General features: G+C 39.5%; 43 protein-coding genes. 27 read left to right on the forward strand and 16 right to left on the reverse strand.

What is annotated here, in order from left to right; all coding sequences use genetic code 11:
- The 4 genes from VJ937_RS00745 to VJ937_RS00760 form a co-directional block, all read left to right on the forward strand.
- Window positions 1–278 (forward strand): hypothetical protein (locus VJ937_RS00745; RefSeq protein WP_324065010.1); only part of this gene is annotated, 278 nt, incomplete at its 5' end.
- Between the two features lie 1,407 nt (window positions 279–1,685).
- Window positions 1,686–2,261: a hydrolase gene (locus VJ937_RS00750; protein ID WP_324065011.1), complete on the forward strand. Its 576-nt coding sequence runs from the start codon at window positions 1,686–1,688 to the stop codon at window positions 2,259–2,261.
- Window positions 2,262–2,490: 229 nt separating this feature from the next.
- Entirely contained in the window at window positions 2,491–2,799 is a 309-nt protein-coding gene (locus VJ937_RS00755; RefSeq protein WP_324065012.1) for a DUF6922 domain-containing protein, read from the forward strand.
- Window positions 2,754–3,359, forward strand: a complete 606-nt coding sequence (locus VJ937_RS00760; RefSeq protein ID WP_324065013.1) for a nucleotidyl transferase AbiEii/AbiGii toxin family protein — start codon at window positions 2,754–2,756, stop codon at window positions 3,357–3,359. The genes VJ937_RS00755 and VJ937_RS00760 overlap by 46 nt, the downstream gene beginning before the upstream one ends.
- Window positions 3,360–3,734: 375 nt before the next feature.
- Here VJ937_RS00760 and VJ937_RS00765 read toward each other — a convergent pair whose 3' ends face one another.
- The 3 genes from VJ937_RS00765 to VJ937_RS00775 all read right to left on the reverse strand — a co-directional run bounded on the left by VJ937_RS00765 (window position 3,735) and on the right by VJ937_RS00775 (window position 7,034).
- On the reverse strand, window positions 3,735–5,189 hold the full coding sequence (locus tag VJ937_RS00765) for a PAS domain-containing sensor histidine kinase (RefSeq protein ID WP_324065014.1): 1,455 nt from the start codon (window positions 5,187–5,189) through the stop codon (window positions 3,735–3,737).
- Between the two features lie 157 nt (window positions 5,190–5,346).
- Window positions 5,347–6,063: a sulfite exporter TauE/SafE family protein gene (locus VJ937_RS00770; RefSeq protein ID WP_324065015.1), complete on the reverse strand. Its 717-nt coding sequence runs from the start codon at window positions 6,061–6,063 to the stop codon at window positions 5,347–5,349.
- Window positions 6,064–6,146: 83 nt separating this feature from the next.
- Entirely contained in the window at window positions 6,147–7,034 is an 888-nt protein-coding gene (locus VJ937_RS00775; RefSeq protein WP_324065016.1) for a LysR substrate-binding domain-containing protein, read from the reverse strand.
- 208 nt (window positions 7,035–7,242) lie between these two features.
- Here VJ937_RS00775 and VJ937_RS00780 point away from each other — a divergent pair, with 208 nt between their 5' ends.
- The 5 genes from VJ937_RS00780 to queA are packed head-to-tail and all read left to right on the forward strand — an operon-like array spanning window position 7,243 to window position 10,962.
- A complete protein-coding gene (locus VJ937_RS00780) occupies window positions 7,243–8,121 on the forward strand; it encodes a cell division protein FtsX (protein ID WP_324065017.1) in 879 nt (292 codons plus the stop codon).
- An 11-nt stretch (window positions 8,122–8,132) separates the two neighbouring features.
- A complete protein-coding gene (locus VJ937_RS00785) occupies window positions 8,133–8,384 on the forward strand; it encodes a DUF3098 domain-containing protein (RefSeq protein WP_324065018.1) in 252 nt (83 codons plus the stop codon).
- 15 nt (window positions 8,385–8,399) lie between these two features.
- Window positions 8,400–9,185, forward strand: coding sequence for an undecaprenyl-diphosphate phosphatase (locus VJ937_RS00790; protein ID WP_324065019.1), 786 nt, complete (start codon window positions 8,400–8,402; stop codon window positions 9,183–9,185).
- Window positions 9,186–9,187: 2 nt separating this feature from the next.
- Window positions 9,188–9,916 carry a tRNA pseudouridine(55) synthase TruB gene (gene truB / locus VJ937_RS00795; RefSeq protein ID WP_324065020.1) on the forward strand — a complete coding sequence of 243 codons (729 nt, stop codon included), beginning with the start codon at window positions 9,188–9,190 and terminating at the stop codon, window positions 9,914–9,916.
- The gene (gene queA / locus VJ937_RS00800; RefSeq protein WP_324065021.1) at window positions 9,913–10,962 is read left to right on the forward strand and encodes a tRNA preQ1(34) S-adenosylmethionine ribosyltransferase-isomerase QueA; all 1,050 of its coding nucleotides are present in this window, start codon (window positions 9,913–9,915) and stop codon (window positions 10,960–10,962) included. Before truB ends, queA begins: the two co-directional genes overlap by 4 nt.
- 73 nt (window positions 10,963–11,035) lie before the next feature.
- Here queA and infB read toward each other — a convergent pair whose 3' ends face one another.
- Genes infB through rimP form a run of 3 tightly spaced genes read right to left on the reverse strand, consistent with a single transcriptional unit; the run spans window position 11,036 to window position 15,708 of the window.
- On the reverse strand, window positions 11,036–13,936 hold the full coding sequence (infB, locus tag VJ937_RS00805; protein ID WP_324065022.1) for a translation initiation factor IF-2: 2,901 nt from the start codon (window positions 13,934–13,936) through the stop codon (window positions 11,036–11,038).
- 58 nt (window positions 13,937–13,994) lie between these two features.
- On the reverse strand, window positions 13,995–15,230 hold the full coding sequence (gene nusA, locus VJ937_RS00810; protein ID WP_324065023.1) for a transcription termination factor NusA: 1,236 nt from the start codon (window positions 15,228–15,230) through the stop codon (window positions 13,995–13,997).
- Between the two features lie 13 nt (window positions 15,231–15,243).
- A complete protein-coding gene (rimP, locus tag VJ937_RS00815) occupies window positions 15,244–15,708 on the reverse strand; it encodes a ribosome assembly cofactor RimP (RefSeq protein ID WP_057953015.1) in 465 nt (154 codons plus the stop codon).
- A gap of 148 nt (window positions 15,709–15,856) precedes the next feature.
- Here rimP and VJ937_RS00820 point away from each other — a divergent pair, with 148 nt between their 5' ends.
- The 9 genes from VJ937_RS00820 to VJ937_RS00860 all read left to right on the forward strand — a co-directional run bounded on the left by VJ937_RS00820 (window position 15,857) and on the right by VJ937_RS00860 (window position 27,080).
- Window positions 15,857–17,080 carry an HD domain-containing protein gene (locus VJ937_RS00820; protein WP_414706381.1) on the forward strand — a complete coding sequence of 408 codons (1,224 nt, stop codon included), beginning with the start codon at window positions 15,857–15,859 and terminating at the stop codon, window positions 17,078–17,080.
- 76 nt (window positions 17,081–17,156) lie between these two features.
- The gene (gene lpxD, locus VJ937_RS00825) at window positions 17,157–18,179 is read left to right on the forward strand and encodes a UDP-3-O-(3-hydroxymyristoyl)glucosamine N-acyltransferase (RefSeq protein WP_324065051.1); all 1,023 of its coding nucleotides are present in this window, start codon (window positions 17,157–17,159) and stop codon (window positions 18,177–18,179) included.
- A 21-nt stretch (window positions 18,180–18,200) separates the two neighbouring features.
- Entirely contained in the window at window positions 18,201–19,061 is an 861-nt protein-coding gene (locus VJ937_RS00830) for a hypothetical protein (RefSeq protein ID WP_324065024.1), read from the forward strand.
- A gap of 145 nt (window positions 19,062–19,206) precedes the next feature.
- A complete protein-coding gene (cysS, locus tag VJ937_RS00835) occupies window positions 19,207–20,685 on the forward strand; it encodes a cysteine--tRNA ligase (RefSeq protein ID WP_324065025.1) in 1,479 nt (492 codons plus the stop codon).
- A gap of 22 nt (window positions 20,686–20,707) precedes the next feature.
- On the forward strand, window positions 20,708–22,147 hold the full coding sequence (gene asnS, locus VJ937_RS00840; RefSeq protein WP_324065026.1) for an asparagine--tRNA ligase: 1,440 nt from the start codon (window positions 20,708–20,710) through the stop codon (window positions 22,145–22,147).
- A gap of 58 nt (window positions 22,148–22,205) precedes the next feature.
- A complete protein-coding gene (gene rpoN / locus VJ937_RS00845) occupies window positions 22,206–23,657 on the forward strand; it encodes an RNA polymerase factor sigma-54 (protein ID WP_324065027.1) in 1,452 nt (483 codons plus the stop codon).
- Entirely contained in the window at window positions 23,658–24,272 is a 615-nt protein-coding gene (locus VJ937_RS00850; protein WP_324065028.1) for a hypothetical protein, read from the forward strand.
- A 162-nt stretch (window positions 24,273–24,434) separates the two neighbouring features.
- Window positions 24,435–26,576 (forward strand): ribonuclease R, encoded by a 2,142-nt coding sequence (gene rnr / locus VJ937_RS00855; RefSeq protein WP_324065029.1) that lies wholly within the window; start codon window positions 24,435–24,437, stop codon window positions 26,574–26,576.
- 3 nt (window positions 26,577–26,579) lie between these two features.
- On the forward strand, window positions 26,580–27,080 hold the full coding sequence (locus VJ937_RS00860) for a YpsA SLOG family protein (protein ID WP_324065030.1): 501 nt from the start codon (window positions 26,580–26,582) through the stop codon (window positions 27,078–27,080).
- On the opposite strand, the gene VJ937_RS00865 is transcribed toward VJ937_RS00860, so the two are convergent.
- The 10 genes from VJ937_RS00865 to VJ937_RS00910 all read right to left on the reverse strand — a co-directional run bounded on the left by VJ937_RS00865 (window position 27,077) and on the right by VJ937_RS00910 (window position 37,216).
- On the reverse strand, window positions 27,077–27,469 hold the full coding sequence (locus tag VJ937_RS00865) for a hypothetical protein (protein ID WP_324065031.1): 393 nt from the start codon (window positions 27,467–27,469) through the stop codon (window positions 27,077–27,079). The genes VJ937_RS00860 and VJ937_RS00865 overlap by 4 nt on opposite strands.
- Window positions 27,462–27,890, reverse strand: a complete 429-nt coding sequence (gene tsaE, locus VJ937_RS00870; RefSeq protein ID WP_324065032.1) for a tRNA (adenosine(37)-N6)-threonylcarbamoyltransferase complex ATPase subunit type 1 TsaE — start codon at window positions 27,888–27,890, stop codon at window positions 27,462–27,464. The genes VJ937_RS00865 and tsaE overlap by 8 nt, the downstream gene beginning before the upstream one ends.
- Window positions 27,887–29,437 carry a bifunctional response regulator/alkaline phosphatase family protein gene (locus VJ937_RS00875; protein WP_324065033.1) on the reverse strand — a complete coding sequence of 517 codons (1,551 nt, stop codon included), beginning with the start codon at window positions 29,435–29,437 and terminating at the stop codon, window positions 27,887–27,889. Before VJ937_RS00875 ends, tsaE begins: the two co-directional genes overlap by 4 nt.
- 39 nt (window positions 29,438–29,476) lie before the next feature.
- Complete coding sequence (locus tag VJ937_RS00880) at window positions 29,477–32,140, reverse strand: hypothetical protein (protein ID WP_324065034.1); 2,664 nt, start codon at window positions 32,138–32,140, stop codon at window positions 29,477–29,479.
- A gap of 41 nt (window positions 32,141–32,181) precedes the next feature.
- Window positions 32,182–33,279 carry an Mrp/NBP35 family ATP-binding protein gene (locus tag VJ937_RS00885; RefSeq protein WP_324065035.1) on the reverse strand — a complete coding sequence of 366 codons (1,098 nt, stop codon included), beginning with the start codon at window positions 33,277–33,279 and terminating at the stop codon, window positions 32,182–32,184.
- A gap of 12 nt (window positions 33,280–33,291) precedes the next feature.
- Window positions 33,292–33,609: an MGMT family protein gene (locus tag VJ937_RS00890; protein WP_324065036.1), complete on the reverse strand. Its 318-nt coding sequence runs from the start codon at window positions 33,607–33,609 to the stop codon at window positions 33,292–33,294.
- Entirely contained in the window at window positions 33,593–34,309 is a 717-nt protein-coding gene (gene trmB / locus VJ937_RS00895) for a tRNA (guanosine(46)-N7)-methyltransferase TrmB (protein WP_324065037.1), read from the reverse strand. The genes VJ937_RS00890 and trmB overlap by 17 nt, the downstream gene beginning before the upstream one ends.
- Window positions 34,310–34,311: 2 nt before the next feature.
- Window positions 34,312–34,776, reverse strand: a complete 465-nt coding sequence (locus tag VJ937_RS00900; RefSeq protein ID WP_324065038.1) for a gliding motility lipoprotein GldH — start codon at window positions 34,774–34,776, stop codon at window positions 34,312–34,314.
- Window positions 34,763–35,917, reverse strand: a complete 1,155-nt coding sequence (locus tag VJ937_RS00905) for a regulatory iron-sulfur-containing complex subunit RicT (RefSeq protein ID WP_324065039.1) — start codon at window positions 35,915–35,917, stop codon at window positions 34,763–34,765. Before VJ937_RS00905 ends, VJ937_RS00900 begins: the two co-directional genes overlap by 14 nt.
- Window positions 35,918–36,082: 165 nt before the next feature.
- Window positions 36,083–37,216 carry a DNA polymerase III subunit gene (locus VJ937_RS00910; protein ID WP_324065040.1) on the reverse strand — a complete coding sequence of 378 codons (1,134 nt, stop codon included), beginning with the start codon at window positions 37,214–37,216 and terminating at the stop codon, window positions 36,083–36,085.
- Between the two features lie 174 nt (window positions 37,217–37,390).
- Between VJ937_RS00910 and VJ937_RS00915 the strand changes: the two genes are divergently transcribed.
- From VJ937_RS00915 to VJ937_RS00955, 9 genes are all read left to right on the forward strand, one after another.
- On the forward strand, window positions 37,391–38,575 hold the full coding sequence (locus tag VJ937_RS00915) for a phosphoglycerate kinase (RefSeq protein ID WP_324065041.1): 1,185 nt from the start codon (window positions 37,391–37,393) through the stop codon (window positions 38,573–38,575).
- A gap of 151 nt (window positions 38,576–38,726) precedes the next feature.
- Window positions 38,727–40,472 carry an adenylate/guanylate cyclase domain-containing protein gene (locus tag VJ937_RS00920; protein ID WP_324065042.1) on the forward strand — a complete coding sequence of 582 codons (1,746 nt, stop codon included), beginning with the start codon at window positions 38,727–38,729 and terminating at the stop codon, window positions 40,470–40,472.
- A 48-nt stretch (window positions 40,473–40,520) separates the two neighbouring features.
- Window positions 40,521–41,363 (forward strand): universal stress protein, encoded by an 843-nt coding sequence (locus tag VJ937_RS00925; RefSeq protein ID WP_324065043.1) that lies wholly within the window; start codon window positions 40,521–40,523, stop codon window positions 41,361–41,363.
- A 101-nt stretch (window positions 41,364–41,464) separates the two neighbouring features.
- A complete protein-coding gene (locus VJ937_RS00930) occupies window positions 41,465–42,481 on the forward strand; it encodes a branched-chain amino acid aminotransferase (protein ID WP_324065044.1) in 1,017 nt (338 codons plus the stop codon).
- A 280-nt stretch (window positions 42,482–42,761) separates the two neighbouring features.
- Entirely contained in the window at window positions 42,762–43,457 is a 696-nt protein-coding gene (locus VJ937_RS00935) for a LytTR family DNA-binding domain-containing protein (RefSeq protein ID WP_324065045.1), read from the forward strand.
- A gap of 23 nt (window positions 43,458–43,480) precedes the next feature.
- Entirely contained in the window at window positions 43,481–47,377 is a 3,897-nt protein-coding gene (locus VJ937_RS00940; RefSeq protein WP_324065046.1) for a PAS domain S-box protein, read from the forward strand.
- A 111-nt stretch (window positions 47,378–47,488) separates the two neighbouring features.
- Complete coding sequence (locus tag VJ937_RS00945; RefSeq protein WP_324065047.1) at window positions 47,489–48,733, forward strand: TolC family protein; 1,245 nt, start codon at window positions 47,489–47,491, stop codon at window positions 48,731–48,733.
- A gap of 17 nt (window positions 48,734–48,750) precedes the next feature.
- Window positions 48,751–49,938, forward strand: coding sequence for an efflux RND transporter periplasmic adaptor subunit (locus VJ937_RS00950; protein ID WP_324065048.1), 1,188 nt, complete (start codon window positions 48,751–48,753; stop codon window positions 49,936–49,938).
- Window positions 49,939–49,988: 50 nt separating this feature from the next.
- On the forward strand, window positions 49,989–51,880 hold a 1,892-nt coding region (locus tag VJ937_RS00955), incomplete at its 3' end, for a CusA/CzcA family heavy metal efflux RND transporter (protein WP_324065049.1).

Here is a 51,880-nt window from a genome sequence, read left to right on the forward strand (position 1 = left end):
TTCCAAGGCATGGCAATTTGATTTTTACATCAAATTTCAACCTAAAAAGTGTAAACTATGTCCCTTTAACGTACCTGAAAGACACCAACGTAGCTAACCATATTCGTTTTACACCACACTTTCCGGCCCAAATTGTGCCACTTAAACAAGAACCGATATCCCAGTTCTCTAAGTACCCTCACCCGAAGGCAAAAGCTAAACCAGGATCACGGTTCCGTGATTTTTTTAAAAACATTTCTCGCGGAGTTACGCTGAGTACTTCGCTGAGGTTTCGCTGAGAGCTCTGCGTAACTTTGCGAAAAACTCTGCGGGACTCTGCGAGAAACAAATGGTTTAAAAGCCCCAGAGCATCTTCAAGACGCACCGGGTCTATGCAACGATAGCTTTTGGATATTCTGATTTGATTTGTGCCACCTATTCCGGTTCAAATTGTGCCACAAAAGCAAGTATCATTACCCAGTTCTCTAAGTACCCTCACCCGAAGGCAAAAGCTAAACCAGGATCACGGTTTCGTGATTTTTTTAAAAACATTTCCCGAGTTGCGCTGAGTGCTTCGCTGACCTGCCTGTTTGGCAGACAGGGTTTCGCTGAAAACTCTGCGCAGCTTTGCGGTAAACTCTGCGAGCTTCTGCGAGAGAAAAAGGTTTTAAAAGACTCTGTGTGTCTTCAAGACACGCCGGTTCTGCTCTGCTATTCTGAATTGATTTGTGCCACCTTTCCCGGTTCAAATTGTGTCACCTCAAGAAACCAATCCGGTTCAATCACAACCACCATTCTCTGAGTAGCCTTGTGCGAAGGCAAGCGCGAATCGAAGAGAACGGATTCGTAATTTTTATAAAAAAGTTCTCGCAGAGTTCCGCAAAGTATTCCGCGGAGTTTCGCTGAACACTCTGCGCAACTTTGCGGCAAACTCTGCGAGCCTCTGCGAGAAAAAAAGGTATTAAAAGACCCAGTGCGTCTTGGAGCCGCGCCGGGTCTATGCAACAATAGCTTCTGGATATTTTGATTTGATTTGTGCCACCTATTCCGGTTCAAATTGTGCCACCTCAAAAAAACCAATCCGGTTCAATCACAACCACCATTCTCTGAGTGGCCTCGTGCGAAGGCAAGTGCGAAACGAAGTGAACGGTTTTGTATTTTCCCAAAATATTACTCACAGTGCTATGCTAAGTGCTTCGCTGAGTTTCACGGAGTTGCTTAGCGGGACTTTGCTCGAGGACTTTTTTCGTAGCCTCCGTTGCGTGAAATTTTTTTGATTGCTTCGGGCAATGGCTTGCCGGAGTTTTGCAGATAGCAGGTCAAAGTGAAGTGGATTAAGTAATTAAGTGGATTGGTGTGTTATATTGCTCAGGCGTAAGTAGTAAATGTACTTCATAATTGTTTAATGATTAAAAGCTTCTTCGTGTCAATTCGTGGACAAAAACTAACATCGCAGGCGATGGTTGACGTGTAAATGACATTCCCTCCTTCACTCCCTGCTAAAAATATCAATAACTTTGTATAAATATAAATGCAAACGGGAAATGAATAAAAAAGATATCTCGCCCAAAAGCTTTTTTTCTTTCTTCCATTGATAGTCCTTAAATTCTTAATGGTTAGTTCTTAAACTTTTGAACCATGAAGGCATGAAGAAAAAATAGGAAAATTCTTAGCTTTGTTTTCTAACCAAAACGTAAATAAAAAGCATGCAACCCACCCGCGAACAAACACTCGAGCTTTTACAGAAGTATAATCAGAATCCCGGCCTCATCAAACATGCGCTTGCTGTGGAGGCTACCATGCGGCATTTTGCCCGCCATTTTAACGAAGAAGAGGAGAAATGGGGCGTTATTGGACTTATTCACGATCTCGATTATGAGCAATACCCGGAGCAGCATTGTACCATGACCAAACAGATTCTGGAAGAAAACAATTGGCCCGGGGACTATATTCGCGCTGTATTGAGCCACGGCTGGCAAATTTGTACCGATATTAAGCCCGAAACACTGCTCGAAAAAACACTTTACACCATCGATGAGCTTACCGGGCTGGTTACCACTTCGGCTTTGGTGCGTCCTTCAAAAAGCATTTTGGACATGAAAGCCAAGTCGGTAAAAAAGAAATGGAAAGACAAACGTTTTGCAGCTAAAATTGACCGTACTATCATCGAACGTGGTGCCGAAATGCTGGATATGGAGCTGAGCCAAATTATCACACTCACCATCGAAGGTATGGCGACAATTGCGGACCAATTGGAATTAGACGGAAGACTGGCAGATTAGTTTTAAAGTCAGGAGTGTTTTTTGAACCATTAAGACATTAAGAATAGTTAAGGAGAAAGGGAATTAAGTATGTCTTAATGAACCTTAAATTCTTAATGGTTAATCTTTTTAAACCATTAAGGCATTAAGGAAAATTCAGATGGGAATTTATTTTCCCTTAATGAATCTTAACTTCTTAATGGTTTTAAAAATTACTTTTCATTAACTTTGTATAAAACCATCCGGAAATATGAACGACAAAAACATATCGTCCAAAGACTTTTCTCCGCACCTTTTCTGGGATGTTGATGTGGAAACGCTGGATCTGGAAAAACATAAAGCATACGTTATCCGAAGAGCAATGGAATACGGGAAAATAAAAGATTGGAATTTGCTCAAAACCCGTTATTCCATGGATGAAATTAAAGATGCAATTATTTCTGCACGCTCGATAGATCCAAAAGTAATAAGCTTTGTTGCTCTGCTTACCAATACACCTTTAAATTCATTTCGATGTTACACAAATCAGCAGTCAAACCCGAGCTTTTACGGATATTAGATCAAGTAATGCAAATAGATGCATTCTCTGATTTAAGGATGGTTGGAGGTACAGCTCTTGCCTTGCAAATTGGGCATCGGGAGTCTATTGATATTGATCTTTTTGGTAAAATTGCTTTTTTGGAACAAGAAAAAAACATTGAACTAACCGGCAATGTTGAGGTGCTAAAAAAATCAAAAAACATTAATGTACTATCTATCGACAACATAAAAGTAGACATAGTAAACTATAAATATCCGTGGATTTCGCCGTTAATTGAGGAAGATAATTATCGACTTGCATCAATAAAGGATATCGGAGCCATGAAACTCAGTGCCATTACAGGTCGAGGAACTAAAAAAGATTTTATTGATCTTTATTACCTGCTTAAAATGTTTTCTTTTGATGAATTATTTAATTTCTATAGTGAAAAGTTTGATGATGGTAATCTATTTCTTGTCAAAAAAAGTTTGGCCTATTTTGATGATGCAGAACCTGAGCCGATGCCGGTTATGAAAGAAAAAATCAACTGGGAAGAAATTAAGTCGCAATTGCAAGAGTTAATGCGGAAGTTTCTTTGAATTAAAAGTCATCTGATTCCCTTTTTCAAACTCGCCAGCCACTTAAAGGCCTCCCTTAATAATTTTTAACTTCGGGTACTGAGCATGTCGAAGTATAATGGTTAGGTTTTTAATTAGAACCATTAAGGCATTAAGAAGAGTTAAGAACCAGGTATCTTTTTTTCTTAATGTTCCTTCACTTCTTAATGGTTAGTTTTTTTGAAACCATTAAGGCATTAAGAATAGTTGAGTACCAGGGAGGTTTTCTTCTTAATGTTACTTGATTTCTTAATAGGTTGGTAAGTATTTTTGAACCATTAAGGCATTAAGTATGGTTAAGTGCCACGTAGATTTTCCCTTTTAAAGCTCGTTAACTTCTAAAGGTTGGTAAGCTATTCAGGATCGGGTGTTTTGAGGCAATTTTACGGTAAATTTACTGCCTTTGCCGGGCTCACTCTCTACTTCGATTTGACCGTTGTGTTTATCCACAAATTCTTTACACAAAATAAGGCCCAGTCCTGTACCTTTTTCCTCCTCTGTGCCGGGAAATGATTCATTTGAATCTATTCTGAATAATTTTTGCTGTTGTTCGGGCTCAATACCCTGTCCGATGTCTTCCACTTCCAGCAATACACTGTTGTTTTGCTGTGTAATAGAAAGATTGACGGTAGTATTGCGATAGCTGAATTTAATGGCATTGCTTACCAAATTTCGTAAAATGGTATTTAGCATGTTGTGATCTGCCATGAGTGTAATATCTGATGCAATGGTAGATTCTATTTTTATTTCTTTACTCCTTGCAGGTTCATCGAAAAACATCAATACCGATTGCACTAATTCATGCAGATTAATTTTTTCGGGCCTGAAAGTAATTTTTCCCCTCTGCGAACGCGACCAATCCAATAAGTTCGATAGTAATTCGCCTCCACTACGGGCAGTGGAATAAATGGCGCGGGCATACTTTTCAATGTTGTCGTACTGCCCCTTTTTCAATTGTCTTAACATGAGCTCGCTGAATCCCATAAAAGCCGTAAAAGGGTTGCGTAAATCGTGTGAAATAATACTGAAAAACTTATCCTTCGTGGCCATTAATGTCTTTAGTTGATCTTCTTTCTCTTTTTTTGCGGTTATATCATATGTAAAACCATAAGCAATTACTTCGTCACCTTTAAGTTCGCCTTTTCCGCATGATGAGAACCAGGCCAGGCTTCCATCTGCTTTTTTTACCTGGTAGCGAACTGTGAATGTTTGCCCCGGATTTTCAATTCCTGATTGAATGGTTTCTCTAAGTTTATCCAGGTATTCGGGTAATATAAAGCTAAAATATTTGTCCCAGTCGCTATTAATTGTTCCCGGTGGTTGGCCTAGCAGTTGATCTACCGAATTCGAGATGTAGGTTTCTGAAATTTGGCCGTCTTTCGAAACTTTTGCTTTCCATATGGAGTTTGGTATTGAATCAGTTATAATTTCTAATTCTTTGATTTTATCACTTAGTTTGTCTTCGAGATTTTGCTGTTCTGTAATATTTCTTAATGCGGTTACCCTGATGTTTTCTCCTTTGTGATTAATGTTTTTGGCCTCTATTTCACAGGGAAATATGGTGCCGTTTTTACGTAAAGCCAGCACTTTGTATGGCTGGGCATAATTTTCTTTCATTTTTTGCGCAACCAGCGCTCTGTCCTCAGGGTGAATCCAATCGGTTCCCGGTCGGCCAATGGCCTCTTCGTCGGTATAGCCAAAAATGTCTTTCGCTGCTTGATTTTGCGCTATACATATGCCTTTTTTTGAAAGGAAAAGGGCCTCAAAAGATAGACTGGCGAATAGATGATTTAAAGGTTTGTTTTTACTCATATTGCTGTTCATTTGGTGCATCCTTGAGTGCTTAGCGGTACCTGGCTGTAATTTCGAAAATTATAAAAAAACGAACCAAATAAACAGGTATTATTATGGTGTTTTGGCTTTGTTTTTCTGATTAATGAGGGCTTTTATGGGTATAATCATGTGGTTTTCACCCTAAAAGCAATACTACACACGATACCAGGCTCATTACAATGCTGAATTGTCGAAACAGAACCGTTGATACTTTTTTGTTGAGTTTTTTGCCCACAAATGACCCAATAAATAGTAAAGGCAGGAACAGAGCGATCATTTCAAGTGATTTTGTTGTTAGTATGCCTGAAAAATAGTAAGCTATGAGCGCTATAATTGCAGTAATCAGGCTAAACCAGGCAAATATTTCGCGAAATTGTTGTTTGCCTGTATTGGCAAAATTCAGAAATAGTGCCAGCGGAGGGCCACTTATGGATATGCACCCGGTTAAAAATCCACAGAGTGCCCCGGCCAACTTATACCAGGGTTTTTTAATTACCGGATGGTAGCGTACCTTTAATAAAGAAATGCCTGACAGAAGGATAAAAAAAAGTGCCACAAATTTAGCCAGGTGGTCCTCAGATATAAAATTTAGTGCAACTACCCCCAGTATTGTGAAAATAGCGCCAAATAATATGAGCCCCTTGAATGGCTTGCTAACTAATTTTTGCTCTTTTTTTTGTAATAAAATAAGGGCCGAAGACAATAGATTTGAGATCATTAATACCGGAATAAGTTCCAGTGGACTGTACCAAAACATCAAAAGTGGCAGGGATACCATTGCAAATCCAAAACCTGTAATGCCTTTTATAAGTGAGGCTAATAGTACGATAAGTATTATCCAGACAATTTCCATTTAGACTTTCCATTTTACAATCTGAATACAAATATAAGGCAGTATTATAACCAGGTCAAATGGTAAAAAATTATTCAGAATAACTAAAAGTTATAATTAAAAAGGAAGTTTATGAGCGTTTCCGGGATTTTATACTCATGGCCCTGTAATCGTGCAAACCTGAATTGGCGGTAAATCCGCAGGTTGGCGATGTTTAATTTTTTAAGCACGTTCAATTGCAGTTCTTTATCGATAGCTTTTTCTGACAGCAAGGCTATACCATCAAATTTTGGGAGGAAATTTTTAATTGCTTCCGTGCTGCCCAGGTGCATGTGAATATTTAGTTTTTCAAGGTTAATACCCTGCTTTTTTAATTCGTTATAAATCACTTCCAGAGTGCCAGAGCCCTGTTCCCTGAGTACGATGGGTGTTTGTTGTATTTCTTCTGCTGAAAGGGCATTGCGACGGGCAAAAGCACTTTGACTTCCGGTGACAATAATGATTTCATCGTCCATAAACTTTTGATACCGTATACCTGCTTTCGATGAGGCATTTTCGACAACAGCCAGATCAATTTTATTTTCGATAAGTAGTTGCTCCATTTCAAAAGAGTTGCCGTTAAAAAGGCTGACGTTTATTCCGGGATACCGGTGGTGAAAACTTGCAATAGCGGAGGGTATGACGTATTGTGAAATGGTGGAGCTTGCTCCAATACTTAGCGCTCCTTTGACATGACCATGTTGCCGGCTTAGTTCAAATTCCATTTCGGCATATTGCTGGTGTATTTGTTTTAAGTGCCGATAGGTAATTTTGCCTTGCCGGGTAAGATAAATTTTATTGCCTTTGCGTTCGAACAGGGCTTCATTAAGTTGTCGCTCAAGCTCCCTGATGTGTTTTGTTATTGCTGGCTGGCTTATAAAAAGCTCATCAGCTGCTTTTGAAAAGCTCAGGTTTTCGGCAACTGCTATAAAAACCATATCTCTGAAGTTCATAATACCCTGGGTTTATTCTGTCGAAGTTACATTTTTAGAACAAAATTCCGGGTCTGTACATAAATTAATTTGGGCCTTTGTCCCACGATTATGCACAACAATTTAAATTCCATGTTATTTGGTTGGTATTTTAGGACTTTACGTGTATTTTTGTAAACTTTAGCTAAAAGTGCCCGGTAATGGCTTTAAATTTAAAGCAAACCTAACCATGAAGCCCAGAGAAGAACGATCATCGAAAAGACGCCTGAGAACTTCATACATCACCACGGTAGTTTCTATTACCCTGGTGCTATTTATGTTGGGTATTATGGGGCTTCTATTGCTTAATGCCAAGAAACTTTCTGATTATGTGCGCGAAAATATCGGTTTCAGCATTATTCTGAAAGAAGAAGTGAAAGAACCCGATGTTTTGCGATTACAAAAAGTTATTGAATCGCGTGATTTTGTAAAAACTACTACGCACATAAGTAAAGCAGAAGCAGCAAAAGAGCTGCAGCAAGATCTTGGAGAAGATTTTATTGACTTTATCGGATATAACCCCTTACCAGTTTCAATTGATGTTAATTTAATAGCCCGTTATGCCAACAATGACAGCATTAGGAAAATAGAGCAAGAATTGCTTCAGTTTCCGCAAATTAAAGAGGTTTGGTACCAAAAATCGTTGGTACATTTGATGAATGAAAATATTCGTAAAATCACTCTGATTTTACTTGGATTTGCTGCCTTGTTGCTGTTTATTTCCATTGTTTTAATCAACAATACAATACGCCTGTCGGTGTATTCCAAGCGTTTTATTATCAACACCATGAGGTTGGTAGGAGCCACAAGGTATTTTATTCGTGGGCCCTTCCTTCGAACGAGTGCATTGCATGGAATATACAGTGGCCTTTTTGCCAATGCCATGTTGTTTGCGGTTATTTATCTTGTTGGTAATGAGTTTCCCGAAATCAGTGTATTTACCGACCCCTTTGTCATGGGAATTTTAACGAGTGGAATTATTATTGTAGGTATCGTAATCTCATTCTTTTCAACCCTGTTTGCAGTGAATAAATATTTACGAATCAGTACAGATAAATTATATTTTTAAATCCATATACAATGGCCGAAAAAAAATCAAACAAACTTACATTTGCCATCCCGAAAGATAGTTATAAGCATTTACTGATCGGATTTGGAGTCGTTATTATCGGCTTTTTGCTTATGATGGGAGGTGGCTCAGATAATCCGGAGGAATTTAGCCGCGAGATTTTTTCTTTTCGCCGCATAACACTTGCACCCCTTTTTGTTCTGGCTGGTTTTATATACATTATGTGGGCCATTATGCGCAAACCCAAAAAGAAAGAGGATTAATAAGCAGAAGAAGAAATGGAGTGGATTGAAGCGCTGATTCTGGGGTTGATCCAGGGACTTACTGAGTTTTTGCCTGTATCGAGCAGTGGACACCTTGAAATTGGAAAACACTTATTGGGTGTTGAGGCCCGTGAGAGCCTTATGTTTACTGTAGCGGTACACGGCGCTACCGTTTTGAGCACCATTGTGGTTTTCAGACATGACCTGGCTGAGATTATAAGTGGTACCCTCAAATTTCAGTGGAATAAAGAAACCAAATACGTTTTTTATATCATGCTTTCCATGGTTCCTGTGGCTATAATAGGGCTCTTTTTTAAAGATAATGTGGAGCAGTTTTTTGGAGGTGAGAATCTTGTTTTTGTAGGCGCTATGCTTTTGGTTACGTCAGCGCTGTTGGCTTTTGCCCATTTCTGGAGAAGTGGAAAGCGGGAGATTAAACCCGGAAATGCCTTTGTTATTGGTATAGCCCAGGCATTTGCTGTTTTGCCCGGTATTAGCCGGTCCGGGGCCACCATCTCTACCGGCCTGCTCTTGGGAGTTGATAAAAAGCGCATAGCACGTTTCTCATTCTTAATGGTGCTGATCCCCATACTGGGTGAGAATTTTCTCGATTTAGTAAGTGGAGAAATGACAGCAAATAGTGAAATTGGCACACTACCGCTGCTCGTAGGATTTGTAGCAGCATTTTTGTCTGGTTGGCTGGCCTGCCGCTGGATGATCAATATTGTAAAACGCGGTAAACTTATTTGGTTTGCTGTTTATTGCGTAGTTGTGGGTAGCATAGCCATTATTGCCGGATAATTATGGATATAGATACAATCAGGGAAGTTTACCGTTCGGGAAGGGTTGTTTTAATTAATAAACCACTGCATTGGACCTCTTTTGACGTAGTAAACAAAATCAGATGGCACCTGACCCGTGCCCTCGAAATAAAGAAAATTAAGGTGGGCCATGCCGGTACACTTGATCCGCTTGCTGGCGGGTTGCTTATTGTTTGTATTGGCAAAGCCACAAAAATGATTGAATTTATACAGGATGCACCTAAAACCTATGTGGCGGGTATTGACCTGGGTGCTACAACACCGTCGTACGATCTTGAGACAGAAATTGATCAGGAATATCCTGTAGATCATATTACAGAGCAGTTGGTTGAGAATGTGTTGAACGAATTTAAAGGATCGCAAATGCAAATGCCTCCTGTTTTTTCAGCAAAAAAAGTTAATGGAAAACCAGCCTATGAATACGCAAGAAAAAACATTGATGTGGCATTAAAAGCAAAAAATGTGTTTTTTCATGAAATTGATTTGCAGTATTTTGAACCAAAACATATAAATGTACGTATTAAATGCAGCAAGGGTACTTACATTAGGTCATTTGCCCACGACCTTGGCAAAAAACTCAATAGTGGTGCATATTTGCAAGAATTAACAAGAACAGCAATCGGGCAATTTTCATTGGATGATGCCTGGTCGCTTGATCAATATATCAATAAAATTAATCGATTAAACAAATATAAAGTTGGTGAGTTATGAAGTTGTCCCAGTTTAATTACAAACTACCAGAAGAGCTAATAGCTCTACATCCTGCCCATAACCGTGATGAATCGCGTTTGATGGTTGTTCATCGCGACAGCGGTAAAATTGAGCATAAGGTATTTAAAGATGTGCTCAACTATTTCAAAGAGGATGATGCCATGATTTTTAATAATACCAAGGTTTTTCCTGCCCGTCTTTATGGCAATAAGGAGAAAACAGGTGCTAAAATCGAGGTCTTTTTGTTGCGCGAATTAAATCGCGATCAGCGTTTATGGGACGTCTTGGTAGACCCGGCGCGGAAAATACGTATTGGCAATAAGCTCTATTTTGGTGAGAATAATTCACTTGTTGCAGAAGTTATTGATAATACCACCAGTCGTGGACGTACTTTACGTTTTTTATTCGACGGACCGTATGAGGAGTTTAAGAAAACACTTTATGCCCATGGCGAAACGCCGCTGCCAAAATTTATTAAAAGAGAGGTCAAAGAAGAAGATCGGGATCGTTATCAAACCATTTATGCCAAACATGAAGGTGCAGTAGCAGCTCCTACGGCCGGCATGCATTTTAGCCGCGAGCTCATGAAGCGTTTGGAGATTTTAGGTGTAAATTTTGGTTTTGTTACCCTGCATGTGGGATTGGGTAATTTTAGAACTGTAGAGGTTGAAGATTTAACGAAACATAAAATGGATTCGGAGCAAATTCTCATTACCGATGATGCTGCTAATATTGTGAACAGTGCCCGGGAGCGCAAAAGTAGTATTTGCGCCGTAGGTACAACCGTTATGCGTACGCTGGAGAGCTCTGTTTCGACTAACGGTATGGTAAAGCCATATGATGGCTGGACCAACAAATTTATTTTTCCGCCTTATGAGTTTAGTGTAGCTGATAGCATGATTTCAAATTTTCATTTGCCGCTTTCAACTTTATTAATGATGGTAAGCGCATTTGGAGGTTATGATCTTATCAAAGATGCATACCAGACTGCAATTAAGGAGAAATATCGTTTTGGTACTTATGGCGATGCCATGCTTATTTTATGATAATTTGACGCGATTTTTATCATAAAAAAAACCTGACGTGGCAACGTCAGGTTTTTTGGTTTTATAGGCTTTTCTATAGTGTTTTTTTCACTTCAACTTCCTTAAATGACTCTACCATGTCGCCAACTTTAATATCGTTAAAATTCTCGATATTCAGGCCACATTCGTATCCTGAAGCAACTTCTTTAACGTCGTCTTTGAATCGTTTAAGTGAACCGAGTTCTCCGGTATAAACCACAATTCCTTCGCGAATAAGTCGTACTTTAGAGTTGCGGTATATTTTTCCTTCGCGCACTATACATCCGGCTACTTTACCAACTTTAGTGATTTTGAATACGGTCAGCACTTCTGCAGTACCGGTCACTTCCTCTTTGATGTCTGGAGAAAGCATACCTTCCATTGCATCTCTGATTTCGTTGATGGCATCGTAAATAACGGAATATAGTCTGATGTCGATTTCCTCTCTTTCTGCAAGTTTGCGTGCAGCTATTGACGGACGTACCTGGAACCCAACAATAATTGCGTTCGATGCTGCAGCAAGCAGGATATCTGATTCAGATATTTGTCCCACACCTTTGTGGATAACATTTACCTGTATTTCTTCAGTAGAAAGCTTAATCATTGAATCGGCGAGCGCTTCAATAGAACCATCCACATCACCTTTTACAATAATGTTAAGTTCCTGGAAGTTACCAATGGCAATACGTCTGCCGATTTCGTCAAGTGTAATGTGTTTTTGTGCGCGTAAGCCCTGCTCTCGTTGTAATTGCTCACGTTTATTGGCAATATCTTTGGCTTCGGCGTCGCTTTCCATAATGTTGAATTTGTCACCTGCCTGCGGTGCGCCGTTCAGACCAAGAATCTGAACCGGTACTGCCGGGCCAGCTTCTTCTATGCGTGCGCCACGCTCGTTATACATAGCTTTTATGTGGCCATAGTATGAGCCGGCCAGAATAATGTTGCCAATTTGCAGTGTACCTGCTTCTACAAGCACTGTGGCTACATATCCGCGACCTCTGTCGAGTGAGCTTTCAATTACGGTTCCTGTAGCTTTCTTGTCTGCATTAGCTTTCAGATCGAGTAGTTCAGCTTCGAGCAATACTTTTTCAAGCAATTCCTCGATATTAACGCCATTTTTTGCCGATATATCTTGTGACTGATATTTACCACCCCATTCTTCGACCAAAAGGTTCATTTGCGCCAGCTCTTCTTTGATTTTTTCTGCACTTGCACCGGGTTTGTCAATTTTGTTTATGGCAAACACAATTGGTACACCTGCTGCCTGGGCGTGGTTAATAGCCTCTTTAGTTTGAGGCATAATATTGTCATCAGCTGCAATGATGATAATCGCCACATCGGTAATTTGGGCTCCGCGGGCACGCATTGCTGTAAATGCTTCGTGACCTGGTGTGTCCAAAAATGTGATGCGCTTGCCATCATCAAGTTTTACATTATATGCACCAATGTGCTGCGTAATACCACCTGCTTCACCGGCAATAACGTTTTCTTTACGTATATGGTCAAGCAATGATGTTTTTCCATGGTCTACGTGACCCATGACTGTAACAATTGGTGGGCGTGGAGTGAGTTCTTCCGGATCGTCTTCTTCCTCCGTTTCAATTGCATCAAGTACTTCGGCACTTACAAATTCTACTTTGTAATTGAACTCATCTGCTACAAGCGACATTGTTTCTGCATCAAGACGTTGGTTGATTGAAACAAAAAGTCCGAGATTCATACAGGTGGCAATAACATCTGTGGCCGGAACGTTCATCATGTTGGCCAGCTCATTTACCGAAACAAATTCGGTAACTTTAAGGATGTTCTTATCCTGTTCCTGTTGCTGTATTTCTTCTTCCTGCTTGCGCTGAACAGCATCACGTTTATCACGACGATATTTGGCACCCTTACTTTTACCTTTTGAGGTTAATCTTGAGAGGGTTTCCTTAATTTGCTTTTGTACGTCCTCCTCATTTACCTCAGGTCTTGTAGGTTTTTTCTTTCTCTTTTTCTTCGGGAAATCCTTTTTGTCGGTGTGTTGCTTTTGGCGCTGCTTGTTATCATTGCGCTCCTTGTTTACGTCAACCTTATCTTTACGGATGCGTTTTCTGCGCTTTTTCTTTTTGCGCGAATCATCTTGATTCTTAGGCTGTTCTTTAGGTAAGTCAATTTTACCAACTACGGTCGGACCAGAAAGCTTTTCAACTTTCGATTCTATAAAGTCGCTATCTTTTTCCTCTTTTTTGGGAGCCTGTTTCTTCTCTGGCTCTTTCTTGGGTTTCTCCTGCTCAGCAGATTTGGGCGTTGGTTTTGCTTTCTTAGGCTGAGGGGCCTCTTTTTGCTTTTTAGCTTCTGGCTTTGGCGCTTCTTTAGGTTTAGATTGAGCTGGTTTCTCCTTTTCAGGTTGTGCCTTACTCTTTTCCTTTTTCTCAGTAGACTTATCTTCTGACTTCTTCTTCGGACGCGCCTTTTTTACATTGTCCAGGTTAATTTTTCCAACAACTTTAGGTTGGTTCTCCTGCTTTTCTTCTTTCGTACTTTCAGGTTTTTCCTCTTTCGGTTGTTCCTGCTTTTTGCTGGAAGTATCCTCTTTTTTCTCCTCTTTTACTTCTTCCTTCTTCTCTTCTTCTTTTGCTTCTGGCGATGCAGTTTTTCCTGAGCTCAGGTCTTTAATCATCACCTCATCTCCCTCCTCGTCGTCCTCTTCGTTGTCTTCTTCTTTTTTGTCGATTGTTACCACTTCCGGGTTTGACCTATGGGTGCCAAGACTCAGTTTTTCTGATTCTTTTTTCATTTTACCGTCCTGGCTGTATTCAGCCACCAGCATGTCATATACCTCCGGACTTATCTTTGTGTTAGGATTTGCCTTGATATCAAGTCCTTGTTTATCAAAGAAATCGATAATGGTAGAAATCCCCACATTTAATTCCTTGGCAACTTTACTTAAACGTATCGACTTTTTGCCTTGTGTCATATATTGTCCTTAACTTTATTTTGCGAATATAATAGGAATTATTATAAATTCTCCAAAATTATTCGAATTCAGCCTTTAATATGTTGAGAACGTCGTCAATCGACTCTTCTTCCAGGTCAGTTCTCGACATTAATTCATCTTTTGGTATTTCAAGTACAGATTTGGCTGTGTCGCAACCTATACCTTTGAGTGTATCAATTACCCAACCGTCAATTTCATCAGAAAATTCTTCCAGATCCACATCTTCGTCATCTTCAGCAAGCTCACGGTAAACATCGATTTCGTAACCGGTGAGTAAACTTGCAAGCTTAATGTTGCTTCCGCTTTTGCCGATGGCCAGTGAAACCTGATCGGGCATAAGGTAAACATCGGCTTTGCTGTTTTCCTCATCGATTTTAATGGTTGATATTTTGGCCGGACTTAATGACCTTGAAATATACAATTGTAAATTATTGGTGTAATTAATGACATCGATGTTTTCGTTTCTTAACTCACGCACAATGCCATGTATTCTGGCCCCTTTCATACCCACGCAGGCGCCTACAGGATCGATGCGGTCGTCGTATGACTCCACAGCAACTTTGGCGCGTTCGCCCGGCATACGCACAATTTTTTTAATTGTAATAAGACCGTCAAATATTTCAGGTACTTCAAGTTCGAACAGGCGCTCCAGAAATTCTGGTGCTGTACGTGAAAGAATAATAAAGGGGTTGTTGTTTTTAAACTCAACCTTAATTACAACTGCACGTACGCTGTCGCCTTTGCGGAAGTAGTCTGAAGGTATTTGCTCTTCTTTTGGTAAGATAAGCTCATTGCCTTCGTCATCTACAATGAGAATTTCGCGCTTCCATACCTGGTAAACTTCTCCGGTGATGATTTCGCCTATGCGATCTTTGTATTTCCCGAAAATGTGCTCTTTCTCAAGCTCCAGAATACGCGAAGTTAAATTCTGGCGAATTGAAAGAATGGCTCTGCGACCAAAATCTTCAATGGTTACTTCGTCTGTTACTTCTTCACCAACTTCGTAGTCTTCATCAATTTTTTTAGCGTCAGATAATTTTATCTGCGTGTATTCATCCTCAAACTCATCGTCTGCTACTACGTCGCGGTTGCGCCAGATTTCGAAGTCACCTTTATCAATGTTGATAATGATGTCGAAGTGTTCATCGCCACCATAATGTTTACGCAAAACATTGCGAAATACATCCTCTAAAACACGCATCATGGTAGCTCTGTCAATATTCTTGAGCTCTTTGAATTCCAGAAAAGTATCAATCAAATTTACGTTCTGCATGGTTACAAATTTTTTAAAAACGAATGATTGTTTTCGCCGAGGCTATATGCTCCAGCGATATGGCCTCATTATTTATCTTTTTTTCTTTTTTCTTTTTACCGGGTTCTTTGTAGGTTTCTTCGTACTGCAAGACAATTTCATTCTCTTTAACTTCTGTGATTTTACCCTCAAATGTGGTACCGTCCTTTAAAATCACTCTTACTTCCTCTCCCTTATGTTTCTCGTATTGCTCAATAACCTTAAAAGGCTGGTCGAGCCCGGGCGAAGAAACCTGCAATTCGAAATCTTCCTGATCGCGATCGAGTTTTGATTCGATGAATCTTGATACCCGAACACATTCATCTATCGGCATGCCCTCGAACCCATCTATGTATACGAAGATTTTATTGTCATTGGTTGCTTTTATTTCTACCAAAAAACTATCAGTGTCCTCAATGGCCTCATTAACAATCTTCGTTATGGTTGTTTTGTCTAACATAATGATAAAAAATTAGGGGACTATTGCCCCCCAAAAACTTTTTCTTGCGTTTTACGGTGCAAAAATACAAATAAATAAAAACAAAAAAAATATTTGTCTGAAAATTAATGATTTTAACTTTATGTCTTCAATTCAAAACCATTGTTTTATGTCAATAATACGCAACCGAAAAATTCTTAATGACCCGGTTTATGGCTTTATAAATATTCCAGATGGACTGCTTTACGAAATCATACACCATCCTTATTTTCAGCGGCTACGCCGAATTCGCCAACTTGGAATGAGTTACCTGGTTTATCCGGGAGCTACGCACACCAGGTTTCTACACACGTTGGGAAGCTTTCATCTTACCAATACAGCCTTGTCAATACTTAAAGAAAAAGGTGTTTCCGTTTCTGATCAGGAATCAGAAGCAGTATTGGCGGCTATATTGCTGCATGATATTGGCCATGGCCCCTTTTCTCACGCTTTGGAAGATTTAATCGTACCCAATATCAGGCACGAAGAACTTTCATTGGCCTACATGCAGTTTTTTAACAGGAAGTACAATGGGGCACTTGACAAGGCCATTGATATATTTTCAGGAGGATACAAGCATAAGTTTTTGCACGCATTGGTGAGTTCCCAGCTTGATGCCGATAGACTGGATTACCTGAAGCGGGATAGTTTTTTTACAGGCGTTTCTGAAGGGGTAATCAGCACCGATCGCATCATAAAAATGCTCAACGTAGTTGACGATGAGTTGGTGGTTGATATCAAAGGTATTTATTCGGTAGAGAAGTTTTTAATTGCCAGACGCCTAATGTACTGGCAGGTGTATTTGCACAAAACCGTGGTGTCTTCAGAAATGCTTTTACGCAACATTATCATCCGCGCAAGGGAACTAACAATGAAAGGTAAGAAATTGTGGGGGCCACCGGCTTTAATTTTTTTCCTCTCGAATACACAATTTATTTTAGATGATAAAATGCTGGAGCATTTTGCTATGTTGGATGACGATGATATGACCGCTTCATTAAAAATTTGGCAGTATGACGAAGATCCTGTGTTGAGCCGGTTATGTGCCATGTATATTCAGCGTAATTTATTTAAAATAAGGTTGCAAAGTGAGCCATTTACAACAGAAGAGATTGCCAGATTAAAGCAGCGTGTATCAGAAACTTTTAACCTCGCCCCGGAGGAAGCAGCTTATTTCGTTGTTTCCGATATGTTGACAAATAATGCTTACAAACCCGATAGCGGAATCATCAAAGTGCTGAACAAAGATGGTTCAACTTCCGATTTGGCCGACGTTTCAGACATGTTCGACCATGAGATTTTGTCGCAAACCGTTAAAAAATACTTCCTTTGCTTCCCGCGAGAATTAGCCTAAATTTATTACTTTTGTTGTGAACACGTGAGTGATAGATAATTTGAATCAAAAGCTTATTTAAAAGATTAACCCAATGATGGAATTTACAGCCGCCCAAATTGCTGAAGCACTTCAGGGAAAAGTTGAAGGCGACGAAAATGTGAAAGTAAATAATGTGGCACCAATAGAACAGGGAAAACCCGGAACACTTAGTTTTTTATCTAATCCAAAATATACTGAATATATTTATGGTACTGAGGCCAGTATTGTGATTGTAAATGAAGATTTTAAGCCGGAGAAACCAGTTAAGGCTGCACTTATTAAGGTGCCCGACGCTTATCAGGCATTTGCCACGTTACTGAGTATGTACGAGCAAGCTAAGCCAGTCCCTGAGGGCATTGATTCAATGAGTAAAATTGATGATACTGCCAAAGTCGGAGAAAAAGTATTTGTAGATACATTTGCTGTTATTGGTAAGAATGCTAAAATTGGCGATCGTGTGCAAATTCATGCGCAGGCTTATGTAGGCAATAATGTGACTATTGGAGCAGGTACAATTATTTACCCGGGTGTGAAAATTTATCACGATTGTGTTATAGGAAAACAGGTAACCATACATGCCGGAGCCGTTATTGGGGCCGATGGTTTTGGTTTTGCACCCAAGAAAGGCGAAAACTACCAGAAAATACCGCAAATTGGCAATGTAGTGCTGGAAGATCACGTGGAGATTGGGGCCAATACCTGTATTGACCGGGCTACGATGGGTTCAACAATTATTCGTGAAGGCGTAAAACTCGATAACCTTATTCAGGTTGCCCACAATGTAGAAATTGGTCACCATACGGTTATGGCCTCCCAGGTTGGAATTAGCGGATCGACCAAGATAGGTAAGGATTGTATGTTTGGCGGACAAGTTGGTTTAGCCGGCCATATTAATATTGGTGATAATGTAAAAGCCGGTGCGCAGGCCGGAATTAGCGGAAACATTAAAGATAACCAAACAGTGCTGGGCTCACCTGCTATTAGTTACATCCGTGAACGTAAGGCCATGGCTGTTTACAGGAACTTACCCGAGCTTTGGCGTAAATTAAACGATTTAGAGCAAAAACTTAATAATTAAAAATTGATGCATTAAATGCGTATGCACAGGTTCATTCATATCTCTTTGTTGCTGCTTTTTGCTGTAGCTTGCTATCAAAGCAATGCCCAGGTATATGAGCTTTACAAAGGAGATACGATTAATCGTGTAGATGCACAGATGCGCAAACAGGGGCAATGGATTTATTTTTACGATGATGCACGAACCCAGGTAAAGATGCGGGGTGAATTTGTGAATAATAAACGTGTTGGCCTTTGGGTGAAATATTACGAAAATGGTAACCGAAAACATGAAGTTACTTATCAAAAAGGTAAAACAATTGGCCCTGCAAGATTTTATTACAAAAATGGTATAATCAGAGAAGAAGGAAAATGGGTTGTAAAGCATTGGGTCGGCGAATACCGGTATTACCATGAAAACGGTAAATTGTCATATGAGTTCTTTTATAATGGAGAGGGAGAGCGCACCGGAGCGCAAAATTATTACTATGAATCGGGTGATTTGATGATTAATGGAACCTGGAAAGACGGCAAAAAAACCGGAACACTTACGGAATATTATAAAGATGGTACAGTAAAGTCCGAAAAAGTGTTTGAAGAAGGAAATTATAAGCAGGCGCAAAGCAGTAATTTTGAAAAAGGTGAAAAGCCCGGGGGTGAGATTGTAAAGAAAAAGTCTGAAAAACTAACTTTTACAGGGCAGTACCGGAAAATTGGCCCCACGGGTTTGCTGTTGCAACGCGGATATTTTAAAGACGGTGAATTGTATAATGGTAAATGGCACTTTTATGATGTAAACGGTAATAGATACATGACCAAGGTGCTTGAGGAGAAAAAGGTTGTGAAAGTTATTGAATACGATGATCAGGATACTACTCCCACTGAAAAAACACCTGAAAATTAACTATTGTAATAGAATCCAGGTGTTTAATCTCCACTCAAAACATTTTGTTATTCAGCTAATTTGAAATTATCGTGCCATAAGCATTAATTTATTGCGGAAGCTTTATAATTTTGTGCTCTAATCCAAATTAATCAAATAGACAACTATGTCGCAGGATTTTACAATTTACAATACACTGAGTCGAAAGAAGGAAATTTTTAAACCTATAACCCCCGGTTATGTGGGTATGTATGTGTGTGGTCCGACTGTATACGGTGAAGCCCACTTAGGACATGCCCGGCCGGCCATTACATTTGATTTACTGTTTCGTTATCTCAGACATTTGGGTTATAAGGTACGCTATGTGCGAAATATAACAGATGTTGGGCACCTGGTTGACGATGCTGATGAAGGAGAAGATAAAATTGAGAAAAAGGCACGCCTTGAGCAACTTGAGCCTATGGAGATTGTGCAGCAGTACACTGTAGGTTACCATAAAAACATGGAGCAACTCAATACGCTGCCACCCAGTATCGAACCCCGTGCAACCGGCCATATTATGGAGCAAATTGATGCGGTAAAAAGAATTGTTGAGCAGGGTTACGGTTATGAAGCAGAGGGATCAGTCTATTTCGATGTGGAAAAATACGCCAAAGACCACGATTACGGAAAACTATCAGGACGCAAACTTGAAGACATGCTCGAGAATACGCGTGAGCTCGAAGGGCAATCGGAGAAAAAGAGTAGTGCCGATTTTGCATTGTGGAAAAAGGCCGACCATACGCATCTTATGCGATGGGAAGCTCCTTGGAGCGATGGCGTTCCCGGATGGCACATGGAGTGTACAGCTATGAGCACAAAGTACCTGGGAGAGACCTTTGATATACACGGAGGAGGAGCTGATTTGAAATTTCCGCATCATGAAGCAGAAATAGCCCAGAGTGTTGGTGCATATGGCAAAGAATCAGTCAATTATTGGATGCACAATAATCTTATAACCATTAATGGTCAAAAAATGGGTAAGTCACTGGGCAATTTTATTACCCTGAATGAACTCTTCAGCGGTAAACATGAACTGCTCGAGCAGGCATATTCACCCATGACAGTTAGGTTTTTTATTCTTCAGGCACATTATCGCAGCACACTTGATTTTAGTAATGAAGCCCTGCAGGCAGCGCAAAAAGGCTTTGATCGCTTAATGAAAGCAATAGAGTTGTTGCCAGGGCTCAAAGCCTCAGATAATAGCACAATTGATGTTGATAAGCTCATTGCAGATACCTGGAGTGCCATGCAGGACGATTTGAATACCCCGGTGGCCCTGGCTCATTTGTTCGATGGAGTAAAATGGATCAATGCAATTCATGATGGACATCAGAAAGCTACGCAGGCAGACCTTACCAAATTGAGTGATTTTATTAATCAATTTGTTTTTGACGTGCTGGGCTTAACAAACGAAACAGAGAAAGAGCAGAGTAGTGGTGATGATAAGCTTAATGAGGTGATAACCCTGTTGCTTAACTTGCGCAACGAGGCCAAAGCAGCTAAAGATTATGCCACGGCTGATAAAATACGCGATCAACTTAAAGAAATCGGAGTTGTTGTAAAAGACAAAAAAGACGGTTTTGAATGGGAAATAGTAGAGTGAGAAATAACGAAAAACAATAAATATGAAGCGAATCCGCATTAGTGAACTTTTAGAGTCAAAAGAGTTCGGGAAAGAAGTAACTATAATGGGATGGGTAAAAACCATCAGAGGAAGTAAAAATGTGTCATTTATTGCATTAAATGATGGTTCGTGTTTAAAGAATATGCAGATTGTAGCCGATGCAGAGAAGATTCCGGCTGAAATTACAGAGCGTATTCATACAGGCGCAGCACTTAAAGTCGTAGGTGAGCTTGTTGAGTCTCAGGGAAAAGGGCAAATCAACGAAATTCAGGCCGGCACTATAGACGTATTGGGAGAAGCTGATCCAGATCATTTTCCAATTCAGCCAAAGCGTCATAGCCTGGAATTTTTAAGAGAAAATGCCCATTTGCGTTTCCGTACCAATCTTTTTGGCGCCATAACCCGGGTTCGCCACCATATGATATTTGCTATACACAAATTTTTCAACGATCGTGGGTTCTATAATATCCACTCACCTATCGTTACCGGTAGCGATGCAGAAGGTGCCGGAGAAATGTTCCAGATTACAACCCTGGACCTGAAAAACCCACCAAAAACAGATGACGGTGAAATTGATTTTAGTAAAGATTTTTTCGGGAAAGCCACTAATTTAACTGTTTCAGGTCAGCTCGAAGCTGAATTAGCTGCATTAGCCATGTCGCAGGTTTATACTTTTGGACCCACTTTCAGAGCCGAAAATAGTAATACCAGCCGTCACCTTGCTGAGTTCTGGATGATTGAACCCGAAGTGGCCTTTGCCGATATCGTTGATAATATGGATCTGGCAGAAGATATGCTTAAATATTTGGTGCAATATGCCCTGGACAACTGCAAAGAAGATTTGGAGTTTTTGCAGCAGCGCCTGGCAAATGAGGATAAGCAGAAACCTCAGAATGAGCGTTCAATGCCACTGATAGAAAAGCTTAACTTTGTGCTTGAAAACAACTTTGAGCGCATTACCTATACCGATGCCATTAATATTTTGAAAAATTCGAAACCCAACAAAAAGAAAAAATTTAATTACGTGATTGAGGAGTGGGGTGCCGATATTCAATCGGAGCATGAGCGGTATTTGGTAGAAAAACATTTTAAAAAGCCGGTAATTATAACCGATTATCCGAAAGACATCAAAGCATTCTACATGAAGCAGAATGATGATGACAAGACTGTTGCCGCAATGGATGTCCTTTTTCCTCAAATTGGTGAAATTATAGGAGGTTCGCAGCGTGAGGAGAATTACGACAAACTCATGAAGCGCATAAAAGAGATGGATATACCAGAGGAAACAATGTGGTGGTTCCTCGATACTCGTAAATACGGGACTGTTCCCCATGCCGGGTTCGGCCTTGGTTTTGAGCGCCTTATGTTGTTTGTGACCGGAATGACAAATATCAGAGACGTAATTCCTTTCCCACGCTTTCCGAAAAGTGCAGAATTTTAATTAATTTTAGCTACAAACCAAATCGATAGATAATCGTTAAATAGAATAAAAGAGACCCATGCTTAAGCAAAGTTTACAGCAAAAATTGTTGCAAAAGTTATCGCCGCAGCAAATTCAATTAATTAAGCTGCTGGAGGTACCTACGTTGCAGCTTGAGCAACGGGTGAAAAAGGAGATCGAAGAAAACCCTGCGCTCGAAGAGGGCAATGATAATTACGAGGATGAATATCAGCAGGAAGACGACTACCAGGAAGATGATTCGGGAGATGAGTTTTCTATGGACGATTACATAGAGGACGATGAAATACCGAATTATAAGCTACAGGCCTCGAATTATTCCAAAGACGATGAGCACAAGGAAATACCATACTCCGAAGGAGCATCGTTTCATGAGTTTTTGCGCAATCAGCTTAGTCTTAAGGTTAGTTTGGATGAGCAGAATCGCACATTGGCCGAGTATATTATTGGCAATATAGATGATGATGGGTACCTAAGGCGCAACCTTAAAAGTATAGTCGATGACCTTGCTTTTTCGCAGGGTATTCGCACCAATGAGACCGACCTTTTTATGTTGCTCAAGAAAATTCAGGAGCTTGATCCGCCCGGCGTAGGCGCCAGAGACTTACAGGAATGCCTCCTTTTACAAATTGAAAGGAAAGATTTTGAAAAAGAGTCGGTGAAATATGCCGAAAAAATATTGCGACACCATTTTGTAGAGTTTACAAAAAAACATTACGAAAAAATTATAAAGCGTCTCAATATAAGTCGTGATCAGCTTAAGGAAGCACTCGATGAAATTTTGCATTTGAATCCAAAACCGGGTGGCGCATTTAGCGATCCTTCTGCAGCCAATGTACATGCCATAATTCCCGACTTTATACTTGATAATAATAACGGTAAACTTGAATTGTCGCTGAATTCCCGTAACGTACCAGAGCTCCATGTGAGCCAAACTTACGCCGACATGTTAAAGGCCTTTGCCAAAGACAAAAAGAGCCGAACCAAACAGGATAAAGAAGCCATAACCTTTGTAAAGCAGAAACTGGATTCGGCCCGCTGGTTTATTGATGCTATTCAGCAAAGGCAGGCCACGCTTTTACTTACGATGAATGCAATTCTGGAATACCAGTACGAATATTTTCAGGATGGGGATGAGCGTAAGCTCAAGCCAATGATTCTGAAAGATATAGCAGAAGAAACGGGCCTTGACATCTCAACAATCTCACGTGTGGCCAACAGTAAGTATATTCAAACGGATTTTGGTATATTTCCATTAAAATCATTCTTTTCTGAGGGTATGCAAACTGAAGACGGCGAAGAGGTATCCACGCGTGAAATTAAAAACATTCTAAAAGATTGTATCACCAACGAGAGTAAGAGCAAGCCGCTTACTGACGAAAAACTCACAAATATTTTGAAGGATAAAGGCTACAAAATCGCACGGCGTACAGTCGCAAAATACCGCGAGCAGCTGGATATACCCGTAGCCCGTTTGAGAAAGGAAGTGTAAATGTTAAAGCAATTAGCCAAAGCCATATCCATAATACTTCACCCTGTGTTGATGCCAACACTGGGTTTGTTTGTTATTTTCAGTTCATCGTATTATATGAGTATGATGCCGCAAAAAGGGCAGGATGTAACCTACCTGATTGTTTTTGTGAGCACATTTCTTTTACCGGTCATCATGATGTCACTTTTTTTGCTTCGCAAAGTGATAAAATCATTTGAAATGACGCAAACCCAGGAACGCTTTGTCCCGTTTCTTGTTACTGCAATTTTTTATTTCTTCTCTTTTTTCACATTGCATAGACTTAATGCACCAGGATTTATTTCATCGTACATTTTTGGTGCATTTGTCATTGTTTTTTTTATATCTATCATTACTGTGAAATGGAAAATTTCAGCACATGCAGCAGGCCTTGGTGGCATGATTGGGATGATATTAGCGCTTTCAGATTTGTACCATGCTCATAATCCTCATTTTTTTATACAGGCAATAGTTGCTGCGGGACTGGTGGGAACGGCCAGGTTGTTTCTTGGTACCCACACCATAAAACAGGTAGCAGGAGGTTTTGCGCTAGGTTTTGTGGTTATGCTGACCACAATTTATCTTTATCCTATTTAATTGTTTCGCCCAAACCTGATATGGCTTATTTCGCAAAAGTTTGCGGAATACAATTGTATATTGTTTAATTGCCAGATTCTACTAAATAAATACGAATTAATACAGGTAACTGAGATAATTCATTGAATTTTTCAGTAATTTGTATGTCATAAATGTTTCTATATGGCAAAAAAGAAAAAGAAGAAAAAAGGAAAGTCGTTGAATAAACGGCAAATAAAAAATATGGTTGTCCAGTTTTTAGAAGACAATCCTACAAAAAGCTTTAACTATAAACAGGTATGTAAAGCCCTGAGGTTAACCGGACAGGATAAACGAATACTTGTTAACAAGGCTTTGGATGATTTGACTAATGAAGGAATGGCGAAAATGTCCAAAAGAGGGAGTTATAAACTCAATAAAGCCGGAGCCTATATTACCGGGCGCATTCATTTAAACAGGAAAAGGCCTGCCACACTCATTAGCGAAGATATTGGAGAGGAGATTATGATATCGCAGGGTAATTTGAATCATGCCCTTCACAACGATATTGTGAAGGTTTTTATTTATGCCCGGAAGCGTAAAATGAGCGAAGGAGAAGTAATCGAAATTGTTGAGCGAGCCAAAGAGCAGTTCGTCGGAATTTTAAAAGTATCGAAACACTATGCTTTTCTTATTCCAGATAGCCCACAGATGCCTTATGATATTTTTATTCCACCTGCTTCAATTGGTGAAGCGCGTGATAACGATAAGGTAGTTGCCACTATTAAGGAGTGGCCTGCCGAAGCAAAAAATCCCGTCGGGAAAATTGTGGAGGTGCTGGGGCAGGCCGGCGAACATAATGCCGAAATGCACGCCATACTTGCGGAGTTCGAGTTGCCATTCAAATTTCCGGATAAGGTACTGGAACAGGCTGAGAAAATTTCCGATGCCATTGATGCATCAGAAATAAAAAAACGCACAGATTTTCGCGATGTGCTTACTTTTACCATTGACCCGGCCGATGCTAAAGATTTTGACGATGCCATATCTATTAAAAGGCTAAAAAATAACCATTGGGAAGTGGGCGTACATATTGCCGATGTTACCCATTACGTAACACCCGGGACTGTGCTCGATAAGGAAGGCTACGATCGTGCTACTTCCATTTATCTCGTCGACAGGGTTGTGCCTATGCTCCCTGAGCGATTGAGCAATGGTGTGTGCTCGCTTAGGCCAAATGAAGATAAACTTTGTTTTGCAGTAGTTTTTGAAATGGATGATGATGCCAATGTGTTGAAATATTATATTGACCGTACCATTATAAACTCAGACCACAGACTGGCCTATGAAGATGCGCAGGAAATGATTGAAACCGGTGAGGGGAAACTTGCCAACGAAATGGTAAAGCTTAATGACCTTGCACAAATACTGCGTAAACGACGCTATAAGGATGGCTCCATTAATTTCGAAAGAAAAGAGGTGAAGTTTAACCTGAAAGATGACGGCACGCCCACCGGCGTATATTTTAAGATCAGTAAGGAGGCAAATCAACTTATTGAGGAGTTTATGTTACTTGCCAACCGCACTGTTGCCAATCACATCAAAGTGTTGTCGCAGGGCCGTAAAAAGGCCTTTGTATACCGTATTCATGATAAACCCAACCCTGAAAAACTTCAGCACCTTTCGCGATTTGTAAAAAGATTTGGATACCAGGTAGAAACCGAAAGCAAATCTAAAATTGCAAAGTCGCTCAATAATATGATTGATGATGCCAAAGATAAACCTTACAGACATCTTATTGAGGTGCTGTCGGTGCGTTCTATGGCCAAGGCTGTTTATTCAACTTTTAATATTGGGCACTATGGTCTGGCATTCGATTATTACACCCATTTTACTTCACCCATTCGCCGATACCCCGATATGATGGTGCATCGCCTGTTAGCTGACTATCTGGATGGGGCAAAATCTTATCCAACACAAAAACTAGAAGACCGGTGCGACCACTGCTCCGATATGGAACAAAAAGCGGTTGCGGCCGAGCGCGCTTCAATTAAATATAAGCAGGTAGAGTTTATGCGCGACCAAATGGGAGAGGAGTTCAATGGTATTATTTCTGGTGTAACCAATTGGGGAATGTACGTTGAGGTAAGTGAAAATGGTTGCGAAGGATTGGTTTCATTGCAGTCGCTCGACGATGATTATTATATCTTTGATGAAGAAGAGATGGCCATAATCGGAAATCAACATAAACGTAAGTACCAATTAGGCGATGAAGTACGAATACAGGTTGCAGGAGCCAACTTGTTGAAAAAGCAACTTGATTTTGAACTTATTCGGGAGGAGTAATATATGAAGCATGTAAAGAAGATATTGTCGGGCGGACAAACAGGCGTTGATCAGGGCGCACTAAAAGCTGCCGTGGATGCTGATTTTCCTTATGGCGGATGGTGCCCGCCCGATGAAAGTGATGAAACCGGTACAAAAACGCAGTTTAAACTTTGGCCAACACCTGAGTCATCAGGGGAGTTGGCTCCTGATGTGCCGCGTTCGCAGCGCACAGAATGGAATGTGCGCGATGCCGATGCCACGTTGGTGTTAAGCTCAAAAGATTTGATTAAGGACGCTGGTACGCAATTCACAATACAGGCTGCCAACCAATTTAATAAACCACTTTTACCATTGGCGATTGAGGATCCTGAAAAAGATCGAAAGTTAAAAGAATGGCTTTTAAAACACGATGTCGAAGTGCTTAATATTGCCGGCCCGCCCAGGAGTGTTGCTCCGCAACTTGAAAAATTGTGTTATGAGTGGTTGGTGAGTTTTTTTAGTGAACTGCAGTCAGGCAATTAAGCAAGCTTCGATCGCTGATCAAGTAGTTTATTAATCTCTTCTGTGGTGAGATCTTTTTGCTGTAGCTTTTTGTCGATGGAGTCAAGCGGACTTTCTTCAGTTTGGGTTTCAGGCTGTTTTTCCTGAGGGGTGTCGGGTCTGTTTTTTACTTCCCGGCGCAATTCTGTCAGTAGGTTTTCAAGTAAATCTCTGACTGGTTCTCCCATGTTTTCAAAGGTTTCTTCGTCCATATTGTCACGGATGGAGTCAAAATGGTTTAGCAGAAAATCTACATTTCCATCAATCTCAATGTCAGGATGATCAAAATCACCCTCTTTTCGCAATTGATGATAAAGTGCGATTAATTCGGTTATAAGTTCTTTGAATGGCCTGCGCGACGATTCACTCATTATCAGTTATTTTAATTTTTCTTCGATCCTTATCGATTATTCGAATATAGATATTTCTTATTTTCTCCGGCAAAATTGGTTCCACTTTTTCAGGCCACTCCAGCAAGCAGAGTTCTCCTGATTCAAAATACTCCAATGTGCCAATATTCATGGCTTCTTCGAGATCGTTTAGGCGATAGAAATCGAAATGATAGAGAAGTTTGCCATTGGCGGTCTCATACTCATTAATGAGGTTAAAAGTAGGACTTGCGACCTGTTCTTTTACCTGAAGCGCCTGGCAAATTTCTTTTATGAAAGTTGTCTTGCCCGCTCCCATTTCTCCATAGAATGCCCAAATGGTTTGGCCGTTGGTGTTTTCGAGTAATTCGCGGGCAGCAATTTTTAAATCATCTATATTTTCAATGTGAAACTCCTTTTTCATACCTTAGGTTTTAATACGGCAAACGGTATCAAAAGTTCTTCTAAGGATACTCCTCCGTGCTGAAAAGTGTCTTTATAATATTTAACGTAGTGGTTATAGTTGTTCGGATAGGCTAAAAAATCCTGCTCCTTTGCAAATATAAATTTTGAACTGATATGAGGAGTGGGCAAATAAACATCTTTGGGTTTGGTTACTTCAAAAACCTCTTTTGGGTTATAATTCAGGTTACGGCCATGTTTATAGCGCAGGTTTGTGGTGGTTTTTCGATCGCCTATAACTTTTACCGGATTGTTTATTCTCACTGAACCATGATCGGTTGTAATAACTACTTTAATGCCTTTTTCGCTGGCAATTTTGAGTACTTCGTAGAGGTTCGAATGTTCGAACCACGAAATGGTTAGTGATCGGTATGCAGCTTCATCATTGGCCAGTTCTTTTATAACATCCATTTCAGTACGGGCATGCGATAGCATGTCGACAAAATTGTAGACCAATACGGAGAGCTGATGCTCTGGAATGCGACTGGCTTTTTCTAATATTTTCTGACCATGCGACTGGTTGATGATTTTTTCGTAAAACCATTTGTATTCCTTGCCGAAGCGCCTTAAAGTGTTTGATAGTAGCTCCTCTTCGTGTTGATTTTTTCCACCTTCTTCTTCATCGTTGAGCCACAAATCGGGATATAGTTTTTCAATTTCTGAAGGCATTAAGCCTGCAAAAAGGGCGTTCCGGGCATATTGTGTTGCTGTGGGCAGTATACTCGAAATTATTTCTTCATGCTCAATATCATAAATTTGGGAGAACAGGGGCTTTAACATCCGGTATTGATCCAGCCTTAAATTATCTATTACAATGAGCAGTATTTTCTCTTTGTCAGCCAATGGCAAAACGCGTTGTTTCATCACCTGGTGCACCATAAGTGGTCTGTCCTCATCTCCATGAAACCAATTAGGGTAATTTTTTTTAATAAACTTATAAAATTCTGTATTGGCTGAAGATTTCTGCATTTGCACCACTTCTTCCATCCCTCCCACGCCATTTTGCTGGAGCTCGGTTTCCCAGTATACAATCTTTTCATATACCTTCGCCCAATCCTGAAAGTTGCGGCAATCATTTATTTGCATGCCAATTTGGCTGAAAGCTGATTGGTACGATGAAGTGGTTTTTTCGCTGACAAGTCTTGTGTGGTCTATGTTTTTCTTGAGTGAGAGCAGTATCTGATTTGGATTTACAGGTTTAATGAGGTAGTCCTGAATTTTGCTGCCTATGGCTTCTTCCATAATTTGCTCTTCCTCACTTTTGGTAATCATGACTATGGGCACCTCATTTCGCAGTTCTTTCATGCGCTGCAGGGTTTCTAGTCCTGATATTCCCGGCATGTTTTCGTCCAGAAAAACAATATCGAACACCTCTTCTTGTAATGTTTTTATACCGTCTTCGCCATTGTTGGCTGTGTTAACTTCATATCCTTTCTTTTCCAGAAACAAGATATGTGGTTTTAGTAATTCAATTTCATCATCGACCCAAAGGATTTTAATTGTGCGCATGGTTTTTCTATTAAGAACGTAAAATGTCTGAAATATTATTTATTCACTAGCCTGCTCGCGCCTTTTTACATAATTTTCCTGAAAAAATTCCATATATTGACTGGCCGCCTTTGTTTCGAAGAGCTTTTTGTAATTCTCTTCTGAGATGACAAAATGAATGTAGTTTTTCTTTGAGATATCCTCGTATACTTCTTTAATGTAGTTTATCGATTCGTAGTAGTTCATGGCGTTGTACCATGTAGTAAACGGCTCTACGGTTATAGCCTGATAGTCAGCAGAAAAAACAAAATCCTTCACTTTAAAGTCGAGAATACTGTAATAATCGATATTAAAGTTCGATATGTTAAATTTCACAAGGTTTGCACTGGCTATGCGCGTATCTATAATGCTAACATAATAGTGGGGAACGCGTTCCTGCATTTTGAAGTCCACCTGCACCTCTTTTTTGGTTTTGTCTGCAATGGTTTTTTCTTCTTCTTTTTCTTCCACACCCTGTGGTTTGGTCTGATCGGTAGTCATGTAGCGCACCAGGTCTTTTGCATACGGGGTTTCGTTGCCTGCGGGGAATTGAGTTATATAATCATTAAGATAGGCAACAAAAGTGGCAGAGTCGGCCATGCGACCTTTTGCTATGGTGTTTAACAGTGCAAATTTGCTGTAAAGCTGGTGTTTTGCAAATGCTGTATCAGCCCTTCTGAAATTGTTTATTACCTGCTGGTACTCGCCTTTTTTAAACAGGCGCCATGTCGTACGGTAAAAGAATTTTGCCTGTTGCTCTTTTTCCTGTATTTTTTTAATGTAATCCGGGTTGGTCATTAAACGTGCATAGAGCGATTCCGGATATTGTTGAATAATAATGTTTCGGTATCTTTCGGCCTCCTCGCGCTCCCGCATTTCATCATACATTTTATACATTCGGTAATATACCGTAATATTTTTCTCAAAGCCGGGATATCGACTCAATAATTCTTCGTATGTGTTGGTTGCCTTTGGCAAATCTTCCAGCTTAACTCTATATACATTGCCAAGTTCATAATAAGCATGTTGTATTAAAGAATCTGAAACGGCCAGAGCACTATCTGTAAGTGGTAAGTTTTGCAGATAGTATTTGCGTTTTTTATTGTCGGTAACTTTGGTTGAGTCTTCGCCCTGCGTGTTTTCAGCCATAGGGTCGCTTGTCATTTGGCTCTTGTTGCTTCTGCGCCAATTATCTTCAAGTTCTCTCTGTCCCCACTTTTGTTTAAAAGAGTTCTCTCCCATGCTCACTGCTGTTGGATTGTAAAAATACCATCCTCCTCCCTGCCTTTGACGGGTGTCTTGCTGCTGGTTTTGCATGGCCAGCCTGTTCATACGTTCCTCTTCCATCTGGCGTTTCTCTTCTTCAATAAGGTCTTCAATAATTTGGTCTATTAAGGCTGACCGTTCTGATTGGCTCATTGCAGCAACCCGTTGCAGGCTATCCTGATGTTCGATAGTTGTAATGTGTGTTACAAGCTCGTTGAGGTTTTGAGATTTATTGTAAATTTTTTCGTAGTTGCGACGTTTTTTATCAATGAAACCCATTGCACTATCATAGTACATTTGAGCATTTTTATAGTCGGGTTGTTCAAAATATATATTGGCTACAGCAAGGTATGATTCTGTTTTCTGGTAATTGTTTTGCACCGATACTGCTGCTGATTTCCTGTAGTATTTTAGTGCTTCCGGTATATTATTTTTATTTTCTTCGATCGAACCCAGTGCAAAATATATTTGATCCTGGTACTCTTTATTTTTGTCATCTTTGAGCATTTTTTTCAGCTCTTTCTGGAGGTCCTCTGCCGATCCTTGTGTGGTTCGGTATAATTGTGCCATATTGATGCGTGCATTAAAAACCATTTCATAAATGGGGTTTTTGCGCATTACAATGGCATAGTTTTCATTGGCTTTGTCGTTATTCTGCAGTTCCTGGTATATTTGAGCAAGGATGTAATGATAACGATATTTTTTAGTTTTGTCTTTGGCAAGCGGTATGGCCTTTTCAAGTTGTTTGGCCGCTTCTTTAAATTCGTATTGTTTTTTGTGATATTCTGCTACTGTCAGGTATAATGCTTTGTCCAGCCTTTTGGGGAATTGATTGTCGCCCTGCATAAGTTCGATGAGCTCTTTTGCCCGGTCGAATTTATCCATTTCAAGATAGGTTCTTGTAAGCCATAATTGACCGTCATATTTAATGGGCATCATGGAGTATTCCCTAATTATGAAACGGAATGTTTCTATGGCCTGAAAATATTCGTGCTTATAAAGTTCAGCTTTTCCTTTCAGCAGGTAGGCATCGTCTACGTGTTTACAATATTCGGGTAAGTCGTTAAACTCTCTGTTTTTCCGCTTTCTTTTTTCTGGTCTTGCAGTAATGGAGTGTTTTTTTACCACTTTTGAGGCTTTTTCCTGCACTCTGCCCATGTCGCTGTTTACTACTGTTGCTGCACCATCGTTTGAATAGTAGAAAATATTCAGCATCCTGGCATAATTGTCGTTGGGCTCATCCATTAACCTGTTTTCACCTGATTTAAATGCGTCTTGTGCATTGTACAATGCATTAAAATAGGCTGTGAGGTTATGGTAAGCTCTTCTGATGGCCGTGTTTTTCTCTGTAGAACAAGAATATAGCAGCCCTCCTAAGAGTGCTGCTATAATAACTATATTGCGAATTCTGCGTTTCAAAAGCTTTTGGTTTTGTGGTTCTGAACGTAAAATTAGTACAATTATTTTCTTGTAATTTGTACGGGTTCAGTCGGAGGCAATTCATCATTACGAATATTTACAGCCTCAATTACGTTTTCTGCCAGTTTCGAAAATTGTTTACCTAATATGCTGTCTGTATCGGTCGCGGCTGGTACACCTTTTTCGCCACTTTCCATTACACCCTGTACAATTGGAATCTGTCCGAGTAAACTAAGTCCGTGTTCATTGGCGAAATTTTTGGCGCCATCTTTACCGAAAAGATAATACTTATTGTCCGGTAATTCTTCCGGAGTAAACCAGGCCATATTTTCAACCACGCCAAGCACGGGCACATTAATGGTTTTTTGGTGGAACATGCTCATTGCTTTTTTAACATCGGCAATGGCTACTTCTTGCGGTGTGGAAACCATTATACCCCCGTTCAGCGGCACTGTTTGCACCATGGTAAGATGAATATCGCCTGTGCCAGGAGGTAAGTCCACAACCATATAATCAATTTCTCCCCATTTGGCCTGAAGCAACAGCTGTTTAATTGCACTTGTTGCCATGGCACCACGCCATATTAAGGCATCGTCGGGATTAACAAAAAAGCCAATTGACAGGGTCTTTAGTCCATATTTTTCAATAGGGATGATCATTTCCTGACCATTCTCTTTTATAACCTGTGGCCTTTCGTTTTCAATATTGAGCATTTTGGGAACTGATGGACCATATATGTCAGCATCAAGTAAAGCTACTTTGGCTCCTGTATTGGCCAGTGCAACGGCCAGATTTACGGCAACGGTTGATTTACCTACTCCTCCCTTACCTGAAGCAACAGCAATAATATTTTTCACCTTGCCCATTGCTGAATGGTCTTCCTCTTTTTTCAATGCTTTAACTTTAATGTTTCCTCGTATCTCAATATCGCCAATCTCTTTTTCCAAAGCCTGAACACAAGCTTTTCTAATGGTTTCGATATTGGGATCGGTGTCGATCGGAAAAACCAGCGTGAAGTTTACTTTTTTTCCTTCGATTTCCAGTTCCTGGACCATGCCCAGTGATATGATGTCTTTATTTTCTTTTGGATGTTTTACTGTGCGTAGAACAGTAAAAATTTGTTTGGTTGTTAGTGCCATAATAGCTTGATTTTAAAATTGGGACGGATCCCAAAGGTGTTTATCTAAATCTATAATTTGATTGTTATCAATTTCTATGCCTTCGTTTTCTAATAATTCAACCATGCTGTTACCCGGGAAGTATTTGCTGCCGGTTAGAAACCCTTTACGATTTACAACCCGGTGTGCAGGTATACCGTCGAGCCATGCTTTTTTGGCATTTAATGCCCAACCCACCATTCTGGCTGACTGGGGGCTGCCAATTGAACGGGCTATTAGTCCATAGGTGGTGACTTTTCCCGCGGGCACTTGCCGTGTAATTTCATATACCTTTTCATAGAAATGCTTCATCTTCTGTTGCTGGTTCGGCTAAATGAGATTCTTTATTTAATTGAAATTTTAAATATGTTATTGTGGGGTTGCCTTCTAAATATAGTGCTTCGTAATGCGTTTTTATGGTTAATTCGTCCTTATAAATAGGGCTTTTGTAGAGGTTTCCTGTATCTGCCAGTATTTTTAAGTTGTTGCTTTCCAATACCTTTTTTGTATAGCGATACAGAAACATACTATCGGTTTTAAGGTGTATTTTTCCCTCGTTTTTCATAATTTTTTGGTACATGCTTAAAAAAGAGGTGTGGGTCATTCGTTTTTTTCTTCTTCTCTTTTTTCTTTGTGGATCGGGAAAAGTAATCCAGATTTCAGATACTTCATTTGTTGCAAAAAAATGGTCGAGGAACTCAATTCTTGTTCTCAGGAAATAGACATTTTTTATCTGTTCCTGGTCACTGATTTTCGCACCCTTCCAAATCCTTGCTCCTTTTATATCAATGCCCAGAAAGTTTTTTTCAGGATGTTTTTTTGCCAGATTTACCGCATATTCCCCTTTGCCACAACCCAACTCCAAAACAAGTGGATTGTTGTTCCCGAATATTTCTTTATGCCATTTTCCTTTTAGCTCATGATCTTTTTTAAGGTATGTATCCAATGAGGGTTCAATTACATGAGTAAAAGTTTTGTTCTCTTCGAATTTGGCCAGCTTATTTTTCCCCACCTTTAATTCAGTTTTTCAATTCGCACCCCTATGTCTGTTATTCCTTCCAGTTTTTCTTTGCGCATACCGTGTTGCAGGGTTAGTTCGTATTTTCCTGTTCTGGGAAAACGAACCCTGGTTTTGTAAGGAATTTTGTTTGTCCAGATACTTCCGAAACCGGATCCTAACCATTCGCCTTTGTCATCGGCTAATATGCAATTTATGGTATCTCTAATGTGCTGATTTCCGGGTAGGTCAGTGTCTGCAAATATGATCAGGTTTGAAAAATCGTATTCGCCGGTATTGCGAATGTTGAGATACATACTGTATATGGCCAAAGAATCGTCAATGTTGAACTGGAAATTTTTAAGTGAATCCATGTGCCATTGTTCTTTGGGCATGCCGCTGTATTGATCAAAAACACTGTCCCTGTCACACCCAATAAATGCAAACAGCATCACAAATAAAAGCAAACTAACGTTTTTCATTTCTTCTGGGATTTCGACGTTTCTTACGTCGTTTAGGGTTCTTCTTTTTATTGCTGTCAAATCGGGTCAGGCTCTCGGTTCCTACTGAATTTGTGTAGTCAAGTTCTGCCTTGTTGCCGGTCGTATTGATGTCGATGGTTTGTTCTTTCCACGTTTCTACTACAATGCCCTTTTTGTTGGCCTGAAGTATCTCTTTTACCCTTTCAGGAGTTAGAGCAATAATTTTTGAACTATTTTCAGCGATGGCCTGATAATACATAATGCGCCGGAAGACGTCTGTTTTTTGGTGGTAAGCCGTGCCCAGCTTTGATTTAATCTCCTTATCGCTTTGTGGAAAATCTTTTTGAGCATCAATGTAGCTGTCAAGCTCGTAGTTAAGACAGCATTTGAGCTTTCCGCACTGCCCGGCCAGTTTTTGTGGGTTCAGGCTAAGTTGTTGCACCCTGGCTGCATTAGTGGTAACCGACACAAAGTCGCTAATCCAGGTAGAGCAACATAACTCACGTCCACATGAACCAATACCTCCGATGAGGCCGGCTTCCTGGCGTGCGCCTATTTGTTTCATCTCAACCCTGATGCGAAACCTTTCAGCGAGCACCTTAATGAGCTGACGAAAATCAACCCGGTCTTCAGCAATGTAATAAAAAATTGCTTTTGTGCGGTCGCCCTGGTATTCAACATCACCAATTTTCATGTTTAATTTTAAATCGCGGGCAATTCTTCGCGATTCAATCATGGTTTCATGCTCAAGCTCCTTGGCTTCTTCCCATTTCTCTACATCGGCTTGTTTGGCCTTGCGATATACTTTTTTGAGTTCGGCACCGGCAGGAACTTTATACTTTTTCATCTGTTCCCTTACGAGTTCTCCGGTGAGGGTTATTACACCAATGTCATGCCCCGGTGATGCTTCTACTGCCACTATATCGCCAACCCTGAGGTTGAGTTGGTTTACGTTTTTATAAAATCCTTTTCTTGTATTTTTAAAACGAACCTCTACTACTTCGTTAATGGCGCTGGGTTGAACCATTTTGTACATCCAATTATGTACATTTAATTTCGATCCACACCCTGATAAGCACTCCCTGTTGGCATGAGCTCTGTTTTCGTAACAACCACATGTGTTTTCAACTCTGCTACTCATGTCAAACTATTTTAGTTGCAGCTTTTTTAACTGCATACGATTCTTAACTTACAAAAATACTATTTTTAATGGCTTTAGCAGAGTTCATTGCCATTTTTCTTGTATAAATACGCACAAGCCGGTTTATTTGCTAAATTCCTATTTAAAAGTTGTTTTTGTCAACCATTAGTTTGAGCTGTTTTTTAGGTTTTCGTGGATTTTTATAGCCAGATCAAACATCACAATTTTTGTGTTGACATTCCGGGTAATATGGAAAATAGCTTCTTCAAGCTCACGTGAAAGCAGATTTGCCGTACTGGGATTGATCATTTTAGAAAAATTTTGCGAAAATTTTCGCTCTTCTTCGGTCAAATGCACCATATCCTCAAGTTGCATGTTCAGCGCCATGTTGTTGCGAACCAAAAACAGACAATATTGCAGGAATTCTACAATGTTGTCACGCGACATTGTTTTAAAATCGTTGACTATTTTATTAATATTTTCAATGTTGAAGGAGTAGCTCATTCTGAAATATTCGATAAATCGGTCCAGGTTTTTTCCTAATTCATCACTATTGGCAACCAGTGAAATGGCTTTGTTAAAACTTCCGTCGGCAAAAACAGCCAGCTTTTGCGCTTCATTTTCTGGCATTTTAAATTGTGCACGGAGGCCCTCTGCAATTTCGTCAGTTTGTAATATTTGTGTGCGAATAAGTTGTGAACGGCTGATGATTGTGGGTAAGATAAGTTCTGTGCGGTCGCTGATTAATAGAAATATGGTTTTCTCGGGCGGTTCTTCAAGGGCTTTGAGCAACTTGTTTGCTGTCTCCATATTTACTTTTTCCATCATCCAGAAAATAAAAATTTTATATTTTCCACCGTAGCTTTTCAGGCTAAGTTTATGGATAAGCGCCTCATTTTCGCTGACAAAAATTCCGGCTTGTTTGTTTTCAGCATTGAGCTTTACAACCCAATCGATATAAGAAAAGTAAGGTTGTGCCTTAAAAAGTTCTCTGAAAAGTTCTATAAAATCGTCGCTTTTAGGCTTATCTGTAGATTTCTTTTTAATGACAGGGTATACGAGATGTAAGTCGGGGTGCTCTAAATTTGAAATTCGTTTGCATGAGCTGCATTCACCGCAAGAATCAGTCTCTGTCGGATTTTCGCATAATAAAAATTGCGCATATGCCATTGCAAGCGGAAGTTTGCCACTCCCTTTGGGCCCTGTAAAAAGTAGGTTGTGACTTATGCGGCCTGATGCTGACATGCCGGTTAACTGTTTTTTTACCTTGTGTTGTCCCAGTACTTCACTAAACTTCATAAAAACTTTTTTTTGTTTTCCGAAAACGTGTGCGTAAAAAAAACCTTCTTTTCATGCTGTTTCTGCATGGATTATGCATTATTTTTAACCTCAAATAGATTTTATTTTGCGTTGGTAAAGTTAGAAATTTTGTAAATTTGATTATCAAAACCCATATAATAAACCTAATTAATTATGCAGGACATTACCGCTTATAAATTTAAGAACAAAAAAGCCCTAATCAGGGTCGATTTTAATGTGCCACTGAACGATCAGTTTGAAGTGACAGATGATACCCGCATCAAAGCTACGATGCCAACAATTAAAGAGGTTCTAAAAGGTGGAGGCAGTGTAATATTGATGTCTCACCTTGGCCGTCCGAAAGGGGCAGAAGAAAAGTATTCTTTGAAACACCTAGTTCCTGCACTTGAAAAAATTACAGGTAAAGATGTGATTTTTGTGTCGGACTGTATCGGTGATGAAGCCGTGAAAGCTAAAAAAGACCTGGCCCCAGGAGAAATTCTTTTACTGGAGAACCTGCGATTTTATCCGGAAGAGAAAAATGGCGATGCTGAGTTTGCAAAAAAACTCGCCGAAGGAGCAGATGTATATGTGAATGATGCTTTTGCTACTGCACACCGTGCTCATGCATCAACTTCTATTATCGCAGCACTTTTTGGTCCGAATAAAATGTTTGGAAAAGTAATGACCAACGAGATCCAGCATCTGGATAAAGCCTTAAATGCTCCTAAAAAAGGTTATACCGCTATTATTGGTGGTGCAAAAGTTTCAAGTAAAATTATTGTCATTGAGCAATTGCTTAAAAAGGTCGATAAGCTCGTTATTGGAGGCGCAATGGCTTACACTTTTATCAAAGCTCAAGGCGGCAAGGTGGGCGATTCAATGGTAGAAGAAGAGTATATTGATACCGCCAAAAAAGTGATGGAAGCTGCCGCTAAAAACGATACCGAAATTATTTTACCTGTCGATTCAGTGAACGGCGATGCCTTTAAAGCTGATGCTAATACACAGGTTACTCCGGCTGATGCTATTGAAGCTGGTTGGATGGGAATGGATATAGGACCAGAAACACTCACGCGTTTAGGTGATATCATCTCCAAATCAAAAACTATTCTGTGGAATGGGCCGGTTGGAGTATTCGAAATGGAAAAATTTGCCCGTGGTACATTCGGTATTGCTCAAATGATTGCCGATGCTACAGACAAAGGATTATATTCACTTGTTGGTGGTGGTGACTCCGTTTCGGCGCTTAATAAATCAGGGCTTGCAAACGAAGTGAGTTATGTGTCAACTGGTGGAGGAGCTATGCTCGAGTATATTGAAGGCAAAAAATTGCCAGGAATAGCTGCAATAGGATAATTCCATAATATAATTTGTTGGTTAAAGGGGTCATGAAATGCTTTTCATGACCCTTTTTTTTAGTTTTTTGTGTTTGATGCCTAATAATTTTCATCGAAGCTTAAATAAATTTGGGATTTAGTAATCTTACCGTTAAATTCATCACAAAAAAGTGAAAATAAGACTTACCTCCATATTTCTCCTGTTGTTTTCTGTATTAACCTTGCAAGCCTCCAATAAATACAAGGTGTTGATTGAAAACCATTATTCAAAAAATGTAAAAATTGTAAAAACCGACAGTCTTTGGATTAAAGTTCAAATACCGGAAAATGCCCAGTACCGTTTTCATAAAGATAGCCAGTGGCAACAAAACGGTTCCAATATGGCAGGTTTTTATTCTGCTGTTAATGCCGATCATATATTATACATAAAGCACGCTGATGGGAAAATAGAAGAAGCAAGATTAATTGTGAAGCAGCAACGTGTGTTGTCTATCTGGTTTTGGATTAGTGCTTTGTTGTTTTTATTAAGTCTCATTTGGCTTATTGTGCGATACTTTAAATATCGGTTTTCTGTAGAGCGTTTAGATTTGGAGTTGCGCCTGCAAAAAACTACCGAACGCATGATAGAGCAGCGGCAGTCGTATGAGGCCAAGTTAGCAGAGCGCTTGCCAAAAGAGGAAGTGGAAGAACTTAAAGTACAGGGAAAATCGAAGCGGTACAAAATGGTTACCGTGCTGTTTTCCGATGTGTCAGGGTTTAGTAAATTGACATCGAAAGATAACCCTGATAAGCTTGTCGATGACCTGGACAAATTCTTTTATAAGTTTGATCAGACTGTTAAAAAATATAATATTCAGAAAATAAAGACAGTTGGCGATACATATATGTGTGCCGGTGGTATTCCAAAAAAGAACCGTACCAATCCTATTGAAGTTGTGCTTGCGGCTCTTGAGATGCAGCAATATATTGACGGATTAAAATCAAAATACCCTGACTCTGAAAACAGGATTTGGGGGTTAAGAATTGGCATACATACCGGGCCCGTTTTTGCAGGCAAAGAGGGACTTAAAAAGCAATCGTTCGATATTTGGGGCGAAACAGTGAATATTGCAAGTCGCATGGAATCATCGGGCGAAATAGGAAAAACTAACATTAGCGGCAATACATACGAACTCATACGCGATTATTTTATTTGCAATTATCATGGAAAAATGCCCGTAAAATATCGTGGCGATGTAGATATGTATTTTATCGAAGGCTTTCGACCTAATCTTTCGGTTAATAAGCAGGGATTTATTCCAAACGAAGATTTTTATATAAAGCTTGCTTTTATTCGATTTGATGACCTGGAAGAGGAGGTAATGGACTTGCTCGAACGTCAATTACCGGATAATTTGGCATATCATAATTTGAAACACACCATTGATGTGGTTACTCAAGTAGAGCTTATTGGCAGGCAAGAAAAGATAAGCGAACGCGATATGCTGTTATTAAAAACAGCTGCTTTATTCCATGACACCGGTTTTACCCGGGGGTATAAAGACCATGAATTGTTGGGCATACAAATAGCAAGAGAGATTTTGCCACGTTTCCATTACAGCGAGGAGCAAATTGAGGCAATATCCGATTTGATCTATGCTACAAAGTTGCCCCCAAAACCGAAAAATAAACTTGAAATGATCATTTGTGATGCTGATTTGGATTACCTTGGCCGGGCTGACTTCATACCTGTGTCAGAGACCCTGTTCAGAGAGCTTGTGGAGCATAAATTCATAGAAGACGACTATGATAAATGGAATCAAATACAAATAAAATTTATTGAATCACATCAATACTTTACCGACACTGCTAAAAGATTACGTGATGTTAACAAAAAAAAGCAGTTGGAAAACATTCGGAAACAATTAAAAAAATAGTTATATTGAAAAAATTTCGTAGATTTACCCATTGAAATGCCCAATTCTATGAGTCCAAAAAAGAAATACATTGTTATACCCTGGGATTTTTCTGAAGGTTCAGAAATTGCACTTAAGCACGCTGTACAGCTAGCCAAAGTTGTTAACAACGGTATTGCACTTTTGTATATAAACAATATCAAAGGCGGAATTTTTGGAGGCTTTAGCAAGAAGCACAAAGAAGACGAGCTTAAAAAAATAGAATCTGAATTGACGGCCAGGGCCGAAGAGATCAGTAAAGAGTTTGATCTTGAATGTAGAGCTTTTGTAAGACAAGGAAAAGCCAAACAAATTGCCCAGGAAATTATTCACACAGTAAATGCTAACCTCATGGTTATGTTTAGAGCTGTGCAAGGCAATAAAAATACATTAAGTGTAAGAGATTTTCTTCGGATATTAAAAGGTGCCTTTATACCTTTCATCATTGTGGAAACCCCACCATCTCACGATTATTATAAAGAAATTGTAGTTCCGATTGATGATGACCGCAGGTATCGGGAGTCCCTTGCCTGGATTATTTACATGTCAAATTACTACCAGTGCAATATTAACCTGATGAAACCCTACTTAACAGATGAATTCAGGAAAAAGGATCTCGCAAATAATGTATATTTCACCAAGAAAATGCTCGATAAGCAGAATATCATTTATGGTGTGAAAACCGCTAAGAAGAAAGAGGCTTTCAAGACAGCCATTTTTAATTTTGCCGGCATAATTGAAGCTGATATGGTTATGATGACCGCAAAATATTATTTAAAATGGATTAGTGGTAAAAGTCATGAATCCTTTGATATTCCCGTGATGTGCATTCCTCCAAGAGCAGACTTGTCGAAGTATTCCAGCTTCATTTAGTATGTTACTAATTTATATTGCGTAACACAAGTCTTTCATTGTAAATTTCGGTTGAATTGTTTACATTTGTGACGAGTGTAAACAACTTAACTATTGTTATTATGAAAAATATAGATTGGAGTAAATTAGGATTCGGATATTATAAAACTGATTACAATGTACGCGCCTACTTCAAAGATGGTAAGTGGAGTGATGTTGAGGTAAGCGATAAAGATACATTGGAAGTAAACATGGCTGCCTCAGGCTTACACTATGGGCAGCAGGCTTTTGAGGGAATGAAAGCTTTTCGTGGAAACGACGGTCAGGTTAGAGTATTTCGTTGGGAAGAAAACTTTAAGCGTTTGACCAATTCGTCAGAAGGCATAATGATGGCAAAAGTGCCTGAAGATTTATTCAAAAAAATGCTTTTTAAAGTAATTGAATTGAATAAAGATTATGTACCACCTCGCGAAACCGAAGCAGCCCTTTATATTCGGCCGATACTTTTTGGTTCAGGTGCACAGGTTGGCGTAAAACCATCCAATGAATATACTTTTGCCATTTTTGTAATGCCTGTCGGACCATATTTTAAAGAAGGATTCAAGCCTGTAAATGTACAAATTGTTCGTGATGCAGATCGTGCTGCACCTTTAGGTACAGGTACTTTAAAAGTTGGTGGTAATTATGCCGCATCATTGAAATCAGGCGAGCGCGCACATGACGAAGGTTATGCAGCGGCACTTTATCTAGATGCCAAAGAAAAAAAATATGTAGATGAATGTGGTCCAGCCAACTTTTTTGGTATAAAAAACAATACCTATGTTACACCCAAGTCTTCATCTATTTTACCTTCCATAACCAATAAGAGCCTCATTCAATTGGCCGAGGATATGGGACTAAAAGCAGAACGCAGACCAATACCAGTGGAAGAACTCGAAACATTCGAAGAGTGTGGTGCCTGTGGAACAGCTGCTGTTATATCTCCAATTGGTAAAATTGTCGACAGACAATCAGGTAAGGAATATGTGTATTCGAAAGATGGCAATGTTGGACCCACAAGTCAGAAATTATATGATGAACTTCGTGCAATACAATACGGTGATAAACCAGACCCACATGGATGGGTAACCATTGTCTGAAAAGTTTAAACGATTTGAATATTAGGCCGGATTTCCGGCCTTTTTTATGCAAAAAAATAAGGCTGCTCCATGATTGGAACAGCCCTTCTTCCGCTTATGAAAAAGCTACTACCCGTTTGTTACTCAACATTAAAAGTACAAACAATTTTTGAAATACCAAAAAATAGTTATCTACTCGCGTTTTTATCCAGTTCAATTCATAAATACGATATCTTTGTATAATGTTTTCTTCCTGTGTTGTCGGATAATTATTATTTTTACGTAAAAGATACCTAAGCCAATGACAGATACCAAGTTAAATTGCTTGATAGTAGATGACGAAGAGGTCGCACGTGAGGTAATGGCAAGTTATATAAGCAAAGTACCTTATCTGGAATTGAAAGCAAGTTGTGAAAACGCCATTGATGCTCATGAAGTTATTACACAGGAAGAGATCGATCTCGTTTTCCTGGACATTGAGATGCCCGGCTTAAGCGGAATAGATTTTTTGAAAACAGTAGCTCATAAACCTCATGTCATTATCTGTTCTGCAAATAAAGACTACGCAGTGGAAGGCTTTGACCTGGATGTTGACGACTTTATTTTAAAACCTGTTACTTTTGAGCGGTTTTTAAAAGCTGTTGGTAAAATCAGGGCAGAAGAAAAACCTATTGAACTTAATGAAAATTATTTTTATGTAAATGAAAATAAGCGTATGGTCAGAATAGATATGAGCAACATTATTTATATCGAAAGCCTGCGCGATTATGTACGCATAGTCACAACACAAAAGAAAGTAATTACCCACCAACATTTATCAGACTTTGAATCAAAATTACCTTCTGACCGCTTTATGCGAATTCATCGTTCTATAATTGTTGCAATCGATAAAATACAATCATTTACATCATCTTTAATTGATGTAGGTGAAAAGGAGCTTCCGGTCGGACGGAACTACAAAGAAGATGTGCAAAATAAATTGAACCGGCTCATTTGATGTATAGAATATACCTTTTTTGTTTGTTTATTAGCTTAATAAATCCAGGTTTTGGCCAGGGTAATTTGTTTGTGCATAATTTTTTACCCACCGATTATCCCGGACAAACACAAAACTGGGCTATTAAAACCGATTCAAATAATGTGGTGTGGATTGCCAATAAGGATGGATTAATGACATTTAATGGTCATCAATGGGATTTAATACAAACACCCCACCGTAGCACAATCAGGTCATTGAGTTTTGCCGATGATGGTACCCTTTACGCAGGCTCTATTGGCGATTTTGGGTATGTTGCGCGCGATACAACCAGGAATCAGGTATATCGTTCTTTATTAGATAGTGTTGGACAGGATGTTGAATTCACTGATGTTTGGAGTACTATTACATGCGGTGACACGACATTGTTTCTAACAGACAATTATGTTTTTATTTATCATAAGGGGTCTGTTGATTTGCTTTCGGGCGATCATCAATATTTTTACCTCGCATTTAAGGTGGCAAATCAGTGTATTGTACAGGAAATTGGTGGAGGTTTGTTTCGGTATGCGAACGGAAAACTCAATAAAATTGAAAATAGTAAATTTTTTGAACAGCGGCAGGTACATGCGATATTTAAGCAAGGTAATTCACATATTGTGGCAACCAAGTTTCATGGCCTTTTCAGGATTAAATTCGATGAGGCCCTTTCACGTATTCAAAGCATAGAGAAATTTAGGACTTCTGTAGATGAATTGCTAAAAGTGAGCACTGTTTACCAGGCTAAACCTGTATGTCCGAATTTAATTGGAATTGCTACTACCCACGCAGGTTTGTTTATTGTTGACTTTGAGGGAAAACTGAAATACCATTTTAATACCGACAATCAACTATTAACCGATGCTATTTATGACTTTACCTGCACACAAAACGGAGCTGTTTGGCTGGCGCAGGATATGGGATTAAGTCTTATAGAGTTAGGATTGCCAGTAACGCATTACGATTATAGTTCAGGAGTAAAGGGTACAGTATCAGCTATAGAGAAATTCGGTAATAAAATCTATGTCGCTACAGGATTTGGTTTGTATTGGGTCAATCCCGAAGTGCCAATGCATGAAAGAAAATTTCAGAAGGTTCGTAATATCAATATGCAAGCCTGGAATATGCTTGAAATAAAAGACGGGCCCACTTCTAAATTATTTGTAGCTACTGCGGCAGGTATTTTTAAGGTTGAAGAATCAAATGCCGTCCAGATATTCGAGTATCCAGATATTTATAAATTGTACATCTATCCGGAGTACCCTGATTACATGTTTGTTGGAACCAGAACAGGTTTGATCTTATTGAAAAAGGATGGCGAGAAGTGGAAATTGGTTCATGAATTTAGGTCCATAAGACAGCAAGTTCGGGATCTTGCTAAAGATTCAGATGGCAGTTTATGGATAGCTGCCAACTATAAGGGTTTTTATAAGCTTGATAAGATACAGTTAAAAGAACTAATTGATCACGAAGTAGCTCCGGTACTCAGTTTAAAAGATACAGCCAACGGACTTAATTCACTGAGAGGGCTGCAGTTTCAACAAACAGACAATCAACTACTCTATTCTTCTTATCCGCAGCTTTATACGTATGATGCTGCTCTCAGTCAATTTAAACCTTTCAAATTGACTGATGAACAATTGGATAGTGCAAACATTGAACACTTTAACAGAATAAGTGAAAAAACATTTTATTATACCACTCAAAAAGGGATGAGTGTCGATAGTACAACACTTATGCGGCTTCCCTATAGTGTCACGCATGCTGCCTGGATTGATAGTAATCAAATTTGGATAGGGTCTGAGCATGGATTGTATCATTACCTTTTTCACGAAAAGCGCACACTATCTCGAAATTTCTCAATTTATTTCAGTGCAATAAAGTTTGGTAGTGGTAGCTGGTTGGATATTTATAAGCAAAAACAACCTGTGAAGCAAGAACTGGAATTTGAGCATAATAGTATTTCAGTGGTTGTAAGTATACCTTATTATTATAATTATGCAGGCAATGAAATTAGTTTTTTCTTAAAAGGTTTCGATAAGCACTACGAACCCTGGAACCAGCAATTCAAGAAAAGTTATACTAATTTACCCCCCGGAAAATACACCCTTTATGCACGCGCCAGAAATACTTTTGGCGAAACGGTTAAGCGCCGCTTACTCGAACTAACCATTAATCCTCCTGTTTATCGTACTACTTATGCATACATTTTATATGTTTTGTTGTGGGGCGTTATAATGTTTTTAGCCATACGTTACAGAACCAAGCAACTCAGAAAGTCGAAAGAAAAGCTTGAAAACGTAATTCAGGAGCGCACGCAACAACTTTTAGACAAAAATGAAGAAGTAATGCAGGTTGCCGATATATTGAAGGAGAACAATAAAAAACTAAAAGAGCTATCAATTGTAGCTGAAAAGGCCGGAAATGCTGTAGCTATTTTCAATAAAGATGGTAAGCTCGACTATTGTAACGAAGCATTCGAGAAGCTTTATGGTTATACTTGTGAAGATTTTACAGCCGAAAGAGGTAACTTTTTATTCGAAAACAGCGAATATCCACATATTAAAAAAGCTTATGAAGAAGCCCTTGCTAAAAAGAAGTCGGTGCAATATGAATATTTTACGCTATCAAAAGATCACGATGGTTTGTGGATTCACACCACACTTACTCCTGTGTTTAGAGATGAGGGTGAGCCGGAACAGTTTATAGCCATCGATACAAATATTACCCAGTTAAAAAATGCCGAAGAAGAAGTGCGTTTTCAAAAAGAGGAGTTGGAGCGCAAAAGCAAAGAACTGGCAGAAAAAAACCAGGAGCTTCAGCGGCTTTCGATTATAGCACGTGAAACAGATAATGCCGTGATTTTAACCGACAAAGAAGGTGCCCTTTTGTGGGTGAATGAGGGTTTTACAAGACTTTATGGTTATACGCTGGAGGATTTAAGACAAAAACGAGGCAATGTTTTTAATATGAGTTCCAATGAAAGAATAAGGCAATACATTGGAAACTGGCCCGAGCACAGGAGCTCAATAACTTATGAGTCGCAAAATACCACCCGGGATGGAAATAAAATTTGGGCACAAACGACACTGACTCCGATTCGCGATGATGATGGAAATATTGTACAAATCATAGCAATTGATAGCGATATTACAGCGCTCAAAAATGCAGAGATGCAAATTGAAAAGCAGCGCGATCAGCTTAAATCCCTCAATGCAACAAAAGACAAATTCTTTAGTATTATTGGTCACGATTTACGAAGTCCGTTCGGAAATTTTGTAAATATGACCAATATAATCATGCAAAATATTGCTACCTCAGATAAAACCACGTTGCTAAACTATGTGAGCAAACTACAACGCAGTGCCCAGAATTCATATAATTTACTTGAAAATCTGCTTGATTGGGCGCGCCAACAGCAGGGTCGCATAAAATACTATCCCGATTTTGACGATATTACTTCGGTAGTTGAAGAGATGACCGAACTTTTATTGCCATTGGCCGAAAGAAAAAAGATTAAGGTAAATCTGATTTACGATGAACCCATTTATGCCTATTTCGACGAACATATGATTAAGACGGTTGCGCGTAATCTTTTGTTTAATGCATTGAAGTATACGCCGTCTGGTGGAGAAATTAATCTCTATTTCGAGGAAGCAAAGGGATTTGTAAAGTTCTTTGTACAAGATTCGGGCATTGGGATAAAACCTGAAATGCAAAATAAATTGTTTCATGCCGAAACACATTTTTCGACACTTGGAACCGATAAAGAGCGGGGAACGGGTTTGGGTTTAATCTTATCAAAAGATTTTGTTGAAATGAATGGAGGTACTATTGAAATACAGAGCGACCCAGGCAAAGGTAGTACATTCATTATCACGCTTCCAGATCGCGAACCTTAAATATAACTAATAAAAGATTTTTATAGCATTGTTTTTTAGTGTTTTATCGCTAAAACAATTTTGTTGTGTTTTTGTTATTGGGCTATCAAATGTGTTTAAAAACAAAAATTTATGAACCGTATAGCTCAGTTTATTATTCTGCTGATATTTATTCAGGCCACGTCACTTCAATCCCAGAATAATAAAATTTCACTGGAACGTGCTGTAGAGACCTCGTTAAAAAATAACCCTGCGCTTAAACAATGGGAGGCCCGGCTTAAGGCCAAAAAACAAGAGCGTAAACTCGCTTATGGAATCGAAAACCCGGAACTAACCTATTTTAAGGAAGGTATTAACGATAATACCACTCCTGCTTTCGATGAACAAAGAATTGCCATATCACAATCAGTAGATTTTCCGCTCAAAAGTATATATAAGGTTAAAAAGTCGAAGGGAGAATACAGGGTTTTGGAAATGCAGTTTCTGGCATTTAAACGCAACCTTACGGCAAATGTAAAGAGGCTTTACGTAGACCTTTTGTATGCAATTTATTACCAAAAATTGACCGGCGAACAATTTACCCTGGCTAAAAACCTCAATGATGCAGTTCAAAGTCGTGCGGAAGCAGGTGCTGGCACAGGCATGGATCAATTAAAGGCTGAAATTCAACTGGCCAAAGCAAAAAATGATATAGATTATGCCGAAAGGATATTGCACCAGGCCCGTTACGAGCTCTTCAATGTGATGGGGTTGGGGGAAGATGATCAAAAGTATACAATAGCTTTTGACGATACACTTAGAACAAAAAATGATGTCATTGATCAGGATGCAGCACTTGAGTTTACTTCAAAACATCCTAATTACACATCTTACGTAGAAAAACAAAGAGCAGCTGAATATGGTGTTAAAGCCGCAAAAAGTGGCTATTTGCCAGATATCAGCTTTAGCTTATACCAACAGGATTATGGAGATGGATACGATTTTACCGGTTTTGAAGTAGGCCTGAGTATACCTTTATGGTTCACGATTAACCAGCATGTTAAAACACAACAAGCTTTAGCAAAACTTGAGGAATTTCAATGGAAACAAAAAGAAGTATTGCTGAATATGAAGATGCAAATAGAGCATGCATGGCATAATTACGAAGCCTCAAAGCAAAACCTTGAGCGCTTTAAGGAGATTATTGCTATTAAATCAGATAAATTAAGATCATTGACACTCGAGGCTTATAAGCTTGGTGAAATTGATTTGCTTAATTTGCTTAATGCACAACAACTCTATCTTGATACAAGGAAAAACTACCTTAAAGTTTTACAAGATTATTATTTACAACTTATAGAGCTTGAAAAGTATATGAATAAAGAAATTGTTTATTAATCAGAAAAAACAGAACCATGAATAAATCGGGATTCTTCATCGGGATAATATCAATGTTAATTTTAGCAACGTCATGTGATGATGAAAAAGGTGTAAAAGTTGAAAATGAAGAGATTGGAACACCACCATCTCTGGTATCAGATTCTGCCCAAAAACAGATGATCGAGTTGTCTGACAAAGAGGTTAAGGAGCTGAAAATTAAAACGGTGGATGTGACAAGTGATGTAAAAAATTATAAGGTCATTGCACCCGGAATGACAGAGCCACACCCTAAAGATGTAAGTATCATTAGTGCTCCTATAGAAGGAAGAGTAGCAAAAATTCTTGCTTTTGAAGGAGATTATGTTCAGAAAGGTAGTATAATATTGCAAATGGAAAGTCTTACCTACGGATCGCTTGTGGCAGAATATGTTCAGGCTAAATCGGAAGAAACTTACCAACAAAGCAGGTTGGATCGCATGAAACAACTTGTTGAGAAAGATATTAATTCGGAAAGCGACCTGGAGAAGGCCCGGGCTGATTACCAAAGGGCTTCAGCATCAGTGAATGCTGCTTATTCAAAGTTGAAGGCTATTGGCGTAGCAGACCGCGATATTGATAACCTGAAACCAAATAAAAAAATTAAGCCTTTGCTCAATATTTATGCTCCAATTAGCGGCACCATTGATCAGCGCCAAATTGAGCAGGGAGAAGCCGTTAATGCTTATGAGAAATTGGAGCGAATAATTAATCCGGGAAGGGTTATGGTAAAGGCTTATCTGAGCCCGGAAGATGGTCAATTTGTAAAAAAGGGTGACCAGACCAACATCATGCGGCGCCAGAATCGGGAAAAGTTTATTGAAGGCACAGTTGCAAGTATAAATCCGGGCCTTGATGAAGGAAGCCGCTCTATTGTGGCTAATATTCCGATCCGTAATAATGGTAATTGGCCATTGCCCGGTACAAGCGTGCGTATCGAAATTGAAACAACCACCCCGGCCGAGGTCATTATGATACCGATGGATGCAGTTACTTATGATGGAAATGAGCCCGTGGTGTTTGTGAAGCACAGCAAAAGCCTTTATGAAAAACGATATCTGCAAATATCTGAGTTGCGTGACCGGTATGCATTGGTGCAAAAAGGACTAGAGGGTAATGAAAAAATAGCGGTAAGCCAGGTATTCACGCTCAAAGCATTATCGCGTTATGAGAAATTTGCCGAATAGCATAACGATCATTTTTATTTTTTAATGTCAAACAAGATAAAACGCGCGATATGTTCAATAGTATAATTCATTTTAGTGTAAGACAAAAGTTTGTAGCCCTGGCACTTGTTGTACTGATGGCTGTAGGTGGTGTTTCAGCTTTGCTGAAAATACCTATTAACTCATTGCCTGATGTAACTCCGGTACAGGTTCTGGTTATAACCAAGGCAGGGCGTTATTCGCCTTACGACGTTGAGAAGCTGGTTAGTTATCCCATTGAAACTGCTATGAATGGTTTGCCTGATATTAAGGAAGTCCGGTCCATTTCTCAGTTTGGATTATCTGCGGTAACTGTTGAGTTTGACGAGGGCACGGATATTTACTTTGCCCGTCAAATGGTGAGTCAGAGACTTCAATCAATTAGAGGGGAGTTGCCTCAAGGGGTTTCATCACCAAAACTCGGACCCATATCGACTGCCATGGGAGAGATTTATCAGTATGTGGTCAAAAGTGATCAGCATTCACTCACCGAGCTCAGAGAAATGCAGGATTGGTTAATTGCGCCCCAGCTTAAAACCATTAAAGGGGTAACCGAGATAAACTCATTCGGCGGTTTTGTGAAACAATATGATGTGATTATTCAACCTGGCAAATTGCGGAATTATGGTATTGGTTTAAAAGATGTCATCAATGCCATAGAGAATAACAACAGTGTAGCGGGAGGAAATTACCTGGAACATAATCGTGAGCAATATATTGTTAGAGGTTTTGGACAAATTAGTCAGACAGATGATATTCAAAATATAATTGTAGACCGCATTAAAAATAAACCGGTTTACATACGCGATATTGCCCGGGTGGAACTAGGGAAACAAATACGTCAGGGCGGAGTAACCAAAGATGGAGAAGGCGAAGTGGTAACGGGCATTATTATGATGCTTCGTGGTGGTAATGGACGCAAGGTAATTTCCAATATCGAAGAGCGGATAACTACTGTCAATAAAAGTTTGCCTGAGGGTGTAGAGATAGAGAAATTTTATGATCAGTCTGATTTAATCGGACGAACTACTTCAACCATTTCTACCAACCTTATAGAAGGTGGATTTTTGGTAATAGCAGTATTATTGCTTTTACTTGGCGAAATTACAGGAGCTATTATCGTTGCGCTTGTCATTCCCTTATCAATGCTCTTTGCTTTTATAGGGATGCAGTATTTTGGTCTGGCAGCCAACCTTATGAGTCTTGGTGCCATTGACTTTGGTATGGTGGTAGATGGCTCTGTAGTAATGGTTGAAAACATAGTTGCCCGAAGACAGAAGAAACCTAAAGAAGACAAAGATATTAATGATACTGTTGAAAAGGCTGCTAAACAGGTTGTAAGGCCCATATTTTTCGGGGTACTCATCATCCTTATGGTATATGTACCCATAATGACCTTTAGTGGTATGGAAGGAATTCTTTATCGGCCTATGGCCATTACAGTAGCTGCTGCTGTTTTTGGTTCCCTTTTATTGGCTATTGTTTATGTGCCTGCAATTTCTGCACTTGTTTTCCGAAAGGGTGTCAAAACGAGAAAAAACAGAATTATAGCATGGCTAAAGCCCAAATACAATAATTTTTTGCAACGTTACCTGGAACGTAAAGTTGTTGTGTTGACCACAGCAATCGTAATTTTCGCACTTTCAATGGTGGTTATGGCGAGATTGGGAACTGAATTCTTACCTGAACTCGATGAGGGCTCCATTTTGGTTGAGCAGGTACGCATGCCTTCTGTTACCCTCGAAGAATCAATGGAGAATGCGAATTGGCTAGGAGGGCAATTAAAGGCCAATATCCCGGAAATAAAAACTGTGGTGCCTAAAACGGGCCGTTCCGATTTGGCAAACGATTGGATGGGTGTGCATCAAACAGATGTGTGGGTTTTATTAAAACCCCGCGACAAATGGCGCGAAGGCATGACCAA

The sequence above is a fragment of the Salinivirga sp. genome, assembly GCF_035268865.1.
Taxonomy (GTDB): domain Bacteria; phylum Bacteroidota; class Bacteroidia; order Bacteroidales; family Salinivirgaceae; genus Salinivirga.

Excerpts from the sequence above, each read along its gene's own strand:
- VJ937_RS00750 (WP_324065011.1), top strand. The coding sequence starts at position 1,686 with ATGCAACCCACCCGCGAACAAACACTCGAGCTTTTACAGAAGTATAAT.
- VJ937_RS00755 (WP_324065012.1), top strand. The coding sequence starts at position 2,491 with ATGAACGACAAAAACATATCGTCCAAAGACTTTTCTCCGCACCTTTTC.
- VJ937_RS00760 (WP_324065013.1), top strand. The coding sequence starts at position 2,754 with ATGTTACACAAATCAGCAGTCAAACCCGAGCTTTTACGGATATTAGAT.
- VJ937_RS00765 (WP_324065014.1), bottom strand. The coding sequence starts at position 5,189 with ATGAGTAAAAACAAACCTTTAAATCATCTATTCGCCAGTCTATCTTTT.
- VJ937_RS00770 (WP_324065015.1), bottom strand. The coding sequence starts at position 6,063 with ATGGAAATTGTCTGGATAATACTTATCGTACTATTAGCCTCACTTATA.
- VJ937_RS00775 (WP_324065016.1), bottom strand. The coding sequence starts at position 7,034 with ATGAACTTCAGAGATATGGTTTTTATAGCAGTTGCCGAAAACCTGAGC.
- VJ937_RS00780 (WP_324065017.1), top strand. The coding sequence starts at position 7,243 with ATGAAGCCCAGAGAAGAACGATCATCGAAAAGACGCCTGAGAACTTCA.
- VJ937_RS00785 (WP_324065018.1), top strand. The coding sequence starts at position 8,133 with ATGGCCGAAAAAAAATCAAACAAACTTACATTTGCCATCCCGAAAGAT.
- VJ937_RS00790 (WP_324065019.1), top strand. The coding sequence starts at position 8,400 with ATGGAGTGGATTGAAGCGCTGATTCTGGGGTTGATCCAGGGACTTACT.
- truB (WP_324065020.1), top strand. The coding sequence starts at position 9,188 with ATGGATATAGATACAATCAGGGAAGTTTACCGTTCGGGAAGGGTTGTT.
- queA (WP_324065021.1), top strand. The coding sequence starts at position 9,913 with ATGAAGTTGTCCCAGTTTAATTACAAACTACCAGAAGAGCTAATAGCT.
- infB (WP_324065022.1), bottom strand. The coding sequence starts at position 13,936 with ATGACACAAGGCAAAAAGTCGATACGTTTAAGTAAAGTTGCCAAGGAA.
- nusA (WP_324065023.1), bottom strand. The coding sequence starts at position 15,230 with ATGCAGAACGTAAATTTGATTGATACTTTTCTGGAATTCAAAGAGCTC.
- rimP (WP_057953015.1), bottom strand. The coding sequence starts at position 15,708 with ATGTTAGACAAAACAACCATAACGAAGATTGTTAATGAGGCCATTGAG.
- VJ937_RS00820 (WP_414706381.1), top strand. The coding sequence starts at position 15,857 with ATGTCAATAATACGCAACCGAAAAATTCTTAATGACCCGGTTTATGGC.
- lpxD (WP_324065051.1), top strand. The coding sequence starts at position 17,157 with ATGGAATTTACAGCCGCCCAAATTGCTGAAGCACTTCAGGGAAAAGTT.
- VJ937_RS00830 (WP_324065024.1), top strand. The coding sequence starts at position 18,201 with ATGCACAGGTTCATTCATATCTCTTTGTTGCTGCTTTTTGCTGTAGCT.
- cysS (WP_324065025.1), top strand. The coding sequence starts at position 19,207 with ATGTCGCAGGATTTTACAATTTACAATACACTGAGTCGAAAGAAGGAA.
- asnS (WP_324065026.1), top strand. The coding sequence starts at position 20,708 with ATGAAGCGAATCCGCATTAGTGAACTTTTAGAGTCAAAAGAGTTCGGG.
- rpoN (WP_324065027.1), top strand. The coding sequence starts at position 22,206 with ATGCTTAAGCAAAGTTTACAGCAAAAATTGTTGCAAAAGTTATCGCCG.
- VJ937_RS00850 (WP_324065028.1), top strand. The coding sequence starts at position 23,658 with ATGTTAAAGCAATTAGCCAAAGCCATATCCATAATACTTCACCCTGTG.
- rnr (WP_324065029.1), top strand. The coding sequence starts at position 24,435 with ATGGCAAAAAAGAAAAAGAAGAAAAAAGGAAAGTCGTTGAATAAACGG.
- VJ937_RS00860 (WP_324065030.1), top strand. The coding sequence starts at position 26,580 with ATGAAGCATGTAAAGAAGATATTGTCGGGCGGACAAACAGGCGTTGAT.
- VJ937_RS00865 (WP_324065031.1), bottom strand. The coding sequence starts at position 27,469 with ATGAGTGAATCGTCGCGCAGGCCATTCAAAGAACTTATAACCGAATTA.
- tsaE (WP_324065032.1), bottom strand. The coding sequence starts at position 27,890 with ATGAAAAAGGAGTTTCACATTGAAAATATAGATGATTTAAAAATTGCT.
- VJ937_RS00875 (WP_324065033.1), bottom strand. The coding sequence starts at position 29,437 with ATGCGCACAATTAAAATCCTTTGGGTCGATGATGAAATTGAATTACTA.
- VJ937_RS00885 (WP_324065035.1), bottom strand. The coding sequence starts at position 33,279 with ATGGCACTAACAACCAAACAAATTTTTACTGTTCTACGCACAGTAAAA.
- VJ937_RS00890 (WP_324065036.1), bottom strand. The coding sequence starts at position 33,609 with ATGAAGCATTTCTATGAAAAGGTATATGAAATTACACGGCAAGTGCCC.
- VJ937_RS00900 (WP_324065038.1), bottom strand. The coding sequence starts at position 34,776 with ATGAAAAACGTTAGTTTGCTTTTATTTGTGATGCTGTTTGCATTTATT.
- VJ937_RS00905 (WP_324065039.1), bottom strand. The coding sequence starts at position 35,917 with ATGAGTAGCAGAGTTGAAAACACATGTGGTTGTTACGAAAACAGAGCT.
- VJ937_RS00910 (WP_324065040.1), bottom strand. The coding sequence starts at position 37,216 with ATGAAGTTTAGTGAAGTACTGGGACAACACAAGGTAAAAAAACAGTTA.
- VJ937_RS00915 (WP_324065041.1), top strand. The coding sequence starts at position 37,391 with ATGCAGGACATTACCGCTTATAAATTTAAGAACAAAAAAGCCCTAATC.
- VJ937_RS00925 (WP_324065043.1), top strand. The coding sequence starts at position 40,521 with ATGAGTCCAAAAAAGAAATACATTGTTATACCCTGGGATTTTTCTGAA.
- VJ937_RS00930 (WP_324065044.1), top strand. The coding sequence starts at position 41,465 with ATGAAAAATATAGATTGGAGTAAATTAGGATTCGGATATTATAAAACT.
- VJ937_RS00935 (WP_324065045.1), top strand. The coding sequence starts at position 42,762 with ATGACAGATACCAAGTTAAATTGCTTGATAGTAGATGACGAAGAGGTC.
- VJ937_RS00945 (WP_324065047.1), top strand. The coding sequence starts at position 47,489 with ATGAACCGTATAGCTCAGTTTATTATTCTGCTGATATTTATTCAGGCC.
- VJ937_RS00950 (WP_324065048.1), top strand. The coding sequence starts at position 48,751 with ATGAATAAATCGGGATTCTTCATCGGGATAATATCAATGTTAATTTTA.